We start from the raw sequence: 56,810 nt of genomic DNA on the forward strand, positions 1-56,810 counted from the left end.
CGTCGCCGGCGCAGTGAACGTCCCAGGGTTCGAACCGATCCAAGCCGTCGTGACGCCTTTCCAGTTCACGATGCTGCTCGCCGGCATCCTCGGAGCCATCGCCGTGACCGGTGAGTACTCCACCGGGATGATCCGGTCCACATTGGCCGCCGATCCCGTCCGCGGCTCGGTGCTCGCCGCCAAGGCGATCGTCGTGGGCGTGTTCCTCTTCATCTCCTCGCTCGCGATCTTCATCCTCGCCGCGATCGCGGTGATGCCGATCTTCGCATCGAGGGACATCGCGTTCCCTGGAGACGACCTTGCCGGTGCGATCGTGCCGATCCTGGCCGCGTCGTTCTCGATGGCCGTGTTCGCGCTGATCGGCGTGGCCTTCGGGTTCCTGCTGCGCTCCGGCGCCGGTGCGATCGCAGCCACCGTCGGACTCCTGTTCGTCCTCCCCATCATCGCGAGCATCTTCGCGATGCCGGTCGAGGGCTGGGAATGGATCACGGATGTGAGCAACCATCTGCCGATGACCGCCGCACAGAGCGCCATCCTCCCCCAGGACGGCGTGGGTCTGTCCACCGGCGAGGCCTACCTGACGCTCGGCGCATGGGTCGCGGCCGGGATGGCGTCGGCATGGGCGGTCCTCAGGACCCGCGACGCGTGAGAGCGCGACGTCCATCGGCACGCACGTGAGTAGACGACTCCCGCACTCACCGACGCGTAGAGTCGAGGCCGTGTCGACCTCGAGAAGCCGCAGCGCCTCCCTCCGTGAGGAGGAGGAGCTGCGGCTTCCGCGTCCGCCGGGGATCATCCGTCGCTTCTGGGCGCGGCATCCGGTCTTCGCCGACGTGCTCGTCGCATTCATCTGCCTGCTGCTCTCGATCGTCCCGGCATCGAACTTCGCCACATATCGTTCGACGCCTGATGGCGACATGGTGCTCATCGACCCTCCGCCTGTGGTCGCCAGCATCATCATCGGGACGCTCATCCTGTGCGCGTGCGCACTCCTGCTGCGACGACGGCAGTGGCCGCGCGCGGCCTTCGTCGTCGCGTACGTCACAGCGGTCGCGTACCTCTTCCTCCTGGAGCCCGCGGGTGGCCCGCTGCTGCTCGTCACGAGCTACTCCCTTGCGGTCTACCGCTCCTCGCGTGCGGCGTGGAACGGGCTCGCGATCGGCATGGGCTCGCTGAGCCTGATCTCCGTCGCTCTGCAGCTCACCGGCGTGATCTCCCTGCAGACGGCGTTGAACGCCATCTTCGGTCAGCTCACGCTGGCTCTGATCGGCACGCTCATCGGCGTGAACGTCGGGGGCCGCAAGCGCTACCTCGAAGCCGTGATCGACAGATCGCGACAGCTTCTCGTCGAACGCGATCAGCAGGCTCAGCTGGCGGCATCCGCGGAGCGCGCCAGGATCGCGCGCGAGATGCACGACATCGTCTCGCACTCTTTGACCGTGATCGTCGCCCTGTCGGAGGGCGCCGCCGCGACCGAGGACCAGGCACGGGCGAGGGATGCTGCCACGGCGGCGGCGGCGACCGCCCGCGGTGCGCTGACCGAGATGCGTTCGATGCTCGGAGTGCTGCGCGACGGGGCGGGCGACATCCCCCTGGCCCCGATGGAATCCGCCGCTCCGCACGCCACCGTCGCCACGGCGCAGAACGCCGGATACCCCGTCACCCTCACGACCGTCGGCGAGGCGAACGTGTCCGCCACGGTGGACTTCGCGATCGGCCGGATCGTGCAGGAGGGCATCACCAACGCCATGCGTCACGCCCGCGGCGCGACGAGGATCGCGGTGCTCATCGACTACTCCCGCGACCCCGTGCTCATCGAGATCGAGAACGACGGCGTCACCGGTCCGGTCGGCACGACCGGGTTCGGACTCCGCGGTCTCCGCGAGCGCGCCACGCATGTGAACGGCACGATCCACTCCGGACCGGTCGACGACCGGCGCTGGATGCTGCGCGCAGAGCTGCCGGCGGCATCCGGATCGACCACCCCCGACCGAGCAGAGGACGTCAAGTGACCGATCCGATCCGCATCCTCCTCGTCGACGACCAGGACCTCATCCGCGTCGGGTTCCGGCTCGTCCTCGAGGCCGAGTCCGACATGGTCGTCGTCGGTGAGGCCGGCGACGGCGAGGCGGCGATCGGTCGTGCGCGGGAGCTGCGACCCGACGTCGTGCTGATGGACATCCGGATGCCGGGGCTCGACGGCATCGCCGCGACGGAGGCGATCGTCGAGGCGATGCCCGACACCCGGGTGCTCGTGCTCACCACATTCGACCTGGACGAGTACGCCTTCGGCGCGATCCGCGCAGGGGCGAGCGGTTTCCTGCTCAAGGACGCCCAGCGGCACGAGATGACCTCGGCCGTGCGTGCGGTGCACCGCGGGGATGCCGCACTGTCGCCGAGGGTGACGCGTCGGCTGCTGGAGCACCTCGGCCCTCGCCTGCCTGCGGCAGAGGCGGCATCGGATCCCACCGCTGCGCTCACCGACCGCGAACGCGATGTGTTCCGTGCGATCGCCCGCGGGCTCACGAACGCGGAGATCGCTCAGGAGCTGTACCTGAGCGAGTCGACCGTCAAGACGCACGTCGGCCGCGTGCTGATGAAGCTCGAGGCGAGGGACCGGATCCACGCCGTGATCCTCGCGCACCGTTACGGGATGAGTTGACGGCCTCGTTCAGGTCCTCGTCGGCTCCACTCAACGCTCCAGCACAACGGCGAGCCCCTGCCCCACGCCGATGCAGATCGCGACGACGGCGACGCCGCGCCCGCGACGGCGCAGCTCGTGCGCGGCATGGCCGATGATGCGCCCTCCGGACGCGCCGAGAGGGTGCCCGATCGCCAGCGCACCGCCGTGGATGTTGAGCTTCTCGGGGTCGAGGCCCGGCCAGCCGCGCAGGCAGGCGAGGGACTGAGATGCGAAGGCCTCATTCAACTCGACGACGTCGACGTCCGCCCACGTACGCCCGGCGCGCGCGAGCGCCTTGTTCGCGGCTTCGATCGGTGCCGTCGGGAAATCGTCAGGATCCACGCCGTGCGCCCCGCGCCCGGTGATGCGCGCCAACGGCTCGACGTCGAGCGCTCCCTCCGCACCCAACAGCACCGCGGAAGCACCATCGTTGATCGACGACGAGTTCGCGGCGGTCACCGTGCCGTCGGCGGCGAACAACGCGCGCAGGCCGGCGAGCTTCTCCACAGTCGATCCGTCGCGGATGCCCTCGTCACGGGCGAGCTCGGCGCCTTCGACCTGCACGATCTCACCGTCGTACACACCTTCGGCCCACGCCTTGGCGGCCAGGTCGTGCGAGCGCACCGCGAAGGCATCCTGGTCCGCCCGGCTGATGCCCCAGGTCTTCGCAGTCTTCTCGGCAGCCTCGCCGTTGGAGAGGGTCCAGTGCGTCGGCAGCGCCTTGTTCGTCATGCGCCAGCCGATCGCGGTGTTCCACATCGTCTGATTGCCAGTCGCCGGATACAGTTTCGCCGACTTCTCCACCACGAACGGTGCACGGCTCATCGACTCCACACCGCCGGCGAGGATGATCTCGGCATCGCCTGATTCGATGGCCCGCGTTCCTTGGATCACCGCTTCCACGCTCGACGCGCACAGTCGGTTGACTGTCACGCCGGGCACCGTCGTCGGGAACCCCGCCAGCAGCGCCCCCATGCGAGCGACGTTGCGGTTGTCCTCTCCTGCCTGATTCGCATCACCGAAGATCACGTCGTCGATACGCGCGGAATCCAGGCCCGAACGCTTCACGCTCGCACGCATGACGGTCGCAGCGAGATCATCGGGTCGGACGCCGGCGAGCGCACCGCCCGCACGGCCGAAGGGAGTGCGCACGGCGTCGTAGATATGAGTGGTGGTCATATCGACTCGCCCGTCCTCGCGATGTTCGCTCTGCGAACGTGGGTTCGCTCTACGCCCAGCGTATCCCCAACCGTCCGCGGAGCGACAGAAGCGAGCCGTGTACGAGAGGGGACCGCAGCTCCGCCGCGGTCCCCTCCGGTTCACTGCACGGGTTGCCAGTTGTACTCGGGCTCAGGGCCGACCGGCAGCATCACCGGGTTCTTGGCTGAGGAGTTCACGTTCGTGACCTTCGGCCCGATGTAGTTCACGAAGTATCCGGTGACGATCGGAACGGCGAACGCCGCCTCCTGCCAGCGCTCACTCATCTGCTGGTAGACCTTCTCGCGCTCCTCGCCGCCGAGAGTGAGGCTCTCGGCGTACAGCGCCTCCATCTCATCGTCGACGGCGCCGAACGGGTTGTTCATGGATCCGGCGCCCCGGAACGGTCGGTAGGAGTTGGCGACGTCGCCGTTCGAGGCCCAGATGCTCGCCTCGTACTCCTTCGACTCGAGCTTCTCGGCGAATGACGGAATACTCACGGAGTCCACCACGAGATTCACCTCGATGTCGATCTCGGCGAGCGCGCTCGCCACCGCCTGCGCGATCTGCGACTGGTTGTCCTGCAGGCTGCTGTCGACGACCGTCAACGCGAATCCGTCCTCGTACCCCGCCTCGTCCATCAGCTTCTTGGCGCGATCCAGATCGAACTCGAATCCGATGTCGGGGTTGTATCCCTCGAGTCCCTCGACGACGAACTGGTTGCTGGGCGCCATGTACTGGCCACCCAGAGCCGCAACGATCGACTCGCGGTCGATTGCGAGGCCGATGGCTTCTCGCACGCGAGGGTCGGCCAACGCCGGGTTCACCTCGCCGGCGATATCGTGCAGACGCAGCTCCCAGTTGTAGAACGGCGCGGCGGCCACTTCGAGGCCGGCGCCCTCAGCGGCGTCGGCGAACAGCGGCGACCCCAGTCCGAAGTCGATCTGCCCGGTGGATGCCGCGTTGAGCACCGCGTTGGGATCCGAGATGATCTCGACGACCACCTTGTCCCACATCTGCGCATCGGGGTTCCAGTAGTTGGGGTTGTGCGTGTAGACGTACTGCGAATCCGGCACCGATGCGTCGGCGTCGTAGATGTACTGCCCGGCACCGTCCATCTCCTGCAGCAGTGAATCCGGATCAGCGAGCCCGTCCGGCCCGATGATGTTGCCGAACATCACGGTCTGCGTCAACGAGAACGGCGCATCGGCCCAGGGCTGCTCGTAGTTGATGCGCACGGTCAGGTCATCGACGGCCTCGATGCTCGAGATCGTTCCCACACGCGGAATCTGGCCGCCGCCCTTGCCCAGGAAGTACTCCATCGAGGCCTTCACCGCGTTGGCATCCAGCGGCTCGCCGCTGGCGAACTCGAGGCCTTCCCGCAGCGTGAACTCGAATTGGCGGTAGTCGTCGTCGACGAACTCCCACTCGGTGGCGAGCGACGGCTGCAGGCTGCCGTCCGGCGCCTGATAGATGATCGGGTCGTACGCGAGCACCGTGAAGATCGATCCGCTCGCCGTGCCCTGCAGCGCAGGGTCGAGGCTGATGGGCGCTCCACGGAACTGCAGGGTGAGCTCCTCGCCCCGCTCTGCCACGGGCTTGTCATTGCCGGCGTCGCTGTCGGCACTCGTACTCGGCCCGCACGCGGTGAGGCCGGCGATCAGGGCGAAGGATGCGGCGACCGCACCCCACCGCAATCCGCGGCGCTGATCCCAGGTCAGCTTTCTCATACTGTGTCTACTTTCGTGTGATCGTGAATCGGGCGCCGCTCGGGTCGGGCAGTGCCGTTGATCTCATCCATGTACAGACGGACTTCCCGGATGAGACGTTCGGGGATCTCCCTGGTCATGTAGTGGCCCTCGCTCTCGAAGAAGACGGCCTTCGAGTCGCGGACGTTCATGACGCCGCGGAGCGACGATTCGGGAGAGACGATGCCGTCGCGCATGCCGGCGAGCATGAGGGTGGGAACGCTGATCGTGCGCAGCACCGAGGCGAGCTCGTCGTTGGTCTTCGATTCGGGGAACGGCATGCCCTGATTGATCTGCGACTCACCGTCGTCGCGTGCCATCGCGCCGGCGATCGCACCGTCGATCAGCAGGTCGCGCTGGCGTCGCCGCTCGATCTCGTCTTCGTGCAGCCAGCCGCCGAGCTTCTCGAACTGCACCCGCATGGCGTCGACGTCGCCTGCCATGCGAGCGCGGATCGATTCGCGCCGGCCCTCCGACGAATCCGTCACGCCGAACCGGTCGTGGGGCGTGCCCACGACTGACACGAAGGCCTTGAGACGCTCGGGATGGCGGACGGCGATGTACCAGCCGATTCCTGCTCCATGGGATGCTCCGGTGTAGACGAATCGCTCGATGCCCTTCGCGTCGGCGAAAGCGACGACATCGTCTGCCCACTGCGCCAGCCAGCCCTCTTCGGGCACGCTGTCCGGACGCGTGGAACGGCCGAATCCGCGTGCCTGGATCGTGTAGACCTTGTAGTCGGTCGGCGACTCGGAGAGCCGCTCGGGGTAGGCGTCGAGCCCCGAGAACCCCATCGCCATGGACAGGAACACCTCGGAAGCATCATCGGGGCCGTACTCGTCGAACCAGAGTTCGGCGTCAGCGAGTTTCTGAATGGGCATGGAACCTCCTTGCGGGCGTCGGGCCCGTGGTCATCGGATACTGCTGGCGATCGCGTCAGTGCGGGCAGAGAGTCCTTCCTTCTGCCTGGCAGCCGTTCGTCGGGCCTGTGCGACCGGATCCGGAACGGGAGCCGCATCCAGCAGCAGACGCGTGTAATCCTGCTGCGGGTCGCGATAGATCTCCTCAGCGCTCCCCCTCTCGACCACATGTCCCTGCTTGAGCACGATGATGCGGTCAGAGAGATAGTGGACGATCGACAGGTCATGCGAGATGAAGAGGAAGCTCGCCCCGGTCTCTCGTTGAAGATCGGCCATGAGGTTGATCACCTCTGCCTGGATCGAGAGATCGAGCGCACTGGTGGGTTCGTCGCACACGACGAGCTTCGGAGCGAGGATGAGCGCGCGAGCGATCGCGATGCGCTGCTTCTGCCCACCGGAGAACTGCGAGGGGAAGCGATGGGCGGCGTCTTCTGACAACCCGACCCGACGCAGCATCTCGAGCACGCGCTCTCGCACGGCAGCCTTGGGCCCGGGCTCGTGGACCTGCACCGGTTCGGCGATGGAGTACCCGATCGGCTTGGTGGGATCGAGAGAGCTGTGCGGGTCCTGGAAGATCACCTGCACGTCTCTCGCCAGAGCACGACGCTTCGCCCTTGTCATCGTGCCGATCTCAGTGCCGCGATACCGGATGCTGCCCTCGGTCACCGGCGCGAGCCCGATGATCGCCTTGCCGATCGTCGACTTCCCCGACCCCGACTCGCCCACGAGTCCCAGAGTCTCGCCGGGCGCGATGTCGAAGCTGATGTTCTCGACCGCGCGAGTGCGCCGCCGCCCGCGGCGGTACTCCACGGCGAGGTTGTCCACCTCGAGCAGAGGACGCTCCTGCGCGTCGGTCACTTCGTCACCTCCAGCGATTCCTGGGTCTCCTCGCGCGTTGCGCGAGCCTCGTCGATCCGGATGCAGCGTGCCAGGTGATCCTCCTGCGCGGCGATCATCGGGATGCGACCGTCACGGCAGGCTTCGGTCGCCAATGGACAGCGCGGAGCGAAGTGGCAGCCAGTGGGCCACCGACCGGCGGACGGCACCGCGCCGCCGATCGTGGGAAGGGGCGCGCCCTTGGGCGCATCATGCGGGTTCGAGCGCTGAAGCGCCTGACTGTACGGGTGCAACGCATCTTCGAAGGCGCGCTCGACAGTGCTGCTCTCGACGACCTGCCCCGCGTACATCACCACCGCGCGATCACAGATGTCGGCGACCACTCCCCAATCATGGGTCACGAACAGAACGGCCATGCCGAGTCGCTCCTGCAGCGCACGCAGCAGATCGAGGATCTCCGCCTGCACCGTGACGTCGAGGGCTGTCGTGGGCTCGTCGGCGACGAGCAGCTGCGGGCGGCCGGCGAGCGCGATGGCGATCGCTATCCGCTGCGCCATCCCTCCGGACACCTGGTGCGGATACAGCTTCGCGACCTCGCCGGGGTTCGGCAGGCGCACTGCCTCGAGAAGCTCCTGAGCGCGGCGACGCGCGGCCCGCCAGCTGACCCTGTGCTGCGCACGCACGACCTCGGCGATCTGGAAGCCGATGCGGAAGGCCGGATCGAGAGCGACCATCGGCTCCTGCGAGATCATCGCCATCTTGGTGCCTCGAAGCGCCGCGTACTGCCGACGCGAGTACCCGGAGATATCAGCGCCGTCGAACCGGATCTGACCGGAGAGCACCCGGCCACCCTCTGCGAGCAGACCGAGCACGGCCATCGCCGTCACGGTCTTGCCCGACCCGGACTCGCCCACCAGCCCGACCGTCTCGCCGCGCTGAATGTCGAAACTGACCCGGTCGAGCACGACGGTCTCACCGTCGCCCGTACCGAATGCCACCGTGAGATCGCGCACCGACAGCAGCGCGTCCTCATCAACGGGCAGACTGCTGTCCTCATTCGTCCGAACAGCCGTCACCGGCGCGATCGCAGCGGGTCCTGTCGAGGAGCGCCGGCCTGCCGTACGAACCGGACGCTCGATCCGCTCGGCGTTCGCATCGCGGACCGCGTCACCGAGAAGGCCGAACGCGAGCGTCGTCAGAACGATGATTCCCGACGTGGGCACGATCATCCACGTGAAGTACTGGAGCATCGATGAGGCCTCGCCCACCATCCCGCCCCAGGTCGGCGCGGGCGGCTGCGGGCCGAATCCGAGGAATGCGAGACCGGTCTGAACTCCGAGCGCGATTGCGCTGAGCATCGCGGCCTGCACGATGACGACGCCGAGCGTTCGGGGCAGCACATGGCGCACGAGGATTTGTGCGCTGGTCAGCCCGGTCGCTCGTCCGGCGTCGATGTAGAGCTCTTCGCGCACGCCGAGCACGACGCTGCGAATCACGCGCGCTGCGCCCGCGGAGACGAGCACGCCGTAGACGACCATCGCCGCGAACATGCTGTTCTCGAAGATGGCGAGTACCGCCAGCGTCACGATGATCCCCGGGATCGCGAGGCTGATGTCGATGCTCCGCATCACGACCCAGTCGAGCCATCCACCGAAGTAGCCGGCCGCGATGCCGATCGGCACGGCCAGTGCGAGCGCGACGACGAGCGCCTGCGCGACTCCCAGCAGAGACTCCTGCCCTCCGTAGAGCAGGCGACTGTAGATGTCGCGCCCCAGTGCGTCCGTACCGAGCCAGTGCTCGGCCGAAGGCATCAGCCGCACCGCACCCAGATCCTGGTAGAGCGGGTCGTGCGTCGCGAGCACCGGCGCCAGCACTGATGCGGCGATGACCATCAACAGGAACAGGATGGATGCTGCGCCCAAGGGCTTGCGCAGCACGTCCAGGAGAAGACTACGGCGACTGCTCTCAATGACACGGGGTGACCCTTGACGAGTCATCATGAAGTCCTCACCTTCGGGTTGAGCACGCCGTAGAGCACGTCGACGACGAGGCTGATGACCACGGCGACGAGTGTGAACAGCACACCGACACCGAGGAGGACGGGGAGGTCATGGTTGAGGGTGACCTGGGTCGCGAGGGTTCCGAGCCCCGGGAGCACGAACACGTTCTCGATGAACACCGTTCCGGTCAACGCGGAGATGGCGCCGATGCCGAGTATCGTCACGGCCGGGATCGCCGCGTTCTTCAGAACATGCCGAAGAACGATCGAGGTCTCGCCGACTCCGTTGGCTCGCAGGAAGCGCACGTAGTCCTTGCCCAGTGCCTCTTTGGCCGAATCGCGCATCTGCTTGGCGACCAGGGTGGTTCCACCCAGGCTGAGTGCCACGACGGGGAGAACCAGCGCCCAGAGCCAGGGCCCGAACCCCTGCTCGATGGGCGCGTATCCCGTCGCAGGGAAGATCCGCACTGTGACCGCGAAGACCGAGACGAGAAGGATGGCGATGGCGAAGCTCGGCACCGCCAGCCCGAACAGCGAGACGGAGTCCAGGATTCGGCCCACCACACCGCCTCGAAGCGCGCTGAGCAGTCCGAGGCAGATCCCGATCGCAGCGATCACGAGTGTCGACAGCAGCGCGAGCGAAGCCGTCACCGGGAACCGTCCCGCAAGGATGCTCACCACCGATTCTCCGCTGTAGATCGAGGTCCCCAGGTCTCCGCGCACGGCGCTCAGCGCCCAGTTCAGGTACTGCTGGTACCACGGCAGGTTCAGACCGAGCTGCTCCCGCAGTGCGGCGATCGCCTCCGGCGTCGCCGTCTCCCCGAGGATCGCTCTGGCCTGATCGCCTGGCACCAGGGAGGCGAGCATGAACATGATCACCGAGACGACGATGATCATCGGGATCACGAGCACGAGACGCCGTACCAGCATCGGGATCACGAATCAGCCTCCTTGCCGAGTTGCCGTGCTCACCGCTTCGAGCACATGTATCAAGTAACTAGATACTATCGAGCGCGCTGAGTCAAGACATCACGAGAAGATTCGTGCGGACGGACAGCACCGGGCAGGTCAGTTGCGCCGCGACACTGTGGAGATCGGGCTCCCGAGACCATCCGCGGCAAGACGCAGAAGTCGCATGAAGTCCGCACGCTCGCCCGGTGCCATCGCGCTGCACATCTGATCCTCCAGCGCGTTGGCATGCGCCTCGCAGGCGTCGACGATCCGTCGGCCCTCTGGGGTGAGCTCGATGAGAAGGACTCGTCCATGATCGTCAGATGGCCGGCGCGAGACGAGCTCCTGCGCGAGGAGGCTCTTCACGATCTGGTTCCCGCCCTGCGCCGTGACGGCCGTCCAGCGCGAGATCTCGGCACTGGACAGTCCCGGCATCCTCTTGAGCACGAACAGCACGGTGTATTCGGCGTCACTGATGCCGTACTGCTGGAACTGCTCGGTCAGTTGCGCCTGATAGGTCCGGGCGACATGACGCAGGACGTGCCTGAGTGTCGGATCAGGACTGACAGAAGGGGACGCGAGCAGCCGACGGGACATACAGCGATCAAAGCACAGCCGCGCCCACCACCCCTCCTTGTGCCGGCGACTCTCATCCCACTAATATCAAGTAACTTGATTTAAGGATCCACATGAGCACACGCATCGTCGCGGTCGGCGACATCGTCCTTCAGTTCGACGACCCCGACTCGTACTTCACCGCCAGCGCGCCCGTCACCCGGAACGCGCACGTCGCGATCGGGCAGATCGAGGTGCCGCACACCACGGAGCAGGCGGTGACGGCGCTGACCGTTCCGGCGCCTCCGGCCAGACCGGAAGACCTCGAGGCGATGTCCCGCGCCGGTTACGACATCGCGACGATCGCAGGAAACCACGCCTTCGATCTCGGTGAGCGCGGGGTGCTCGACACGATCGCCGCCGCGCAGTCGTACGGCATGGTCACGACCGGGACGGGCGCGAACCTCACGGCCGCCATGCAACCCGCGATCGTCGAGCGGGACGGCATCCGCGTCGGCGTGCTGAGCTTCAACTGCGTCGGACCCCGCGAATCATGGGCCACCAGCAGGAAGGCCGGAGCGGCGTTCGTCAAGGTGCTCACCCACTACGACCTCGACGACCTCAACCCGGGAAATCCGCCGCAGATCTACACCTTCGCCGACCGCACATCGCTGCGCCAGATGACGGATGCCGTCACCGCGCTCGCGGCGGACGTCGATGTCGTGGTCGTCGCCCTGCACAAGGGCTACGGTCACACTCCGGCGCGCATCGACGACTACGAGTACGAGATCGCTCACGCTGCGATCGACGCGGGCGCTGATGCCGTCGTCGGGCACCATTCGCACATCATGCGTGGCGTCGAGATGTACCGCGGCAGACCGATCTTCCACGGTCTCGGGAACTTCGTCACCGTCACCGACGCGCTCACCCCTGCCGAGGACAATGACTCCGAAGAGCTGAAGGCCTGGGCCAAGCGTCGCGTGGAACTGTACGGATTCGCCCCGGACCCGAAGATGCCCGGATACCCGTTCCATCCCGAGAGCCGCAACACCGCGATCGCCGTGCTCGACGTCGACGGCGGCGAGGTCCGCGCCGGGGTCATCCCGTGCTGGATCGATGACAGCGCCGCTCCGGTGCCGCTGGGCGAAGGCGATCGTGATTCGGTGCTCGCGTACATCGAGGACATCTCACGCCGCGCGGGCCTGGACACCCGCTTCACGTGGGACGGGGACGTCGTTCGGCTGTCCTGAGGACGCCGTCTCCGCGGTCATACCGCGCGTTCCGGACGCTCTCCTCGCACTCTCCACCACACCCATCCCGCGGCGAGGAGGGCTGCCAGTCCTCCGATCGCCAGGGCGATGCGCCCGGAGCTGATGTCGATGATCCAGCCGAGCAGCAGCGCGCCGAACGGCACGACACCGTAGTTGCCGATGTTCATGAGCGACATCATTCGGCCGATGTCCGAGGGCGGCACCGACATCTGCGCGGTGGCATTGAGCACGCTGCTGTAGAAGCCGAGACCGAGCCCCAGCACCGGCGCCGCGATCAAGAACCACATCAGCGACGGCGCCGCGGCGTTGATGAGCACGGTGGCGCCGAAGCCCACGAGCGCCACCGCGACCATGATCGGCCGCAGTCGGACGATCGAGGCTGCAGCGACTCCACCGACGATGCCCCCGACGGCGTTGAGCGCGTGCGCCATGCCGGTTGCGGTGCCGTCGCCGCCGAAATCCATGGTCACGACAGAGGTCAACGTCACCATGAAGTTCATCGCGAGCACGGCGATGAAGATATTCGTGAGCAGGAGCGTGACGATCGCACGGTTGCGCAGGAGCCGCATCATCGGCAACGGCTGTGTCGCTCCGCTCACCCGCCGGAGGTGGAACCGTTCGGTCCGGATCAACGCGAGCATTCCGAACACGAGCAGGAATGAGCCCGCGTTGACGATCATTCCCGGAACGGCTCCGAACGCCTGGAAGAGGATTCCGGCGAGGCCGGGACCGATCGAGCGCGACACGGCCACTGCCACCGTGCTCAGCGCGACTCCCCTCGAGAAGACACGAGGCCCCAGCAGTTCGAAGATGATGGTCTGAGCGGCGACCCGTTCGAATGCCTGAGCGCTTCCCAGCGCCGCGACGATCCCGTACAGAGCGGGAAGCGACGGATCAGGCGACGCCACGATCATCGCGAGAACACCCACGAGGATGGCGGAGACCAATGACGTCGCCATCAGGACGGTGCGCGGTCGGAACCGGTCGGCTATCCGACCGGCGGGCAGGCTCAGCAGCAGCATCGGCAGGAACTGCGCGATCGTGACACCGCTCAGCGCCCGCGCGCTCCCGGTGAGGTCGAGCACGACGAGCGAGAGCGCGAGGTTCTGGAACCAGGTGCCGGTCAGCGACAGGGTCTGGCCGGCGAAGTACAGCGAATAGTTCCGTTCACGAAACGGCTCGAGGACTCCGCTGAAGCCCACCTGTCAGTCCCGCGCCGGCACGCGTTCGCGGAGGAACTCCTCGATGCGCTCCGGGATGCGGGCGCTGCCGCTCGAACGGGAGTCCGCGTTGTTCGCCCGGATCTCCAGAACCGGTATGCCCTCCGCCTCGAGAGCCTCGGAGATGAACCCCGCACCCGGCGTGTCGTCCGCGACCAGGTGCACGACACCGTTGACCCCGTGTGCGAGCGCCTCTTTCACGTACCATTCGGCCGACCACGGCGGCACGTAGAGCTGATCCGTGAAACCGACGAATCGGGCGGCAAGGGCGCGCACAGGGTCTTCCCCGTATCGCGGGTAGCCGTCCGCCGCGATCGCCAGATACATCGACCAGACGAACACGGCCCCGTACTCCTCGTGGAAACGGCGATACATGTCGAGGTCGGACCACAGGCCGCGACCGACCCACATGAGCCGGCGCTTCTCGTCCGCGCACACCGCGACGCCGTCGTCGATGCGACGCGCGACCTCGTCGTGCAGCGCCCGCGCAGTATCCACAGCCCACTGCGTCCCCCGATGCCACTGCGGCACCATCACGGCGGGCATCGTGTCGTTCACCAGCACCGGCGTCGGCCGCGCAGCGGCGATCAGGTCGCGCGTGCGCCGATTCCACTCGGCCTGCTCGTTTCCGAGATCCATGATCCTCGCGAGCCGATCGCGGTCGAGGCTGCGACCCGTGCGCTCGCTCAGCCAGGCGATGAGCTCCTCGATCTCCACCTGCAGCAGGTCGAGCCGATCACCTCCGAAGGCGTCCTCCCAATCGCGGGGGACCTTCTCCCACCAGGAGGATGGCACCGGATCGGCACCGGTGCGTGAGAGCAGGAAGGTCTCTGTGCCTTCGCGCTCGCCCCACAGCTCGAAGATCTTCTGCGTGACGTCGCCGCTGCGCTCCGCGATCGCGAACGCAGGATCCGGCAGCCCGCCCCACGCTCGCTGCTCGACGGGCAGGTCCTGCGCGCCGAGGGGTATGGCGTCGTACTGCTGACTGAAGTCCGGAAGCCCGAGGGCGGCAAGGTGCTCCAGGCTCGAGGGACCGAGGCGCTTGGCGGAGATGATCGACGCCCACCACTGGTTGACGACGTAGGGGATGCCCATCGCCCGCAGCACCTCGTGCGGTGCATCCGCGTTCACGAGCGCGATCGGCTCGCCCTCCTGCGCTCGCCGCACCGTCTCGGCGAACCACGCCTTCTGGTGTCGCGTGGCTGCCGCCGCGGCAGCGAGTCTGTCCTCGGTCATCGGCGCGATCCGTCCTTCTCCTGGAGTGCGGTCACAGCATCCCGCGAGGCCGAGAGAGCTCCATCCGCCGAGATCTGCACGCGCGCCGCGAACGGCACCCGCAGCTCAGCGAGAGCATCCCGCATGGCGGGCAGCTCCCATGCGGGCGCATCATCCAGGTCCCGTGCGAGCGCGATCACCGCAGTGCTTCCCGTGTCCGCCACGCGTCGACGCAGCGCTCCGACGCGTTCGGCTGTGGAGCCTCGGGCAGCCGAGGGCGGGCGGGACGCGTGCAGTGAGGCGAGCCCGACGAGAACATCCGCCTCCGACTCGCCCGTGCTGCAGCCCGCGAACCAGCCGCCGTCTCCCGCATCGTGGTCCTCGGCGACGACGATCGCCCCGTCGCGTTCCAGCTCCTGATAGACGCTGGAGTCCGGGTGACCGCTACCAGTGACGAAGAGACGATCACCCTGCCCGACCGGCGTGCTCGCGGCATCTATGACCTCGACGGCGGCCTCCGGTGTGAACGACGCCGCAGCGCGGTAGGCGTTCAGCGCGGACGTGCCGGCACAGCGTCCCTGTGCACGTCGCTCACGCATGCGTTCGAGGGCATCAGACACGCTCTGCTCGACGTCACCCGCACGACGAAGCTCGTCGACCCCGATGTCGGCGTCGGTCACGCGTCTGCAGAAGTCGACGAGCCGGGTGTACTGGGCGACGACGAACGCCTGCTTCGCTGCGCCCTGCCCACGCGGGGCATCGAGCAGCTGCACGGGGATCGGGACCTCTCCCCTCGCGGCGAGCACCCTCAGCACGTAGAACATCCGAAGGTTCGCCTGCGAATCATTGCAGATCACGAGCCCGGCGAGATCATCGTGCTCGCCGGCGAGGATGCTGTCGAGGATCCTGCCCGCCACTGCATCGACCGCGCCGAGTAGCTCGGACGCGCGCGGCGACACCGCACCCGACCATGCACCGAACAGGCGCTCGGGCGACGCGCCGGCGGCGAGCACGATCTGCCGTGGCAGATCCGCTCCGACCACACCGATTTGGCGGCGGTCCCGCACAGCCTCCGTCACAGCACCCGGTTCTGGCGTAGTTGCGCGATGCGCTCGGCGTCGTAGCCGAGTTGCCGCAGGATCGCGTCGGTGTGCTCGCCGAGTCCGGGCGCCGGCGTCGTCAGATCCGTACGGCTCTGGGAGAAGAGCACGGGGATGCCGGATCCGAACAGTCCGTCGAAGTGCCCGAACTTCGGATGGACGAGCGGTACCACCTCGCCGCGACTCGTCACCTGGGGGTCGCGCACCGCCTCAGCGGTCGTGCGCACCTCGGCGGCGGGAGCGCCGTTGCTCTCCAGCGCCGCCAGAGCCTCTGCGACCGTGTGCTCGGCGGCCCAGCCCGCGATGAGTCCGTGCAGCCGGTCGGCGTTGGCCACTCGTGCGTCGCGAGAGCCGAAGTCCTCCCCGGAGAGCAGGCTCTCGCGGCCGATCGCTCGAAGCACTCCCGCGGCGAACTGGTCGGTCGGGGCGCAGATGGCGAACCATCCGTCGGACGCACGGAAGTTGCCGAACGGCGCGAGCCGGGGCACATAAGCGCCGGTGCGCAGCGGGAATCCCACCGACTCCAACGCGTCGAAGGGCTCGCAGGCGACGAGCGAAGTCAGCGCACCGAGCATCGAGACGTCGACGTGCTGGCCCTCGCCGGTGCGCTCGGCGTGCATGAGGGCGCTCAGGGTGCCGATCACGCTGAACAGCGGCGCCACGAGGTCTCCCACCGGAAGGCCGAACCGCACGGGCGGGTCACCCGGTTCCCCGGCGGTCATCATCACGCCGCTGAGCGCCTGGATGATCGTGTCCATCGCCTTGCGGTCACCGTGGTCGCCGGTGGCACCGAAGCCGCTGATCGACGTGTAGACCAGACGCGGGTTGAGATCACGGATCGCGCCGTAGTCGATTCCCAGCCGTTTGGTGACACCGGAGCTGTAGTTCTCCACCACGACATCCGCGTCACGGATCAGATCGAACAGCACCTCGCGGCTGTCGGGCTGCTTCAGATCGAGTGTGATCGACTCCTTGCCGCGCCCGCGGAGCATCATCGACACGGACATGTCGTCGGACGACTTGCGCTTCAGGCTCAGGCCGTCGGCGGTGACGTACGGAGAGTTGTTGCGCGAGGAGTCTCCCCCGCGAGTGGGGTTCTCGACCTTGATGACCCGAGCGCCCAGTCCGGCGAGCAGAAGGGTGGCATAGGGCCCCGCGAGGGCCGTCGTGAGATCGATGACGGTCTTACCCGCAAGTGGTCCGGTGCTCATAGCTGCTCCTCGTTGATGTGAATGGGGTTGTCAGTCGCAGACATCAGTCCGCGACTTCGTTCTGCGATCTCCCCGACCGGGTGAGGAACGTCCGCAACCGCTCGGATCGCGGGTCTGTGAAGAAGTCCTCTGACGGACGGTCTTCGACGACCCGCCCGTCCGCCATGAAGACGCACCGGTCAGCGACCTCGCGTGCGAAGGCGACCTCATGCGTGACGACCACCATCGTGTGACCGGCCGCGGCGAGCGTCTTCATGGTCTGCAGCACCTCGTCGACGAGTTCCGGATCGAGCGCGCTCGTCGGCTCGTCGAAGAGCAGGATCCGTGGCCTGACCGCGACGGCGCGCGCGATGGCGACACGCTGCTGCTGACCGCCGGACAGGTGCCGCGGATAGGCGTGCGCCTTGTCGGCAAGACCGATGCGCTCGAGCAGTTCGAGCGCACGCCGTCTGGCTTCGCCCGCGGAGACCCCGTGCACCCGCATCGGAGCCTCCGTGATGTTGCGGAGCACCGTCCAGTGCGGAAACAGGTTGAACTGCTGGAAGACCATGCTCATCCGACGGCGCTGACGCCTGCGCCCCGCGTCGGCGAGCGGACGCAGGTGCCCACGGAGCTCCTCGAAGCCCAGCAGGTCGCCTTCGAATGACATCGAGCCGCCGTCGATCGACTCCAACTGGTCGATGCAGCGCACGAGTGTCGACTTCCCCGAACCGGAGGGACCGAGGATCGCGACGACCTCCCCCTCGTAGACGTCCAGGCTCGCGCCGTCCAGGGCCACCTGATCGCCGAAGCGCTTGCGCACCTGGGAGACCCGCAGCAGCGGTGATCCGTCTGCCATTCTCGGCTGAACGATCAGACCGGACGATTCCATGGTCACGATTGACGCTCCTTCGCTCGGGCGGTGCGTTTGACGGCGATGCGCGTGGTGCCGCGGCCGAAGTGATCCTCGACACGACGCTGGATCACCGTGAGCACGGTGACGACGACGAGGTACCAGATCACCGCGACGATGAGCATCGGGACCACCTCGTAGGTGCGGTTGTAGATGACCTGGACCGCGTGCAGCAGGTCGCCCATGGCGATCACACTCACCAGGGATGTGCCCTTCAGGAGAGCGATGACCTGCGATCCGGTCGGCGGGATGATCACGCGCATCGCCTGCGGGAGGATGATGCGCGTGAACGTGTGCCATCGGCTGAATCCCATGGCGGATGCCGCGTCCCGCTGCCCTTGATCCACGGACAGGATGCCGGCACGGATGATCTCCGCCATGTACGCGGCCTCGTGCAGGGAGAGTCCGATGATCGCCGCCGTGATCGGCGTGATGAGGTCGTTCGTCGACCAGCTGAACAACTCGGGACCGAACGGGACCCCGACCGAGATGCGCGGGAGCAGGTAGGCGAGGTTGTACCAGAAGATGAGCTGCACGAGCGGGGGGATGCCGCGGAACAGACCGACGAAGCCCATCGACGCCATCCGTACCGGCCAGAAGTCGCTGAGCTGGCCGGCGGCCAGGAAGGTGCCGAGCACCGAGCCCAGCACCATCCCGATCGCGGTCAGCATCAAGCTCATCCCGAGCCCGACCAGAACGCTGCCGTTGAAGAGGTACTCGGCGACGACCGGCCACTCGAAGCGCTCGTTGCTGATGAGGAACCACAGCAGTGCGAGCACGACGGAGGCAAGCAGAAGGCCGCCGATGATCCGCAGCGGTCGGACGCGCGGGCGCGCATGCTCGACGTCGATCACCGCCGTGGGCTCTGCAGAGTGGGTCGTCATGATTGTCTCCGTCGTCGTCATTCGGCGGTCATCGGGTTGAGCACTGGTTCCTCGACGGCGACGTCGGTGAGGTTCCACTCGGTCATGATCCGCTCGTACTCACCGTTGTCGAAGATCGCCTCGAACGCGGCGAGCAGGGGCTCGGCCATGTCGCTCCCCTTGGGCACGAAGAAGGCGAGCTGATCGACGCCGGCGCCCTGGTCTGCGGACTGCACGAGGTACTCGTACCGGCCGGGATCGGTCGCCTGCAGGTCGATCGCCGCCGTCTGCGTCGTCCCCGCGTAGTCTGCACGGTCGGAGTTGACCGCGAGGAAGGTCGCGTTGGTGTCATCGAGCCCGATGAACTCGGGCAGTTCGAGCCCCTCTGCGACGCACCACTCTCCGTAGCGCTCCAGCTGGCTCTCGGTGACGGAGCCGCCCACGCCGGCCACGCGAGCGCCGCAGAGGGCCTCGGGGTCGGCCAGTTCGTCCTCGCGCTCGGACAGGTACACATACGAGGTGATGGTCGTCATCCAGACGACGGCGTCGAAGTCCTTCTCGCGCTCTGGCGTGGTGCGCAGCGGACCGTTGAACCCGTCGTAGCGGCCGGAGAGCATCCCGGTCAGGATCGCCTCCATGCCTGAGACGGACTTGATCTCGAACGGGACTCCGAGCTGCTCGGACAGCGCCGCCTGGAGCTCTGGGTCGATCCCGGTGATCTCGCCGCCCTCCTCGACGGTGCGGTACGGCGGGTGCGTGTCGCCGGCGATGCTGATGACACCGGCATCCTTGATCTTCTGCGGGAGCTGGTCGTACAGAGGGGCGTCGGTGTTGACCCCTCCGCTGTTGCCGGAGTCCCCACCGGCGTCGTCGTCAGTCGAGCCGGTGCTGCAGGAGGCGAGCGCGAACACCGCGACTCCCGCGATCAGGGCTGCGCCCAAGCGGTTGAGTTTCATGATGATCTCCACATCGTTGTGAACAGACAGGTCGTTGGTGCGAGATGAAAAGTATCATGCCGAATGATATTCCTCAACCAGCCGCAAGCTCCCGATCGCCCGGCTCCGAGGAGCATGTAGTGTCGGACGATGTGGACGAGATCACACGGGACCCGCGCGGCGAACCCGCGACGGCACGCCTGAACTACAGCGCATATCGCCTCGGTCGCGCGTTCAACCGCTTCGCCGAGAACTGCGCGCTCTCCCACGGTGTGACACTTTCGCAGCTGTTCGTGCTGCAGGTCCTCGGCGAGGGTCTGCCACTGTCCAACGCGCAGCTCGCGCGCCGCGTCTTCGTCAGTTCGCAGGCTGCGCACACGGTCTCCAACGAACTCATCGAGATGGGGCTGGTGGAGCGCGGCGACCACCCGACCAATCGGCGCGTGCGGCTGGTCCGGCTGACCGAACACGGCTGGGAGGTTCTGGAGGCGTGCCACGCGGAGCTGCGCACGCACGAGGACCGGCTCACTGCGGAACTCGGAGATGAGCTCGGCGGATCTCTCGCCGAGGTGCTCGACCACTCCGCGCAGGTACTCGCCGGAGGCTACTTCGGTGACGACGAGGCCGAAGCCGAGGCCATCGGCAGGAGGACGAACGACATCCGTCCCCGGCACATCCCCTCGCGACTCGCAGCCGCACGCCTCCGCGCCGACCGTGCGTCGCATTCCGATTCCGAGTCCTGACCTCGCACCCGCCTCTCCCGCACCCTTCGGGCGGAGCGCCGGTTGACGACCGCGTGGCGAAGCTGTTAGCTTTCGGGGCAGAATGTCATCCTGATTGACTTTATGCTTCGAAGGAGAAGCCGTGACCCCTACGATCGCGCCGCCGGCACGCACCCGAGGACTCGGACCCGGTCTGCGAAAGTCCCTGGTGGCGCTGACGATCGGAGCCGTCGGAATCGGGACGCTCACGGCCGGCGCACACGACTCGGCCGCGTTCAGTTCCGAGGCGGTGAACGGCGCGCTCAGCACCGCCGGCGCGCCCACGACTCCCGGGATGCCGAAGGGCGCGCCCGCCGCGGCGACAGCGGACGAGCCGGAACTCCCGGATGCCCTCGCCTGGGACTTCTCCGAGGAGTTCCCCCGAACTTCGGGGACGAGCCGTCTCGTCGACGGCGCTCTCCTCTGGGCCGACTGGCTCTACGACGACACCGGAGCGGGTGACTACACCTACACCGCCGCTGAGGCGGCGTCGAACGGCGCCGACATCTTCCGGGCGGGCGTCGCGGCAGACGAGCACAGCACGTACTGGCGCGTCGATTGGAACACGCTCGTCGATGCCGACGTGCCGATCGCCGCGTGGACTTTCGACACCGACTCGGATGTCGCGACAGGCGTGGCCGAATGGCCGGCGGAAGCCCGTGCGACCTCGCCGGGAATCGACTCCGCACTCGTGGTGTCCTCCCGAGGCGCATGGGTGCTCGATCTGACGACCGGCGCGAGCAATGACGTCGAATCCGTCGGTGGCACCGTCACGGTGGACACGGACGCGAGAGCGTTCGTCGTGAAGGTGCCCCGCAGCATCCTTCCCGTCGACGGGCTCTGGAACGTCCGGCTGGCAGCAGGCGTCGCCGATTCCGCCGGCACCGGCTTCGCCGCTCCCCCCGAGAGCGCCGAAGGAACCCGCGTGTACAACGCTGCGTTCCGCGATATGGCGGATGAGCCGCCCGTGGTGGACGGCAACGCGGACGCATCGAGCCAGTGGAACAACGGACGGCAGACACAGCACCTCGCCGTGGGCGATGTGAGCGAGTTCGCCATCGCAGTGGATTGGGCGGATCTGCTCGACGACGTCACCACACCCGAGGCCATGCCCACCGGATACTCGACACGCTGGTTCGTGTCTTCGGTCGAGATCGCCCAGGGGTTCGCCGAAGGTGCCCGCAGAAGCCCCGGTCCGGCCGTGTTGCCGGCTACTTTCTGGGGGCGCGTGCAGCCCTACACGGTGTACGTGCCAGAGGGGTACGCTCCCGGCACGTCCGCGCCGCTGACGATCCTGCTGCACGGGGGCAACTCCAACCACAACGGGTTCATCGGCGACCGGAAGGACGACGTCTACGTCCCGATGTGCGAGGAGCGAGGCTCGATCTGCGTCACACCTCTGGGCCGAGGACTCTCGTCGTGGTACATCAACCACGCCGAACTCGACGTCTGGGAGGTGTGGAACCGCGTCGCCGCCGCATACTCGCTGGACAGCGAGCGCACGGTCATCGGCGGATTCTCGATGGGCGGCGTTGGCGCCACGCACTTTCTCACCAATCACCCTGATCTGTTCGCGGGCGCAGCGATCGTCTCGGGCGCCGGCTACTACAACACCGCGGAGCAGCGGGACCGCGAGGGCGCGGAGTTGCGAGTCGAGAACCTGGGCAGCGTGCGCACCTACATGGAGTCGGGCAGCGAGGACATCGCTCTGGCCAACACGGAGAAATGGGACCGCACCGCCGAGGACGCCGGCATCCCTTACCGCGCCCACTACTACGAGGGCGCCGATCATGGGATGCTCGGCGCGTGGCTCGGCTGGAGTGATGCGGCCGCGTACCTCGGCGACACGCCCGCGCGCATCACCGATCCCGGTGCGATCACGTTCCGATGGGAGCCGGGCGACGAACGCGAGGATCTCGGCATGCCGGTGGACGGCGTGTACTGGATCAGCGGCCTCGAACCACGAGATGACGCTGCGCGCTGGAGCAGAGTCACCGCGACCTCGCACGCGCTGCGGACGACGACCTTCGAGCCCGTCCTCACCGATGAGGTGCAGGTGATCGATGAGCGCCAGGTGCGCGTGCGGGACCAGCAGCTGAACGCCGCGGCATCTCTCACGCCCTACAACGAAGTGGCACTGGAAGCGGAGAACTCGCGGTCGATGACCGTCGACCTGGATGCCGCGGGACTCGATGCGACGACCACCGGATCAGTGCGCATGCACTCGGACGGCGAGATCGCGCTGGAGCTGACCCGTTCGGGCGCGCGCGAGAGCCTCATCCTCCCGACGGGAGACCACCGGATCGCGAGTCCGCCGGCTCCTGGTTCGGTCAGCGCATTCGCCGCAGGAAAGACCCTGCACATCCGCTGGACCCCCAGTAACGCCGACCTGCCGGTGACCTATACCGTGCGCGCGCCGTCCGGGGAGGTGCTGTGCGAGACCGCCGATCAGCGTTGCCTCATCGTCGATCACGCGGGCACCACTGCCGAGGCGGTCACCGTGACGGCGTCGAACATCGTCGGCACCTCCGCCGGCATCGAAGCGGAGGTGACGCGTCGAGGCCGATGAGCCGCGCACGGGCAGCATTTATTTCATGAATCTCTGACGGGCGTCATAAAACTCTTGACAGTTCGACCGAACTCGCACACGATGGGCATTGTTAGCACGTCGATGTGCGTACCGTGGTGCTCCCCCTCCGGGGAGTGCGCTCTCCCCGAAGAGAGCATGCGGGCTGCGGGCGTCGACGCCCACCCACGAGAGGCCCACCATGAAGAAGAGTCTTGCCACGATCGGCCTTCTGGCCGTGGCCGCCCTTGCCCTTTCCGGCTGCACCGATTCCGCCGCAGACCCTGCCGCGGAGCCGAGCGACTCGGGTGCGCCCGAGGAGGTCACGAAGATCCGCGTCGCCGCACTGCCGATCGCCGAGACCGGAGCGCTGTGGGCCGCCATCGATGAGGGAATCTTCGCCGAACACGGACTCGAGGTCGAGGTGGTGCCGGCTCAGGGCGGCGCACAGGCGATCCCCGCACTGCTCAGCGGCGACATCCAGTTCGCGATCGGACAGCCGTTCGGACCCATCCGCGCCGACCTGCAGGACCTCGGTGTCGCGATCATCGGCGACTACGCCGACAGTCGGGCCGAAGGCGACGATGTGAACGCGGTCGTCGCCCTCGGCGACTCCGGCATCGCGAGCCCGAAGGACCTCAGCGGCAAGAAGGTGTCGGTGAACAGCCTCGGCGCCGCCGGTGACCTCACCATCCGCGCCGCCATCGACGCCGATGGCGGCGACTCGTCCACCGTCGAGTTCATCGAGGTCGCGTTCCCCGATGTCAAGGCGCAGCTCGACGCAGGCACCATCGACGCCGGCTGGGCGCCCGACCCGTTCCGCGGCATGATCGTCGGCGAGGGCGGGGTGTCGGTCGTCGCCCCGTACCAGGCGACGATCCCCGGCCTCTCCGTGCTGACGAACATCACCACTCAGGACCTCATCGACAACGATCCCGATCTCGTCGCGGACTACTCTGCGGCGATGACGGAAGCACTGGACTTCGCCTCGGCCAACGAGGACGCCGTCTACGCGGCGATCGCAGAGGGGCTCGACATCCCGCTCGAGGCCGCGCAGGGGATCACCCTTCCCACCTTCACGTTCGAGATGGACGTCGACAGCATCAAGACGCTCGCCGATCTCGCCGTGAAGTACGAGTACATCGAGAAGCTGCCGGACTTCGATCGCCTGATCCAGCAGCAGTGATCACGGCATGACGACGGCGACTTCTTCACGGCGGCTCTCCGGCCACCGACGGCGCCAGCGCATCGGTGCGCTCCGCCGCGTGCTGCTCGGCGCACTCGGGGTCGTCGTGTTCCTCGCGGTGTGGCAGCTGCTCTCGACGTTGAGGATCCTCAACCCCGAGCAGCTGCCCTCCGCGACGGACACCTTCGCCCAGCTCGGCGTCCTCCTGCGCGACCTGGAGTTCTGGCGCAACATCGGCCGCACCATGACGGCATGGGCCATCGGCCTGGTCATCGCCGCCATCCTCGGCACAGCCCTGGGGGCGACCATCGGGATGGTCCCGGTGCTGCGGCGCGCCACCCACACCGTGGTGGAGTTCCTCAGGCCGATCCCGTCCGTCGCGCTGATCCCGCTCGCGATCCTCGTCTACGGGCTCCAGCTCCCGGCCGCGCTGATCATCATCGTGTACGCCAGCTTCTGGCAGGTGTTCGTGCAGGTGCTCTACGGCGTCGCGGACATCGACACCGTGGCGCGCGACACGGCGCGCAGCTTCGGCCTCACCCGGGCGTCGCAGCTGCGCAATCTCGTCCTGCCGACCGCTCTGCCCTACCTGATGACGGGGCTGCGGCTCGCGGCCGCGGTCGCCCTCATCCTCGCCGTCACGGCGGAGATGACGATCGGCAACCCCGGCCTCGGACGGCAGCTGACCGTGGCATCCGGGATCGGCAACATCACCACCGTCTACGCCATCGTGATCGTGACGGGCGTGCTCGGCCTCCTGATCAACATCGGCTTCCGGGCGATCGAGCGCCGCACGCTGTCGTGGCACCAGTCCGTGAGAGGAGATGACGCATCATGACGCTGTACACCAGCACGGTCCGCACACCGGCGCCGAAGTCGCGTCTGTGGGCGAAGGCGGGAGAGAACACGCTCTACGCCGTCGCACTCCCCCTCGTTCTCCTCCTCATCTGGGGCGTGGCCGCGACGATCGCACCGGCCAAGTTCTTCCCCGCTCCGCAGACCATCGCCGTGGCGTTCTCCGACACCTGGATCGGGGCCGCATTCGTCGACGACGTGCTTCCGAGCCTCGCCAGACTCGCGGTGGCCATCGTCATCGCTGTGATCGCGGGCGTCGTCGCGGGAACCCTCATCGGACTCACACGCTGGCTGCGCGAACTGCTCGAGCCGCTCCTGGAGTTCTTCCGTGCGATTCCGCCTCCGGTGCTCATCCCCGTCTTCGTCGCCTTCCTCGGCGTGACCGATGCGATGCAGATCCTCGTGATCGCGTTCGGTGCGATCTGGCCCGTGCTGCTGAACACGATCGAGGGCGTGCGCGCGACCGACTCGGTGATGACGGAGACGGCCAGGTCGTACTCGCTCACCCGCTCCCAGCGGCTGTTCGCGCTCGTGCTGCCCGCGGCGAGTCCGCGGATCATGGCCGGCGTGCGACAGACGCTGTCGGTCGCCCTGATCATGATGGTGATCTCGGAGCTGTTCTACTCGTCGTCCGGGCTGGGCTATCAGATCAAGTACTTCCAGCAGAACTACCTCATCGCCGAGATGTGGAGTGGCATCCTGCTGTTGGGGCTCATCGGCGTACTGCTCGCAGTGGTGTTCGGTTTCATCGAGCGTAGGGTGCTGCGTTGGTACCACGGAATCAAGGAGGTCGAGCGTGCCTGAGACGCTTCTGCAGGTGGACAGCCTGAACAAGGTCTACGAATCGGCCACTGGCCGGGTCGAGGCGATCGGCGACATCAGCTTCACGATGAATCGCGGCGAGCTCGTGTGCATCGTCGGCCCGTCCGGGTGCGGCAAGACGACGCTGCTGAAGTGCATCGCCGGTCTCCTGCGCCCCACGGCGGGCGACGTCCAGCTGGACGGCAGGCGCGTCACCTCTCCACCGGAGAAGATGGCCCTCGTCTTCCAGGAGTACGGGCGCAGCCTCTACCCGTGGCTGACCGTGCGCGGCAATGTCGAGCTGCCGCTCAAGCACAGGAAGCTCTCCAAGGACGAGCGCGCCCAGCTGGTGGATGACGCCCTGCTGGCGGTCGGGCTCGACCACGCCGCCAAGAGCTACCCCTGGCAGTTGTCCGGCGGAATGCAGCAGCGCGTCGCGATCGCGCGCGCAGTCGCGTACCAGCCCGAGGTGCTCATCATGGACGAGCCCTTCGCCGCTGTCGATGCCCAGACCCGCGCCGACCTCGAGGATCTGGTGCGCAGGCTGCACTCCGAGCGCGGGATGTCGATCCTGTTCGTCACGCACGACATCGACGAGTCGGTGTATCTCGGCGAGCGTGTGATCGTGCTGTCGAAGTCGCCGACCTGGGTGCAGGAGGATCTCACGATCGATCTGGCGCCCGAACGGGATCAGATCACGACCAGGGCCCTCCCCCGCTTCACCGAGCTGCGCACGCATGTGTACGAGCAGATCCAGCGGGCGAAGCGCGGCGAAGCCGTGCGCGCGAGCGCATGACTGCGCCCACAGGCGCCGCAGGCGACGGCACGGCCGAGAGCGAGCCGACGCGCAGTCGGCAGCCGAAACGACTGGTCCTGTCGTTCCTGGGCGAGTTCATGGCGCAGAGAGAGGATGCACCGGTGCGCACCGGTGTGTTCCTCGAGGTGCTGCACGGGGCGGGTGTCGCAGCGCCCGCTGCCCGGGCGACATTGGATCGTCTGGTGCGCGGTGGCGTCCTGACCCGCGAGCGGCACGGTCGACATCTCGAGTTCTCCCTGACACCTGCCGGACGCAAGATCCTCGGCGAGGCGACGGATCGTGTCCGCGGCCCCTCGCCCTTCCACCCGAACGGAGACGGCTGGACTCTCGTGACCTTCTCGCTGCCCGAAGAGCTGCGCACCCTGCGCGGACGCTTGCGTTCCACGCTCACGTGGCATGGCTTCGCGCCGCTGCGTGACGGCTTGTGGCTGGCATCCGGGCGTCCGGCGCTGGCGAGCGCGATCGAGCCGTTGCGGGACGAACTCCCCGACGGCGCCGTCATGGCGTTCCACGCTCAGGAACTCGACGGATTCCCGATCGCGTCGAGCGTGCGCGACGCCTGGGACATCGACGGGATACGCGAGGCGCACCACGCGTTCATCGCGACATGGCGCGATGTCAGGGTGGACGACTCGTCATCCGCGATCGTCATGCGCACGATGCTCGTCGCCGACTGGCTCGAACTGCTGCGCACCGACCCGCGGCTGCCTCCGGAGTTCATGGATGCGCAGTGGCCGGCGCCGGAGTCGTTCGCTCTGTACCGTCGGCTTCGCGCCGAGCTCGCCCCCCGATCGGAGGCGGAGTTCGCCGCGCTGACCGCCCAGCCGGCGGCGGTCGGCATCTAGCGCTCCTCGCGAGAGTTCGCGCACACGGTCACTCCAGGGTGAACCTGCCGCGCAGATCGGCCTTTCGCACCTTGCCGCTCGCCGTGCGCGGCAGTTCGTCGACGAAACGCACTCCACGCGGGATCTTGTACTTGGCGATGCGCCCGGCGAGATGCGCGAGCACGTCATCTGCCGCGATCTCGGAGCGGGCGACGGCGATCGCCAGCGGCACCTCGCCCCATCGCTCGTCCGGTACGCCGATCACTGCCACGGACTCGATCTCCGTCCGTTCCATGATGAGCTGTTCGATCTCGGCGGGATAGATGTTCTCACCACCCGAGATGATCATGTCCTTCACCCTGTCGCTGATGGTGAGATAGCCCTGCTCGTCGAGGAAGCCGATGTCACCGGAGCGCAGCCATTCACCGTGGTGCGCGTCGCGTGTGGCATCCGGGCGCAGCCAGTACTCCTTCATGACGTTCGGACCGCTGATCTCGATCTCTCCCGCATCCCCCGCCGGCAGCACCTCCCCTTCCGGCGAGACGATGCGCACGTCGGTGAAGAAGTGCGCGATGCCGGACGAGCCGACGTGCTCCCTGGCCTTGCGGTACGGGAGCGAGGTCGCACCCGGTGACGTCTCGGTCATCCCGTAACCGGATGAGAAGCTCAGTCCTCTCTTCTCGTAGGCCTCGATGACCCGCAGTGGAACGCTGGAACCACCGCAGGTGAGCCTCCGCAGCGTCGAGAGGTCGGCTGCGTCCCAGTCCGGATGCTCGGCGAGCATCTGGAATGTCGTCGGCACCCCGGACAGACTCGTGATCCCGTGCTCCTGCACGGCGGAGAGCACGGCCCCTGGGTCGACCTTCTCCTGCACCACGAGCGTGCCGCCTTTGAGCAGCGTCGGCAGCGCGCCCATGCCCAAGGAGGCGACATGGAACATCGGTGCGATGAGGAGGGTGCGCTCCTCGGACGTGAGGTCGTAGTCGACGAGGACGTTCATCGAGTTCCAGGTGAAGTTCCCGTGCGTGAGCACGGCCCCCTTCGGGCGCCCGGTGGTCCCCGAGGTGTAGAGGATCATGGCCGGGTCGTCGAGGACGACCTCGGCGATGGGCGGCGTGGTGGATGCTGCGGCCACGACGTCATCGAAGCTCTCGACCGCCGGCACCTCGGCCGGACCATCGACGATGATGCGCCGCTCGATCGCACTCGACCATGCGGCAGCGCGCGCGACGTCGCGGAGCTCCTCATGGGTGATCAGCAGACGCGCGCCGCAGTCGTCGATCATGTACTCGAGTTCGCGCGGTGCGAGACGGGTGTTCAACGGGACGAAGATCGCCCCGAGCAGACCGCAGGCGAAGAACGAGGTGAGGAAATCGGGGTGATTGTTCCCCAGGTATGCCACCCGGTCGCCCTTGGCGACGCCGCGCTCCGCCAGCGCACTGGCGAACCGGTCGATCCGGTCGGCGAGTTCCTCGTAGCGGTAGGCGCGATCGCCCTGGATCACCGCGATATCGCCTTCGGATTTCACGCGACGGCGTGCGATCCAGCTGCCCAGTCCTTGATTCTTCATCCTCAGCCTCTTTGCGATTGGATGCCGGTCCGAGTTCGGATCAGGCGTAGAAGCGGTAGATCCCGCGAGCCACGACGGCTGGCTTCGCGGCGCCCTCGATCTCGATGGTCTGGTCGACGGCGAGCTGATAGCCGCCCTTGACCTCCGTCACCTCGGCGATGACGGCGTTCATGCGCACGCGGGACCCCACGGCGACCGGTGAGACGAACCGCACCTTGTCGAGCCCGTAGTTGACCCGGGTGGTGACGCCCTCCGGCTCGAACAGCTCGCTCCAGAACTTCGTCGCCAGCGACAGGGTCAGGAATCCGTGCGCGATCGGTGCGCCGAAGGGTCCGCCCGCGGCGCGCTCGGGATCGACGTGGATCCACTGGTGATCATCGGCCGCATCGGCGAAGGTGTCGATGCGGTCCTGGGTGACCTCGAGCCACTCGGAGAAGCCGAGGTCGGTACCGGCAGCACTCGCGAGGTCGGCATAGGCGACGGTGGTGGTCATGATGATGTCCCTTTCGTGGTTCGATCGAGGCCGAGCAGCCGCACGGCGTTGTCCTTGTAGATGCGCGAGCGCACCTCTGGTTTGAAACGGTCGGTCGCCTCGGCATCCCGTATCCAGCGATCGGGTGTCAGCAACGGATAGTCGGAGCCGAACAGCACCCGGTCCTTGAGGTAGGAGTTCGCCGCACGCACGAGGGAGTCCGGGAAGTACTTCGGGCTCCACCCCGACAGGTCTATCCAGGTGTTGTGCTTGTGCGTCGCGACCGACAGCGCCTCGTCCTGCCAGGGCACCGAAGGATGAGCCATGATGATCTGCAGTTCAGGATGCTCGGCGGCGACGTCGTCGAGCAGCATCGGGTTCGACAGCGCGAGACGCATTCCGCGTCCGCCGGGCAGCCCGGCGCCGATACCAGTCTGGCCGGTGTGGAACAGCGCGACCATGCCGGCACCCTGCAGCACCTCGTACAGCGGGAAGTGCGCCGGATCACTCGGGTCGAACCCCTGCACGGTGGGATGGAACTTGAAGCCCCGCACGCCGCTGTCCTCGATGAGCCGGCGGGCGCGGTCCACGGCATCCGTCCGGTTCGGGTCCACAGACCCGAACGGGATCAGCACGTCATTGTGGCGCGCGGCACCCTCGGCGATGTCCGCACTCGAGATCGGTGAGTGACCGAGTCCTGTCTCGGCATCGACGGTGAACACCACTGCCGCCATCCGCCGCTCTCTGTAATACGCGGCGATCGAGTCGAGATCGGGCCTGGTCGCATCGGCGGCGAAGTACTTCGACGCCGCAGCCACGAGGTCGTCGGGAAGCGACGCATGCCCGTGACCGTCGATCTCGACGTGCACGTGGACGTCGATGGCCCCGAGGGTGTCGAGGTCGAGGTTCGGCTCGTAACGGGTCATCGTCTCAGCGCTGCAGCTCTTCCGGCAGCGCGGGGAAACGTTCGCCGACCGACTGCTGCCGTGTTCCGATGACGTCGTCGAACCGCTCGACCAGGGCGGCGTGCGTCCAACCGCCGTCCTGGTACTCGGTGACGACGGCCTCGGGGTGCGACCACAACTGGATGCGGTCGCCGCCGACGCCGATCGCCTGGCCGGTGACGGATGCCGCGGCATCCGAAGCCAGATACGAGATGAGCCCGGCGACATCGGCGGAGGTGCCGAAGCCGAGGTCGTGCCGGAAGAACGCCGGCATCGCCTCGCCCTTCTCGTCGGCCTCGACCGCGGCGGCGAAGTACGGCACGGTGGCGGTCATGGCGGTGGCCGCCACGGGGATGACGGCGTTGGCCGTGATGCCGGCCTTCTTGAGCTCCATCGCCCAGGTGCGCACCATCCCGACGATCCCGGCCTTGGCAGCCGCGTAGTTCGTCTGACCGAAGTTGCCGCGCTGACCGGTCGGCGAACCGATGCAGATGATGCGGCCGGCGATCTCGTTCGCACGCATATAGGTGGCGGCCTCGCGGACGCAGGTGAACGTTCCGCGCAGGTGCACGTTGATGACGGTGTCGAAGTCGTCGTCGCTCATCTTCCAGAGCACCGTGTCGCGCAGCACCCCGGCGTTCGTGACGAGGATGTCGAGTCGCCCGTACGTGTCGACGGCGGTCTGGACGAGCGTCTTCGCGGTCTCGGTCGGACCGACCGGCGCCACGACGGCGACGGCCTTGCCGCCTTCGGCCTCGATCGCCGCCACGGCTTCTGCTGCGGCATCCTCCGATACGTCGTTGATGACGACGGAGGCGCCCTGACGCGCGAGTTCCTGGGCATAGGCGAGCCCGAGTCCGCGGCCGGACCCCGTGACGATGGCGACTTTGCCGTCCAGTGACATGACACTCCTTCGTTCGTGTGTTCTCAGTTTACTTGAGAATTTCAATTATTGGTAGCATCACCGTACCGTAGGATGGACACATGACGAATCCCGCGGCGCAGCCCCAGGGCAGCCACGCGCTGATCGACGACATGAGCTTCCTGCTCGCCCGTGCGAGCGCGCTCTCCAACGCCGCAGGCAATGCGGCCCTCGCCGAGTTCGGCCTCAAGGTGCGTTCCTACTCGGTGCTCGAGCTGGCCGCGGTCGGCCGGCGCCCGTCGCAGCGCGAGATCGCGGAGTTCCTCCGGCTCGACCCGAGTCAGGTGGTCGCTCTCGTCGACGAACTGCAGAGGGCGAAGCTCGTCGAACGCGAACCCGACCAGCGCGACCGTCGTGCGAACGTGATCGTCGCCACTGCCCTCGGCCTCGAGACTCTCGAGAAGGCGCGGCAGAAGGTTCGCGCGAGCACACTCATACTGCACAGCGAACTCACCGAGAGCGAACGCGTCACGCTCGCCGATCTGCTGCGCAAGACGGCGTTCCCCGGCGGCCAGTCGCGCTGAGCACGAGACGCGGCTGACCTGTCGGCGAATCGACGGCACTCCTAGAGCGGGTACTGACCCGGTTCCCGTCGAAGAGTGATCCATCGGGTCTCGGTGAAGGCATCGATGTTCGCCTGCGCGCCGCCGTGACGAGACCCCGTGCCCGACGCGCCCACACCGCCGAACGGACTGTTGGCCTCATCGTTCACGGTCTGGTCATTGATGTGCACGATGCCGGTCGGAATACGCTGTGCCATCGCGAGAGCCGCCATAGTGTCGCGGCTCACGATACCCAGCGACAGCCCGTACTCTGTGGCGGCAGCCAACTCGACAGCTTCGTCGTCCGTCGCATAGGACACCACTGATGCCACAGGGCCGAACACCTCGTCGCAGTACGCCGCTGCATCGCGCGACGGGTTCGCGAGCACCGTCGGACGGTAGAAGAGTCCCTCATACGTGCCCCCGGCGGCAAGCGTCGCGCCTTCGGCGACAGCACCCTGAACCATGCTGTGAACGCGGTCACGCTGTACCTGATCGATGAGGGGTCCCAGATGCACCTGCCCCGCAGCGGGGTCGCCCACCACCATCGAATCGGCCTTCGCCGAGAGTTTCGACACGTACTCGTCGAACAACGACGCGTGAACGATGTGCCGGCCCACCGTCATGCAGATCTGCCCCTGATGCAGGAACGCACCCCACGTCGCGAGATTCACAGCCTGATCGACGTCGGCATCTTCTCGGATCACGAACGCCGAGTTGCCGCCCAGTTCGAGATGCGCGCGTTTCAGGTGTCGTCCGGCGAGTTCGCCGACGATGCGACCCGCACGGGTCGAGCCGGTGAAGGCGATCACCCGGACGTTCGGATCGGTGACGAGCGCCTCACCGACGTCGGCCCCACCGGGGACGAGCTGTAGAAGCCCCGCCGGCAGACCGGCCTCTTCGAAGATCCGCACCATCGACACGCCGCCGGTGATCACCGTACGGGGGTCTGGTTTGAGCAGCACCGCATTGCCGAGAGCGAGAGCGGGGGCGACCGCACGAATGCCCAGGATGAGCGGCACGTTGAACGGTGAGATGACAGCCACGACGCCGGCCGGGATCTGCTGGGCGAGCGACAGCCGCGGCTCCTCGCTGGAGAGGATCGAGCCCAGCGGAGCCGACGGCAGCGCGGAGGCCTCGTAGCATTCTGCCGCTGTGACGTGCAGCGCGAAGCCCGCCAGCGGCGGGATGGCACCCACCTCGCGGATGTTCCAGCCCATGATCTCGTCGGCGTGCTGCTCCCATAACTGGGCGGCCCGACGCAGTACCGCCGCGCGTGCGGGATGCGGAGTCGCCGCCCAGTCGCGCTGGGCTTTCGCGGCCGACGCGGCCGCGCGCGCGACATCGTCCGCGCCGGCGACGCCGACGGAGGCGAGTGCCTCGCCGGTCGCCGGCTCGATCGAGTCGATCGCGCCGCCGGAGCCGACGACCCATTCGCCGTCGATGTAGATCTTTCCGCCGAACACGCTCTCGGAGATGAGGGGCTCGGCCTTTTCGGTCACGGTGGACATCCGGTGGTCCTTTCGTTGCTGCTGGGTCTCAGGCGCCGGTTCGGGAGAGTCGGCGGGCCCGTCGGCCTGGACCGCTTTCGGCCCACCCCTTGCGGATGACGCGCACGGCGTCTGCAGCGACCTCCAGCCCATCCTGGAACGGCGAGCGCCAGATCGACAGCATGTCCGCCACGCCGCCCGCCAGCAGCGGACGGGAGAACGCCTCTACTCCGATGCGGCCACCGTAGCCGTCGTCGAGCGCCGCCGCAACGACGCCCGGAATGTCGAGCGCCCCGGTGCTGAGCAAGCCGCGACCCGACTGGCCGAGCTCGAGGTAGCGCAGGTGCGGCAGCGCGTGACGGATCGCCTCGTCCATGTCGGCCTCCTCGATCGCCATGTGGAACGTGTCGAGATGGATGCCGAGATTGTCCGATCCGCTCATGGCGACGTATTCCACCGCCTGCGCCGCGGTGTTGATCGCAGATTCCTCGTAGCGGTTCAGGACCTCGAAGGTGAGCTGCACGCCGCGGTCCGCGGCATAGTCGGCCACCGCGCCGACCTCCCTGGCACTCCACTCGAGCGCCTCGCGCATCGGCGCGCGAGTGGGGCGGCCGAACAGGCCGTACGGCACACCGTTCAGCTGATCGGCGCCGATTCGGACTGCGAAGTCGACCGATGCTCTGAGCGCCGCGGCTCCCGCCGCCCGTTCGGCCGCGTCCTGCGAGGACACATCCGCACCCGGTCCCTGTCCACACATCGTGATCGGCGCGATGCCGGCCTCGACGAACACCGCGCCCAGTGCCGCAGCGTCTGTCGCCCCCTCGTCCATCGGTGCGAGCACGGCCCTGCGGTACCCCATCTCGCGCAGGCCGCCGAGGATCGGGGCGAGGCCGGCACGATCCGCGTCGCCGGTGATGACCGACAGGTGGCAGGAGAGATCGAGGTCCATGGCGATCCTCAGAACACCGGCAGGTCGAGGCGCTGCTTGAACGACGAATAGCCGTCGTCGACGTGCACGACCGTGCCGTTGATGACGTTCGCCTCGTCGGAGGCGAGGAACGCGACGACGTCGGCGATCTCGGACGGCTCGGTCATCTTGTTGCGCATCTGCTCGGCCGCGAAGGTGGCCTTCAGGTCGTCGCTGAACTGGTTGATGATCGCCGTGCCGACACGGCCGGGAGTGATCGCCACGGCGCGGATGCCGAACTGCGCGAGCTCGTACGCGGCCGAACGCGTGAACGAGATGACCGCCGCCTTGGCGGCGCTGTAGGTGAACGACAGCTCGGCCGCCTGCTCACCGTAAATGGACGACGTGCTGATGATCACGCCGGGGGTGCCCTGATCGCGGAATTGGCGTCCCGCCGCGAGGATGCCGTAGTAGACGCCATCCTGATCGACGCGGATCATCGGCTCGTAGTCGACGGCCGGATTGTGCTCGAGCAGCGGCTTCCCGCCGGCGATGCCCGCGTTGTTGAAGATCACATCGAGCTTTCCGAACACCTCCACCGCCTTGGCGACCATCGCCTCGACCTCGGTGAACACCGACACGTCGACCTGGCAGGCAGCCGTTGCGCCGTCGAAGCCGGAGGCCGCGATCTCATCTGACGCCTGCTGCGCCCGCTCGAGAGAGATGTCCGCGATCAGGACCTTCGCGCCCTCGCGGACGAACTTCTCGACGGTCGCGCGACCGATTCCGCTGGCGCCGCCGGTGATGATGGCGACTTTGCCTTCGAGCCTCATGATGTTTTCTCCTTCGTGATGGTCTGCCGGCGGAGTGCGTACCCCGCCGGCAGAGGTGGATGGATCCGTGTCAGAACCCGGTGTGCGAGAGGGCGAGGGCCCCGCCGTCGACGGCCAGGACCGTGCCCGTGATGAACGACGATGCCGGCGAGACGAGGAAGAGCATGGGCCCTTGGACTTCCGCCATCGTCCCCATCCGCGCCAGCGGAATGGTCTGCGCCCACACCGCTTCCGCCTCGGGAGCGATCTCGACCTTGCCGTCGCCGATGCGCGTGCCCTTGAACGGGCCGGGTGCGATCGCGTTCACCCGGATGTCGCGCGGCGCGAGCTCGAGAGCCAGCTGGCGGACGAGGTTGAGAACCCCAGCCTTCGTGGTGACGTAGCCGTACGAGACCATCGGATCCGTCCGCAGGCCGGCCGTCGAAGCGGTGACGAGAATCCGCCCACCGGATTCGAGCACGCGCGAGGCCGCCCTGAGCGTCTCGAATGTCCCGGTGAGGTTGGTCGCGAGGACCGCGTCCCACTCGTCGTCCGTGTAGTCCGCGATACGGCCCTCACCGAGGTAGCTCGCGCCACCTGCGATTCCCGCATTCGCGACGACGACGGTCGGGCGACCGATCTCGGCCGTGATCCGCTGGAACACGGCATCGAGAGCGCCGCGCTCGGCGATGTCGATGGCGTACCCGTGCGCTCTGCCGCCTGCGGATACGATCCCCGCAGCCGCATCGACAACGCGATCCTCGCTCCGTCCGAGTATGACGACGGTGGCGCCGGCAGCCGCATAGACCTCCGCGGCCGCCTGCCCGATGCCGCTCGAGGCGCCCGTCACCACGACGATGTCTGTGCTCAAGTCGAACAGCGCCGACAGGTCGGCTGAGGTACTGGTGCTCATCGTCACGGTCCGATCAGAGCGTCGGCTCGTACGTCGCGACGTTGCTGCGGTCGATCAGCTCCCCGTCCAGCGGGATGTAGTTCTCATCAGGCAGCTTCGCCGAGTCCCGGTACTCGTTCATGAAGCCGATCATCTGGTCGACGACTTTGATCCAGTCCTGCGCGACGGATGCGTACATCGGGCCGTCCTTGGCGATCTCGACCGCGGTCTCGCCGAGGGCATCGACTCCGGTGACGAAGATGTCGTCGCGGCCCGCCTCCGTGATGGCACGTGCGGCGCCGAGCGCCGCGTCATCCCATCCGACCCAGACGCCGTCCAGCCCATCCGGGTTCGCCTGCAGGTAATCGGTCACGAAGTTCAGCGCTTCGGTACGACCGGTTCCCGGGTCGAGGGCCTGCTTCATGTCGCCGCCGGCGATGTTCGCTCCTGCTTCCTCGAGCTTGTCCATGGCCAGGTTCGACCTGGCCTGGATGCCGACGTGCGGGTCGTGCCCGATCACCATGACGTTCTTCCCCTCGAGGCCGCCCATGGCCTCCTCGAGTGCGCCGACAGTGAGGTCCGCCGTGACCTCCTGACTGAAGGTGATGTCCACGACGAAGTCGTCGTTGGGCTCCACGCCGCCGTCGATCGAGAAGATCGGGATGCCGGCTTCCTTCGCCGCCTGGACGAGAGGCGCTATCTGACGCGGGTCGGGGAAACCGGCGAGGATGGCATCCGCGCCCTGCTGGATCGCGGTCTGGACATCGCTGTTGATCTTGTCGTAGTCGAAGGCGCTCGTGTAGAGCGTCACGTCCCAGTTCTCCTGTTCGTTGCCCTCCTTCACGAAGGCATCCAGCGTCAGCTTTCCACCAGGCGTGGCGTAGCCCGCGGTGAACGCCGCGACCGTGAAGACGCCGTCGTCTCCGAGGCCGTCTGTCTTGCCCTCGGCGCTCGTGCCGCCGCTCTGGGCTCCAGTGGTCACCGAGCATCCGGCGAGAGCCACCACGGCGGCCATGGCCACAACGGCGGCGGCGCGTCGTCCTGTCGTCTTTGCAATACGCATGAGCGAACTCCTTTGTCGTGTTTCATACAGTGATTGGCGAGATGCCGGGAGGGTGCCCGGCCGGGAGGGCCTGTCCTGGCATCTGCCCGGACAGACGGGACTGAGCTAGGCGTTCTTCTGCTTGAGCCCGGACAGCAGCACGGCGGCGATGATGATCAGGCCGATGAGCACCTGCTGGATGTAGGTGTTGACCCCGACGATGTTGAGGCCGTTCTGGACGACGCCGATGATGGCGACGCCCACGATCGTTCCGCCGATGTTCGCCTGTCCCGACCGCAGCAGCGTCATGCCGAGGAACACCGCGGCGACCGCGAACATCATCAAATCGTTCGCACTCGAGGAACCGGCGCTGCCGAGACGGCTGACCAGCACGATGCCGCCCAGACCCGAGAGGAAGCCCGCGACGACGAAGGCGAGGAAGCGCGTCGAGCGGACGCTGACGCCCGAGAGACGGGCGACCTCGGAGTTGCCGCCTATCGCGTACCAGCGCCGACCGATCGTGGTGAAGCGCAGCACCGCCCAGGCGACCACGGCGATCGCGACCGCATAGAAGACCGGCAGAGGCACCCCGTTCACGCGCGCCTGCCCAAGGAATCCGAACTCCTCCGGCCAGCCGTACAGGGTCGTCCCACCCGTCACGATCAGTGCCAGGCCACCCACGGTGGTCATGGTCGCCAGGGTCGCGACGAAGGCGGAGAGATTCAGATATGCGACGAGGACGCCATTGATCACACCGACGAGCGTGCCCACGACCAGTGCCAGGACGATCGCCAACGGGACGGGCACTCCGGCGATCATCATGGCTGCGGCCGATGCGCCCGAGAGCGTCGCCGTCGTTCCCACGGAGAGGTCGAAGTCACCGACCACCATGACGAAGGTCTGCGCGACGGCGATGATCGTCAGGATCGCGACCTGGTTGAGGATGTTCGTCATGTTTCCCGCGGTGAGGAAGACCCCGTTGCCGACGATGGTGAACACGACGACGAGAGCGGCCAGTGCGATGACCGTGCTCCCCTGCCACACCCATTGCAGGCGCGGTGGGCGGTCGGGATCGACCGCGGCGATCGTGAGTGTGTCTGTCTGCGCCATGTCAGGCGTCCCTTCCGTATGCGTAAGTGAGGAGGAGTTCATCGTCGGCACCGTCTGCCTCGACTTCCCCGGAGATGCGGCCCTCGTGCATCACGAGGATCCTGTCCGAGAGCCCGATGAGCTCAGGAAGCTCGCTGGATACGGCGACGACCGCCGTACCTGTGGCTGCGAGCTCACGGATGAGGCGATAGATCTCGGCTTTCGTTCCCACATCGATCCCTCGAGTGGGTTCGTCCATCAGCAGCACTTTGGGGTTCCGTGCGAGCATCTTGGCGAGCACGACCTTCTGCTGGTTTCCGCCGGAGAGCTGCCCGACGGGTTGCCGGACGCCCCTGGCCTTGATCTGCAGGTCGGCGAGCGCCCGCTTGGCAAGCTGGACGATACGCCGCTGGGACACGATGCCCCCCGGACTCACCGACTTGAGGTTGGCGATCGCGACATTGTCGGCGATCGGTGCGGACAGGATCACGCCCTGCGCCCGCCGCTCTTCGGGAACGAGGGCGATGCCGGCGTCCAGCGCCCGACCGACTCCACGGCCGACCGGCGCCGACCCTTCGACCTGCACAACACCCGCTGTGCTCTTCTGGGCTCCGGCGAGCAGGCGGAGCAGCTCGCTCCGACCCGATCCCGCAAGACCTCCGATCCCCACGACTTCGCCGGCGCGCACCTCGAACGACACATCGCTGACGCGCCGACCGGAGAGCCCGTCGACGGAGAGGACGACGCCGCCTGCGCCCGTGCCACGCGCCGGGTACATCTCGTCCTGCTCGCGACCGACCATCGTCGAGATGACGTCATTGATCGAGGAGTCCGATACGTTCTTTGTCACGATCGTGCGCCCGTTGCGCATCACGGTGAGGCGGTCGCACAGCGCGAACACCTCTTCGAGGCGGTGCGAGACGTAGACGATCGCGACGCCCTCGTCACGCAGGCTCCGCAACACCGAGAACAGCCCCTCGATCTCCGTGTCCGTGAGAGCGGCGGTGGGCTCGTCCAGGATGAGCACCTTGGCGTCGATCGAGAGCGCGCGAGCGACGGCGACCATCGTCTGCTGAACGGGCGAGAGTCCGCCGGCGAGGCGACGCAGGTTGATCTGCTGCCCGAGACGATCGAGTTGCGCCCGCGCGTGTGCGCGGAGCTCCTTCCAACGGACGAATCCGAGGGTCGACGGCGCATCCTCGCCCAGCACGATGTTCTCGGCCACGCTGATCGTCGGCACGATGGAGAGTTCCTGATAGAGGGCGACGACACCCGCGCGGTGCGCGGTGCGCACGCTTGCGAAGTCGACCTGCTCGCCGGCGACCAGCACCTCGCCCTGATCCTGCTGATACAGGCCCGTGATGATCTTGATGAGTGTCGACTTGCCCGCGCCGTTCTCGCCGAGCAGAGCATGGATCTCTCCTGGCCGCACGTCGAGGTCGATCCCGCGCAGCGCCTGGACGCCGTCGAAGTGCTTCGTTATGCCGCGCACCTCGAGGATCGGCGCGGCGGCCGGCGCGGCGACAGCGTCGACAGGAGCACTCATGATTGCACCTCCTCATCGATGTCGTTGCACTTCAGCACGACCTTGGGGAACCGACCGCTGACGTGCACCTCGAACGCCTCAACGGCGTCGTCGAGGTCGTAGACCGCCTGGGTGAGCTCGTCGAGTTGCAGGTACGGCAGGATCTGCAGAGCCCGAGGGAACGCGTACGGCGAGACGAAGACACCGGTGAGGGTGAGCTCCTTGAGGTAGAGGTAGTCCGAGAGGTTGAGCGGCAGCTCGTAGTTCTCGGGGTACATCGCCCCGTATACGACCGTCGCGCCCTTGGCCGCGATATCGAGGAGCCCTCGGGTGGCGCGGGTCGAACCGGATGCGTCGATCACGATGTCGTATCCGCGACCGTCGGTGATCTCGGCCGCGAGTGCACCCTGGTCTTCGGTCACGGGGTCGATCGCGAAGTCGGCGCCGTGGCGCAACGCCATCTCCCGGCGTTCGGCGATCGGCTCGATCATCGTGAGGGAGGTCGCGCCGCTCATCTTCATCACCTGCAGAGCGAGTTGCCCGATCGGGCCTCCTCCGCAGATGGCGACGCGGTCGCCGACGCGGATACGGGTCTTGTCGGCGATGCGCACGGCCACGGAGGTGGGCTCGAGGATGCTGCCGTGCAGCAGGCTCACCCCGTCGGGGAGCCGGTACACCTGCGACTCGTGCCAGGTGACCGTCTCTGCCATACCGGGACGGTTGTAGTCCTGGATGTTCTCGCAGAACTGCTGCTTGCCCTCCTGACACGGGCGGCACGTACCGCAGAAGCGCAGAAAGTTCCCGGCGACCCGGTCGCCGACCTTCAGACCGTTCCGGTGCGCACCCTCGCCGAGGGCCTCGACCACTCCCGACAATTCATGGCCGAGCCCGATCGGTACGTCGGTGCCGAAGAAACCCTCTGCCAGATGCGGGTCCGATCCGCAGATCGCCGAGTAGGCCACGCGGATGCGCACGTCCTCGGGCCCGAGCGGCTGCTCGGGGAAGTCGACCACGCCGATGCGTCCGCGTGTGCTCTCGTCGGGATCGCGCAGACTGCCGATCCGGGTCACCGCTACCGTTCTCATTCGCTTCTCCTATGAACCGAGGTCGGGGTATGAACCGAGGTCGGGGTCGTCAGGGCTGGACGGCGATCGCGCGGCGCAGCGCCGCGACGGTGTCTGCCGGCCCGTAGCCGTGCTTCTCCCGCAGCTCCTGGTCCTCGCCGAAGCCGGCGTAGACCTGGGGAATGCCGAGCCGCTCGAACGCGGTCAGATGCACCCCGTTGTCGGCCACGACGTCGGCGATCCGTGTGGCCAGGCCGCCGTAGGCGAGGTGGTCCTCGAGAACCACGAACCGTCCACCGGTCTCGGCAGCACTGCGCAGGACGAGCTCTTCGTCGATCGGCTTGAGGGTCCACATGTCGACGACGCGCACGGAATGCCCTTCCGCGGCCAGCTCGTCCGCAGCATCCAACGCCTGAGCGACGGTCGTGCCGTGCGTGAAGATCGTGGCATCCGTTCCCTCGCGCGCGACGATGCCCTTGCCGATGCGCACGTCGTGCTCACCGGGCTCGTACAGCACCTTGTCCTTCTTGCCGACGGCGAGACGGATGTAGATCGGCCCCTCCATCGTCATCGACTGGCGGATGACCTCACCGACCATCGCCGGGTCTCCGATCGAGGTGACCGTCATGTTCGTCAGCGCGCCCATGAGCGTCAGATCCTCGACCGCGTAGTGCGTCGAGCCGCCGTTGCCGACCAGGCCGCCGTGCGTGCCGATGATCTTCACGGGCAGATTCGGATAGCAGACGTCGGTGCGCACCTGCTCGAGTGCACGCATCGACAGGAACGGGAGCATGCCGGATACGACCGGGATGTTGCCGTCGTACGCCAGGCCCGACGCGATCCCGACGCACGCCTGCTCAGCCAGCCCGACGTCGATGAAGCGGTCGGGGAACCCGTCGCGGAACTCGACGAGCGTTGCGCCGATGTCCGGAGTGAGCACGTAGAGGTTCGGGTACTCGGCACCGAGCTCCGCGAGCGTCGATCCGATGACGGACCGGGCGGACAGCATCTCTCCGAAGGTGAAGGTCACGGGCATCAGACGGTCTCCTTTTCGCGAGAGGCGTTGAGCGCCGCGAGGGCGCGTTCGAGGTCGGCGGCGCCGAGTGATCCGGCGTGCCAGGCGAGGTTGCGTTCCATGAAATCGACACCCTTGCCTTTGACGGTCTCGGCCACGATGACCGTGGGCGTGTCGCTGTCGGACGCCGGCAGGGCATCGAGTGCGGCGACGAGCTGCGACATGTCGTGCCCGTCGATCTCGACGACGTTCCAGCCGAACGCACGCCACTTGTCGGGGTAGGGCTCGAACATCACGCGCTCCTCGGCGAAGCTCGTCATGAGCTGGCGGTTGCGGTCGACGAAGGCGACCAGGTTGCCGAGCTTGTTGCTGCGGGCGGCCATCACGGCCTCCCAGACGGAGCCTTCACCGGTCTCGCCGTCGCCGAGCAGGCAGAACACGCGGTGGTCATCGTCGCGGCCGCGGGCGCCCAGCGCCATCCCGACCGCGATCGGCAGTCCGTGACCGAGCGATCCGGTCGACGCCTCGACGCCGGGGAGTTGCACCTTGCAGGGGTGCATGCCGTACGCACTGTCGAGCTGCCCGTAGGTCTCGACGATCTCGTCGTACGACAGGAACCCGCGGATCGCCATCGCGATGTACATGCAGACGGCCGCGTGGCCCTTGCTGAGCACGAACCGGTCGCGCTCGGGGTTGGAGATGTTGTCCGGATCGACGTTCATCCCGTACTCGAACAGCGCGGTGAAGATGTCGGCGGCCGACAGATCACCGCCGATGTGCACGGCGCCCTCGTACGTGCCGCACAGGTGCAGCAGCTTCTCTCGGAGCTCGAACGCCAGGTCTTCGAGTTCCTCGACGCTGCGCCGCTCTTCGGTTGCAGTCAGTGGTGCCCGACCCATCGCATCCTCCTCATCGACTCGTCGACGGGATGCCGCTGCGCGGGTCCTCATCGACTCTCGGTTGCTTTCCTCGCCCGCTTCGATGTGGGCGACGATGAGGACGCTAACAGAATCTCATTTACAAGTAAAGAAGAATGCCTATAAACTTGTTTATTGGCAGCGCACTGCATTGTGCAATGCTTCGACTCAGTCACAGAGAGGTGGAAACGATGTCGGAAACGATTGTCACGCGCTCAGGAGTGCGTACTGGACTGTTCATCGGCGGCGAGGAGCGCTTCACGCAAGAAGTGCTGCAGGTCGCAGACCCCGGCAAGAAGGGGGTCGTCGTGGGAGAGGCGGCATCGGCATCCGAAGCGGATGTGGCTGACGCGGTGGCGGCTGCGAAGTCAGCGCACCCGGCGTGGGCTTCGCTGTCGGCTGAGCAGCGATCCGCTGCGATGGCCGAAGCGATCGCAGGCATCGCCGATGACCGCGACACCGATGCGGCGATCCTGTCGCAGGAGAACGGCAAGGTGCGGATGGAGGCCTGGATCGACGCGCTCGTGTTCGAGCTGCGGTGGAACCTCGCGCTCATGCTGACCGACTCCGTCGACACCGGCACGACGCTGCCCGCGATCCCCGGCGCGATCCCCGTCTCGACCGAGGTGCGGTTCCAATCCCTGGGCGTGGTCACGATCATCGTGCCGTTCAACTGGCCCATCGCGATCCTCGGTGCGGCACTGCCGCACGCCCTGCTCGCCGGCAACACTGTCATCGTCAAGGCACCGCCCTCCACACCGCTGGCCACCGCGCGGCTCGTGCAGCGAGTCGCCGAGAAGCTTCCGGCCGGTGTGCTCAACGTCATCACCGGCAAGGACGAGAACATGGCGGGGCTGATCCAGAGCCCGGATGTCGCGAAGGTGTGCTTCACCGGGTCGGTGGCCGGCGGCAAGCGCATCATGGAGATGGCGTCGAAGACGCTGACCAGGGTGACGCTCGAGCTGGGCGGCAACGACGCGGCGATCTTCCTCGACGACGCGATCCTCGACGATGCTCACCTGGACCGGCTGTTCGCGGCGATCTACGACACCACGGGACAGATCTGCATGAATGCCAAGCGGGTGTTCGTTCACAGATCGCGTCAGGACGAGCTGGTCGCAGGCCTCGAAGCGCGCCTGAGCCAGGTGAAGCTCGGGTACGGACTCGACGAGGGCACGACGATGGGTCCGCTGCACCAGCCGGCCCAGAAGGCGTTCGTCGAGGAGCTCATCCAGGAGGCGAAGGATGCCGGCGCCGACGTCCGCGAGTACGGTGAGCTTCCCAGTGGAGATCTCGCCGACGGCAACTTCTTGCGGCCGGCCATCGTGATCGATCCCGATCCCGCGCTGCGGGTCGTCACGCAGGAGCAGTTCGGGCCCGTCATCCCGGTCATCGCCTTCGACACCGAGGAGGAGGTGGTGACGCTGGCGAACGACACGTGGGCCGGCCTGTGCGGGTCAGTCTGGACGTCGTCGCCGGATGCTGCGAACCGCGTCGGCTCGCAGCTGGAGTGCGGCTACGTCTGGGTCAACGACCACGGTGCGACCCGCCTCGACCTGCGCGCGCCGTTCGGTGGAATGAAGAGCTCCGGCTTCGGTCGGGAGCAGGGCATCGAGGGCGTGCGCGCGTTCCAGGACACCCGTTCCATCGCGACCATCGACCCCGACGCGCTCGCCGCCATGGCGCACTGAACCAGAATCGGATGACGTGCGGGTCGTGGCCACCGAGCCACGTCCCGCACGTCGGCTAATGTGTCAGACGACAGGGGCACCCCTGGAAGGAACAAACCAGTGAGCACAGCGGATGATGGGATTCAACGGGAACCGCTCGGCAATACGATCGATCCCGACGAGTTCACGCCTCGTCTGCTCGCGCTGCTGTCCAATGCTTTGGTCTGGCGCGAGTCGAACGAGCTGCGCAGACGTTTCGGTCTCGGTACCAACGACTGGCGCATCATCTCAGCCCTCGCCCTCCGCCCTGGCTCGTCGGCGACCGAGGTCTCTGAGTTCATCGGAGTCAACAAGGCCGTTGTGTCCAAGAGCGTGAACGTCCTCAGTGGGCGTGAACTCATCGTGCTCATGGACGGTCCGCGCGGATCGCGTCCGATGTACCTCACCGCCGGCGGTGTGCGGATGCATGACGAGATGCTGCCGATCTCGATGCGAGGTCAGGAGATCGTCCTCGCGCATCTCAAGCCCCGCGAGATCGAACGCCTGAACGGGCTTCTGCTGCGAATGCTCGTCGATGCTCGTGAATTGCAGACGCTCGATCACGAGGCTGCCGCCACGAACGCCTGAAGCCGCACGGCGAACCGCGTTCCGACGCGTTCCCGAGCCGTCAGCGAGCCACCGCAGACGGCATCACGCGCACGTGGATGCTCTTCATGAGCGGCTGATCGCTCTGGGCGCTGTAGTCGGCGTTTCCGACCAGCACGTTCATCTCGGGCATGTAGCCGGCTGCGCTTCCCCGAGGGGTGTCGTAGGCCACCGCGCGGTACTCGCGCAGCTTGCGCAGTGAACCGTCCTTCGATGTCGAGACGATGTCGACGAGGTCGCCCTGCCAGATGCCGCGATCGCGCATGTCGTCCTCGTGCATGAAGATGAGCTCGCGCAGGTTCTTCACCCCGCGGTACCGGTCGTTGTTGCTGTAGATCGTGGTGTTCCACTGGTCGTGCGAGCGCATCGTCTGCAGCACCAGCATGTCGTCTGAGGCGGGACGCACGTCGTGGAGCACGGCAGCGGAGAAGTCCGCCTTGCCCGAGGCCGTGCGGAAATCCCGCTCGCGGGCCGGCTGCGGGATGCGGAACCCGTTCGTCTGACGCACGAGCTCGTTGAATCCTTCGAATCCAGGCAGCACCCTCGCCATCACGTCGCGGATGCGGTCGTAGTCGCCCGCGAACCCTTCCCAGTCGGTCGCGCTGTCGGGCATCGTCGCCCTCGCCATCCGCGCGATGATGTCGGGCTCCGACAGCAGGTGCTCGGAGGCGGGCTTCTTCTTCCCCACCGACAGGTGCACCATGCTCATCGCGTCCTCCACCGACTGCCCCTGGAGCCCGCCAGCCTGCTCGTCGCGTTCGGTGCGCCCGAGGCACGGGAGGATGAGCGCCTTCTTCCCGTGCACGATGTGACTGCGGTTCAGTTTCGTGCTCACCTGAACCGTCAGTCGGCATCCGCTCAGCGCTTCCGCGGTGTACGTCGTGTCGGGCGCGGCCAGCACGAAGTTGCCGCCGAGACTCACGAACACCTTGACGGCGCCCTCGTGCATCTTGTGGATGCTGGCGACGGTGTCCAGCCCCGGCTCGCGCGGCGAGGTGATCCCGCAGACCTCGTCCAGCTTGTCCAGCAGCCAGGCCGGCGAATGGTGGTTGATGCCGCACGTGCGGTTGCCCTGCACGTTGCTGTGCCCGCGCACCGGTGCGGGACCGGCACCCAGCCGGCCGATGTTGCCTCGGAGCAGCAGCACGTTCGTGAACTCCCGCACCATGTCGACCGCGTGCTCCTGCTGACTCACTCCGAGGCACCAGCTGATGATCGTCCTGCCGGCCTTCAGGTAGAGCGCCCCCGCCGCGCGGATCTGCTCCTCGGTGAGGCCGGACTGCTGCACCAGCTCCGGCCACGGCGTCGCCTCGACGACCGCACGATACTCATCGATGCCGTCGGTGTGCTCGGCGATGAACGCGGTGTCCAGTGCAGTGGGATCCGTCTCGGCTGCCTCGAAGACGACCTTCGCGATGCCGCGCATCAGCGCCATGTCCCCGCCGATGCGCACCTGCAGGTCGAGCGTGCCGGTCTCATGCGTCTTGAACAGCGCCATGTCGACGAAGTCGTGGGGCACGATCGTGCCCCGCGACGCAGCCTCGATCAGCGGATTGACGTGCACCACCTGCGCGCCGTTCTTCACAGCATCCGACAGCGCCGTCAGCATGCGCGGCGCATTCGACGCCGCGTTCACCCCGAGCAGGAAGAGCAGATCGGTCTGCTCCCAGTCCTCGACCGTCGTCGTCCCCTTGCCCGATCCGATCGACGCGGTCAACGCCCGGCCGGATGCCTCATGACACATGTTCGAGCAGTCCGGCATGTTGTTCGTGCCGTACTCGCGGATCATCAGCTGATAGATGAAGGATGCCTCGTTGCTCAGCCGCCCAGAGGTGTAGAACGTCGCCTCATCCGGACTGTCCAGCGCCCGCAGCTCCTCACCGATGAGCGCGAACGCGTCGTCCCAGCTGATCGGCGCATAGCGGTCGGTCTCCGGGTCGTAGACCATCGGCTCGGTCAGCCGTCCCGCGTTCTCCAGCTCGAAGTCGGTCCAGGTGGAAAGCTCGCTCACGGTGTGCTTCAAGAAGAAACCACTGCCCACGCGCTTGTGCGTCATCTCCCACGTGACGTGCTTCATACCGTTCTCGCAGATGTCGAGCTTCAAGCCCTTCTGATCGTCCGGCCACGCGCACCCTGGGCAGTCGAAGCCCTTGATCGGATGATTCATCGTGAACATCGCCAGCGCGCCGCTCACCGGACGCTTCGACTCCAGCAGCACCTCGCCCACCGACAGCGCCGCACCCCAGCCCGCGGCCGGGTGCTCGTAGTCCTCCTGCGACCACGCCTTGGTCGTCACCGGTCCGTATCCGCCCTGCCTGGGACGAGAGGGCATCAGGCCGAAAGCGACGCCGTTATCGGGAGTGGTCATGAGCTGCTCCTTCCGACACGAGCGCCAGATCAGGTGCCGCAGCATCCGTCCGGACCCGTTCAGGGTGTGAGTACACATTCATCGTCCGACCGCGCACGAAACCCACGAGCGTGAGGCCGGACTTCTCGGCCAGCTCCGCCGCGAGGGACGACGGTGCCGAGACGGCCGAGAGGATGGGGATGCCGGCCATCACCGCTTTCTGCACGAGTTCGAAGCTCGCCCGACCTGAGACCTGCAGCACCGTCCCGCGCAGCGGGAGCCGGTCATGCAGCACCGCCCACCCGACGACCTTGTCGACGGCGTTGTGGCGCCCGACGTCTTCGCGCAGCACGAGCAGTTCTCCGGTGGCGACGTCGAAGAGCGCGGCCGCATGCAGACCACCGGTCTTGTCGAACGCATCCTGCTGCTCGCGCAACTGATCCGGATACCGGGCGATGTCCGCCGCGTCGGCGACCACGGCATCCACTGCGACGTCGTGACGAGAGACCGTCTCGACGGCGTCGATGCTGGCCTTGCCGCAGACCCCGCACGAACTGGTCGTGTAGAAGGAACGCGCCAGATCCGGCGCGGGCAGCGCCACACCTGGCGCCAAGGAGACGTCGAGGACGTTGTACGTGTTCTCGACACCACCGGTCCCCGGCCCACCGCAGTGGATCGCCGACTGGAACTCGGCCCCCTCGCCGATCACGGCCTCTGAGACGAGGAATCCGGCCGCGAGTTCGACATCGTGACCGGGCGTACGCATCGTCACGGCCAGCGGAGTACCAGCGACACGGACCTCGAGCGGCTCTTCCACGGCGAGCGTGTCGGGGCGGCGGCGGGCGCCGTCACCCACCGTGACCTTCAGTACCGATCGCCTCGTCGTGATCCGACCCATACCTCTGAGCATAGTGTTCTGCGGCGAGTCGTGGGGCCGCGATAGCGTAGCGATATGGACAGTTCTCGATGATCACTATCGAAGAGCATCGCGCTCGCATCCTGGAGGTCGCGCGGCCGACTCCTGCGGTGACGAATGAGCTCGCCGAAGCACTCGGGGGCGTTCTCGCCGCCGACGTTCTCAGCCGTTGGCCGATCCCGCTCTTCGACAACTCGGCGATGGACGGGTACGCCGTGCGGCGATCCGACGCCACCGCCGGCTCGAGAATGCGCGTCGTCGCCGATGTCGCTGCAGGGTCGGCCGACGACCCATCGATCGGACCGGGCGAGGCCGTGCGCATCATGACCGGCGCACCGCTGCCTTCAGACGCGGACGCGATCGTCCCGCTCGAGCAGACGGATCTCGGGACGGCCGTCCGCGAACGCGCACCGGAGTGGATCACCGTCTTGACACAGCCCTCGTCGGGCGCCCACGTTCGGCGGAAAGGCGAGGATTCTGCGGCCGGTGCCCTCGCAGTGCGAGCGGGGACGGCACTCGGCCCCTGGCAGCTGTCGACCATCGCCTCGGCCGGATTCGGACAGGTGCCGACGCACAGGCCCCCGCGAGTCGCAGTGATCTCGACGGGCAGCGAGCTCATCGCACCGTCCGCGACTCCACGACGGGGTCAGATCCCCGAATCGAACTCCGTGCTTCTGGCGGCGGCCGTCCGCGCCAGCGGTGCGGTCCTCACATCGGTGCGCACCGTCGCCGACGATCCTGCGGCCCTGCGGCGAGCGCTGACCGTCGACGCTGACGCCGTGATCTTCTCCGGCGGGGCGAGCGTCGGCGCGTTCGACGTGGTCAGGTCCGTGCTGGGCGGCGAGTACGGAGTGCAGTTCGACAGCGTGGCGATGCAACCGGGGAAGCCGCAGGGCTTCGGCGTGCTGGAATCGGGGATGCTCGCGTTCTGCCTACCGGGGAACCCCGTCAGCGTCGCGGTGTCATTCGAGGTCTTCGTGCGACCCGCCCTCCGACGGATGGCCGGATTCGCGGACATCGACCGGACGCATGTCGTACGAGCAGCCGGCACCGGATGGAACTCGCCGAAGGGACGCACGCAGGTGCTCCCGGCGACGTTCGACGAGACCACGGTGCACCCCGCGTCGCGGCGCGGGAGCGGTTCGCACCTCGTCACCTCGCTCGCGGCGGCATCCGCGTTGGCGATCATTCCCTCGGATGTGGAGCGGGTGCGCATCGGCGACCCTGTCTCGGTGATGGTGCTGTCATGACGACGCAGACACGCAGGGCGCTCGTCGCGAGCGTGATCGCCCTCTGCCTGGTCGCCGCGATGATGCGCCCGGCGATCACCGCCGTAGGGCCGCTGATCGGACGGATGAGTGCGGACACCGGCATACCTCTCGCCCTTCTCGGCGCGCTGTCGACGATCGTGCTGATCATGTGGGCTGCGGCCTCTCCGTTCGCGCATGGCATCGGAAGGCGGCTCGGGCTCGGTGGTGCCGTGCTCGCCGCTCTGGGCGTCCTTGGACTTGGCACGGTGGTCCGATCGATCCCCGGGTCGACGGCGTGGTTGTGGATCGGCACGGCGCTCATCGGAGTCGCCCTGGCAGTCGGCAACGTCCTGCTCCCCGCAGTCATCAAGCGGGACTTCCCGCTGCGTGTGCCGCTGATGATGAGCGTGTACTCGGCGATCCTCGGCGGCGCGGGTGCCGTGGCATCCGGCCTCGCCGTTCCGATCGCCGACCTGAGCGGAGCGGATTCCGCGGCGGGCTGGCGACTGTCGCTGCTCGCTACGGGCGGGCTCGTCATCCCCCTCGGCCTGGCAGCGTGGTGGTACGTGCGCCGGCACGAGATCCGGGCGATGCGGACGAGCTCATTCGTGCGCGAGCCCCGCACCGGAGTCTGGCGCGACTCGACGGCGTGGCTGGTCGCCGCCTACATGGGAGTGCAGTCGACCTGTTTCTATGTGCTCGTGACGTGGCTTGCGACCATGTCGACCGACACCGGCCGCAGCGCGTTGACGGCCGGGTTCGACGTCATGGTCTACCAGGCGTTCTCCATCGCAGGATCGCTGACGATCGCCGTGCTGATGCGTGGACGCGGCGCGCGGATCACGCCGGCGCTGCTGCCAGTGGTCGGGCTGATCGGCGGCATCGGGATGCTGCTCGCCCCTGACGCGATCGGATTCTGGGTCATGCCGCTCGGGTTGTTCTCCGGCTCCTCGCTCGGGGTCGCGTTGACGCTGATCGCGCAGCGTGCCCGTGATCACCGCACCTCGTCCGCGCTTTCAGGGATGTCGCAGTCCGTCGGCTACGGTGTCGCGGCCGTCGGACCTGTGCTCTTCGGCGGCGTGCATGCGCTCACCGGAGGCTGGACGGCCTCGCTTGTCATCCTGCTCCTCACGATGATCACGCAAGGCGTGATCGGCATCTTCGCCGCACGCGACCGCTTCGTCCTCGAAACGCGCTGAGCGCCGGCCCGGAGTCCGGGCCGGCGCTCAGTCATCACCGTGGTGCGGAGTCACTCGTCCCAGGAATCGACGGGTTCGTAGCCCGTGCCGTTGTACTTGATGACCTGAACCGTCGAGACGGCCGGCTGGTCGTCTTCCGTCGTGTCGACGGACGTACCGGGGAGCATGAGCGGCGCCTCGAAGTCCGAGACGGTGCGAAGCTGCGCCATGAAGTCCTCACGCGTCGGCTCGGTCATCTTGGTGAACACCTGCTCGAGCGTCGCGCCGATCATGTAGCTCCACATGCAGTGCGGGAACGCCGGGACATCCGGATAGTCCGCGTACTCGGCGAGGTCTGACAGGAAGGTGACGACATCCTCGTCCTCGGCGTATGCCGGGCTCTGCGGCGTCTTCGCGAACGACACGGTGTAGACGGCCGGCAGTGCCGCCGCGCCACCCGGCTCGAGGATCGCACCCGGGCTCGACGTGTTCGACGGGAGGAACAGGCTCGGCAGCCATCCGATCTCCTGCATCTTCTGCAGCGAGGAGATCACGAGCGGCGTGATCGACATGGCGTTGAACAGCACATCCGCATCCGATGCCGCGAGTTCGGTGAGCTGTGCGTCGACGGCCGTGTCGGTCGCCTCGTACGTGAGCTCCCTGACGATCTCGATGTTGTCGGCACCCTCGATCGCGGACTTGAACCCTTCGACGTAGCCCTCGCCGTAGTCGTCGTTCTGCGAGAGGATCGCGACCTTGTGCTCGCCGCCGGCACCGGCCAGCAGCTCGCCGAACGCCTCGCCCTCGTTCTGATACGCCGGAACGAACCCGAGTTGCCACGGGCTCTCCTGCGTGTTGCTGAACAGCGGATCACCCGTCTGGATCAGCACCTGGGGCACCTCGTCGGCGATCGCCGCCTCACGCCAGGCGCGGTTCGTCGGGGTTCCGAGTCCCGCGGTCATCGCGAAGACGCTGCCCTTGAGCTGGTCGTAGTTCGCTTTCGCCTTCTGCGGGTCGTACTCGTCGTCGAGCGCCTTGATCTCGACCGTACGGGTCTTGCCGTCGCCGAACTCGATCCCGCCCGCGGCGTTGACGCTCCCGAAGTAGGCCTCGAGCCCTGCCACCGTGCAGGTACCCGGCCCCGCGGTGCCGCCGCTCAACGGCGTGGTCATCCCCAGGGTGATGGTGGTGTCGGTGATGCCGGGGCTGGCAGTTGCCGCCCCGCCTTCACCGTCGGGCTCTGCGCCGCCACGGGAGCAACCGGCGACGAGGACGGCGACGATGCCGACCCCTGCCACCACGGACGCGACCCGGCTTCTTCTGCGATTCATTCTCATGGTTGGTGCCTCTCTGTGTGTTCTTACTCTTCGATGTGCTGTGGAACCTCAGCGGCTGAACGCTGCGGAGCATCACGTCGGCCGATGCGTCGCAACAGGCGAGGCAACGACACGAACCCGTTGGGCAGGAAGAAGAGCACGATGAGCAGGATCGCGCCCTGCAGCACCGTCGTCAGGTTCGGATCGATGAGGTTCGTGACCTGCGGGACGAGCACGTACCACGCGCCCCCGATGAGAGAGCCGATGATGCTTCCCGCTCCGCCGATCACCATCGACGCCAACAGCTCGATCGAGTGCCCGAAGTTGAGCGTCTCCGGCGAGGTGTACTGGATCACGACCATGTAGAGGAAGCCACTCACTCCACCGATGAGGGAGGCGATCGTGAAGGCCAGGACCTTGTAGCGATACGGCGATACACCCATCGACGCCGCAACGGACTCGTTGCCCTTGATGATCGCGAACGCACGACCGTACTTGCCGCGCACCAGGTTTCGGGTGAGCATGAACGTGGCCCCGCCGATGAGGATGACGAGATACAGCTGCCACTGGTCGTCGTACAGCCCCGACCACTCGGGGGCTGCCGAGAATCGAGCGGATGTCCCCTGCGATCCACCGGTGACCTCGGAGAATCGCTTGGCCAGCGGGACACCGATGATCGGGAGCGCGATCGTCACCATGGCGATCGCCAGCCCGCCGAGCCGGGCAGCGGCGAGCGCCACCACCATTCCCACGACAGCAGGAATGAGGCACGCGAGCACGAAGACGATGACGATGTTCCAGCCCGCGTTGTATCCATAGGCGGTGACGTAGGCGCCGAGTCCCACGAAGAAGATCTGACCGAGCGAGATCTGCCCCGCGTACCCCATGACGACGTTGAGGCCGAGCACGGCGACGGAGAACACTCCGATCCGTGCGAGCGTCTGGTTCGCGAACTCCGGCAGGAGCAGGGGCACCACGATCGCCAGCACCACCACCAGGGCGACGAGGCCCCACCGTACCCACGGACGCTCGAGTCGCGCACGCCACGGCGAAGCGGGTGCGGTCGAGAACGAATTCGTTGCAGTCATCACACGCGCACCACCGATTTCCGGCCGAACAGACCTTGAGGTCTCACCAGGAGCACCACGAAGACGAGGACGAACGGCACCGCGATCTTGAGATCGTGACCGATGAAGGGCACATACACGGCCGCGAGGTTCTCGAGTATCCCGATGAGCCACGCGGCGACGACGACGCCGATCGGACTCGTCAGACCGCCCAGGATCACCGCTGCCAGCGCATACACGAGCGCGGAGTCCATCATTCCCGGCGTGAGGGTGAGCTGTGGTGCGACCAGCACACCCGCGATGGCGCCCAGCGACGCAGCCAGTCCCCATCCGATCATGAGGTTCCGTCCGACCGGTACGCCGGAGAGCGCCGCCGACGACGGATCGATCGCCACCGCACGCAGGGCGAGTCCCAGCTTCGTGCCGACGAAGAGCGCCTGGAGCAGGACCATGATCGCCACGATCACGACGATCGTCCCGAGCGAGCGCACGCTGATCACCGCTCCGGCGATCTGCACCGTGTCGAGAGGGAACAGCGAAGGGAAGAGCTGATTGTTGTACGTCCAGAACCACGCGCAGATTCCGGTGATGAGGGTGAGCAGTCCGATGGTCACGACGACCGCCGTGTCCGGATCTCCGCGCTCGAATCTGCGCACCAGATACCGCTCGATCAGCGCACCGAGGAAGAACGAGACGATGACCGCGGCCAGGATCGCGACGATCAGCGGAGCACCGAGACCGTGGATCACCCACGCGATGTATGCGGACAGCACCGCCATCCCGCCCTGTGCGAAGTTGATCAGGCCGGTCGCCTGGTGGACGAGGACGATGCTCAACGCCAGCGCGGCGTAGATCGACCCGGTGGAGAGACCGTCGATCATGAGCTGCAGGAATGTGCTCATTGTTCACCCTCCCAGGTAGGCGCGGCGGATCTCGTCCATGCCCTTGAGTTCGGCCGTCGATCCGGTCAGCACATTGCGCCCTGCCTCGAGCACGGTCGCGCTGTCGACCAGGGTGAACGCGAGGTTCGCGTTCTGCTCGACGACGACCATCGCGATTCCGGACTCCTGCCGCAGGCGACCGATCGCCTTGTAGACCGTCTTCGCCGTACTGGGAGCGAGCCCCAGCGACGCCTCGTCCAGCAGCATCACCCGCGGCCGCGCCATGATCGCGCGCCCGACGGCCAGCATCTGCTGCTCGCCGCCGGAGAGCGCTGAGCCGTTCGAGCGCACCCGGTTCTGCAGCTGCGGAAAGAGGTCAAGGCAGTAGTCGATGTCTTCTTGGACCTTTTTGGCGTCCCTGCGAAGATACGCACCGACACGCAGATTCTCGCGGACCGTCAGATCCGAGAAAGTGCCGCGCCCCTCGGGCACGTGTGCGATGCCGAGCGCGGCGACCTGGTCGGGACGCAGCCCTCGAAGGCTCTTTCCGTCGAAGCGGATGTCGCCGCTGGAACGCACCGAGCCGGAGATCGCGCGCAGCGTCGTCGTCTTCCCTGCTCCGTTCGCCCCGAGGATCCCGACTGCTCCCCCGTCAGGGACCGAGAGCGAGATGTCGTCGAGCACCTGGACCCGGCCGTAGAAGGCCTGCATCCCCGATACCTCAAGCAGCGTCATCGACGGCATCCTTTCCCAGATACGCCTCGATCACTCGCGGATCCGCCTGCGCCTCTGACGCCGACCCCTCCATGAGCTTGCGACCGTGGTCGAGCACCACGACGCGGTCGGTCAGCGCCGAGATCAGGCCCATGTTGTGCTCGACGATCACGATCGTGATGTCTCGTTCACGGATGCGGCGCACGGTTTCGATCAACTGCTCGACCTCGGAGTGCGGCAGCCCGGCGGCCGGCTCATCGAGGAGGAGGAGCTGGGGCTTCATGAGCAGTGCGCGGCACAGTTCGACACTCTTGTGCAGACCGTGCGACAGCTCATCCGCCCGAGTCGATGCCGCCCACGCGAGCCCGAGACTGTCGAGGAGCTCCATCGCTTCGTCGCGGACCGCCTTCTCGGCACGGACGGTGCGCGGCCAGCGCAGCGACCATTGCACCGGGCCCCCGGGAAGCCTGCTGTGCGCCCCCAGCAGCACGTTCTCAAGCACCGTCGCGTGCAACTGCAGCGCTGGATGCTGGAACGTTCGGGCAAGGCCGTGACGTGCGAGCGTCGCAGGCGGAGATCCGACGACTTCAGCGCCGGCGATCACGATCGACCCTGAGCTCGGCCGGTAGTGGCCGCTCACGCAGTTGAAGAGCGAGGTCTTACCTGCGCCGTTCGGCCCGACGAGTCCGAGGATCTGGTCGGCTTCGGCAGTGAACGAGACCTCTTCGAGGACCTTCACGCCGCCGAAGTGCAGGTTGACGTCTTCGACCACGAGCTGCGCGCCCATCGCTCCACCTTTCGCTTCGTTGCATAGGGAGACTGAAACACTACGTTTTCACGGAAGGTACCTGCACTCGATCTTCCGATCAATCTATCCGCCAGCATAGGGTGATACTCATCTAGATAGATCTACTTAGATAGATATATAGCCATAGTCATCGCGGAGTCGCAAGCACGGTATCAGCCGCACCTGGCCGCGTTCCCGGTCAGCGGAAAAAGTCGAAAGCGAACGCCGAACGCGCTCATACGCTGATGCTCCACGACAGACGGAGGTCGAAGATGACTGAAACACTCGCCCAGGCGATCGAACGCGCAGGCGGCCCGGTGCAATTCCTGCGGGACCAGGATTGGCCCGCCTTCACGTTCCCGGTGGCTGCGGAGTTCACGAACTGGCGTGACGAACAGCGGGCGTGGATGCAGTCGGTGGCGCTCCTGGATCAGTCGCACCACATGACCCAGCTGTTCCTGGACGGTCGCGATCTGATTCCGCTTCTCGAATCGATATCACCCAACACGTTCGCGACTTTCAGACCAGGGGTCGCGAAGCAGCTCATCGCCGTCAACGAGGGCGGCTACCTCATCGGCGACGGCATCCTGTTCTACAACGCGGACGGGCCGGAAGGACTCGTGCTCATCGGGCACCACATCCTGATCGACTGGGTGCGGTTCAACGTCGAGAAGGCCCAGTCCGCAGGACGGGACGTGCGCGCACGCCTCGAGGGCAACTCGAACATGCGCCAGGGCCCGCCGACCTTCTACCGGTACGAGGTGCAGGGGCCGAATGCCGACTTCGTCATGGAGAAGCTCTTCGGCGGTCCGGCTCCCGACATCAAGTTCTTCCACATCGGCGAGGTCACGATCGCCGGCCGCGCCGCACGGGCTCTGCGTCACGGCATGGCCGGCCAACCCGGATTCGAGTTCTACGGACCGTGGGCCGACCACGAGGTCATCGCGGAGGCGATCATGGCGGCGGGCGAGGAATTCGACATCCGCCGGGTGGGGGCGAAGGCGTACTCCTCCTCACCGCTCGAGTCCGGCTGGGTGCCCACCCCGTTCCCCGCGATCTTCGAGGACGATCTCGCTGAGTATCGGGAGTGGTTGCCGGCATCGCGCGCCGGTTCCGTCGGCGGCTCGCTGTACTCCACCGACGTCCGCGACTTCTATCTGACCCCGTTCGACATCGGGCTCGGGAAGTCGGTGCGCTTCGATCACGAGTTCCACGGGCGTGCTGCACTCGAGGCGCACGCTGCGAATCCGCCGCGGCGCAAGGTGACCCTGCTGTGGAACCCGAGCGACGTCGCCGACGTCGTCAAGTCGCAGCTCGAACCCGGCACCCCGGCGAAGTTCCTGGATTTCCCGAAGGCGCGATACGGCTTCTACCAGATGGACGAGGTCGTCCTGGAGGGCCGACCGGTGGGCGTCTCCACGGATGCCGG

The 56,810-nt window shown here is 66.9% G+C and carries 52 protein-coding genes (2 of these 52 only partly in view); 17 read left to right on the forward strand and 35 right to left on the reverse strand.

The genetic code is table 11. The features are described from left to right. The 3 genes from ACYVG2_RS12570 to ACYVG2_RS12580 all read left to right on the forward strand — a co-directional run. On the forward strand, window positions 1-649 hold the 3' portion of the coding sequence (locus tag ACYVG2_RS12570) for an ABC transporter permease (protein ID WP_448964705.1). Its footprint begins 164 nt before the window's first position; 649 of the gene's 813 nt are visible here — the last part of the coding sequence; its start codon lies beyond the left edge, outside the window; its stop codon occupies window positions 647-649. 70 nt (window positions 650-719) lie between these two features. Next, entirely contained in the window at window positions 720-2,012 is a 1,293-nt protein-coding gene (locus tag ACYVG2_RS12575; RefSeq protein WP_460781299.1) for a sensor histidine kinase, read from the forward strand. After that, window positions 2,009-2,662: a response regulator gene (locus ACYVG2_RS12580; RefSeq protein WP_460781300.1), complete on the forward strand. Its 654-nt coding sequence runs from the start codon at window positions 2,009-2,011 to the stop codon at window positions 2,660-2,662. Before ACYVG2_RS12575 ends, ACYVG2_RS12580 begins: the two co-directional genes overlap by 4 nt. 30 nt (window positions 2,663-2,692) lie before the next feature. Here the strand turns inward: ACYVG2_RS12580 and ACYVG2_RS12585 are convergent, their stop codons facing one another. From ACYVG2_RS12585 to ACYVG2_RS12615, 7 genes are all read right to left on the reverse strand, one after another. Beyond that, window positions 2,693-3,862, reverse strand: a complete 1,170-nt coding sequence (locus tag ACYVG2_RS12585; protein WP_460781301.1) for a thiolase family protein — start codon at window positions 3,860-3,862, stop codon at window positions 2,693-2,695. 140 nt (window positions 3,863-4,002) lie between these two features. Continuing rightward, window positions 4,003-5,610 (reverse strand): ABC transporter substrate-binding protein, encoded by a 1,608-nt coding sequence (locus ACYVG2_RS12590; RefSeq protein ID WP_460781302.1) that lies wholly within the window; start codon window positions 5,608-5,610, stop codon window positions 4,003-4,005. Continuing rightward, complete coding sequence (locus ACYVG2_RS12595; protein WP_460781303.1) at window positions 5,607-6,509, reverse strand: alpha/beta fold hydrolase; 903 nt, start codon at window positions 6,507-6,509, stop codon at window positions 5,607-5,609. The genes ACYVG2_RS12590 and ACYVG2_RS12595 overlap by 4 nt, the downstream gene beginning before the upstream one ends. Window positions 6,510-6,539: 30 nt before the next feature. Further along, entirely contained in the window at window positions 6,540-7,406 is an 867-nt protein-coding gene (locus tag ACYVG2_RS12600) for an ATP-binding cassette domain-containing protein (RefSeq protein WP_448964732.1), read from the reverse strand. After that, window positions 7,403-9,322, reverse strand: a complete 1,920-nt coding sequence (locus tag ACYVG2_RS12605; protein WP_460781304.1) for a dipeptide/oligopeptide/nickel ABC transporter permease/ATP-binding protein — start codon at window positions 9,320-9,322, stop codon at window positions 7,403-7,405. Before ACYVG2_RS12605 ends, ACYVG2_RS12600 begins: the two co-directional genes overlap by 4 nt. A gap of 59 nt (window positions 9,323-9,381) precedes the next feature. Beyond that, complete coding sequence (locus ACYVG2_RS12610; RefSeq protein ID WP_448964869.1) at window positions 9,382-10,314, reverse strand: ABC transporter permease; 933 nt, start codon at window positions 10,312-10,314, stop codon at window positions 9,382-9,384. A 138-nt stretch (window positions 10,315-10,452) separates the two neighbouring features. After that, a complete protein-coding gene (locus ACYVG2_RS12615) occupies window positions 10,453-10,932 on the reverse strand; it encodes a MarR family winged helix-turn-helix transcriptional regulator (RefSeq protein ID WP_460781305.1) in 480 nt (159 codons plus the stop codon). 92 nt (window positions 10,933-11,024) lie between these two features. Here ACYVG2_RS12615 and ACYVG2_RS12620 point away from each other — a divergent pair, with 92 nt between their 5' ends. Next, window positions 11,025-12,140: a CapA family protein gene (locus ACYVG2_RS12620; RefSeq protein ID WP_460781306.1), complete on the forward strand. Its 1,116-nt coding sequence runs from the start codon at window positions 11,025-11,027 to the stop codon at window positions 12,138-12,140. 17 nt (window positions 12,141-12,157) lie between these two features. Here the strand turns inward: ACYVG2_RS12620 and ACYVG2_RS12625 are convergent, their stop codons facing one another. From ACYVG2_RS12625 to ACYVG2_RS12655, 7 genes are read right to left on the reverse strand one after another with little or no spacing between them, the layout of a single operon-like run. Then, window positions 12,158-13,363: an MFS transporter gene (locus ACYVG2_RS12625; protein ID WP_460781307.1), complete on the reverse strand. Its 1,206-nt coding sequence runs from the start codon at window positions 13,361-13,363 to the stop codon at window positions 12,158-12,160. 3 nt (window positions 13,364-13,366) lie between these two features. Continuing rightward, on the reverse strand, window positions 13,367-14,617 hold the full coding sequence (locus ACYVG2_RS12630; RefSeq protein WP_460781308.1) for a 2-hydroxyacyl-CoA dehydratase: 1,251 nt from the start codon (window positions 14,615-14,617) through the stop codon (window positions 13,367-13,369). Beyond that, window positions 14,614-15,675: a 2-hydroxyacyl-CoA dehydratase family protein gene (locus tag ACYVG2_RS12635; protein WP_460781310.1), complete on the reverse strand. Its 1,062-nt coding sequence runs from the start codon at window positions 15,673-15,675 to the stop codon at window positions 14,614-14,616. Before ACYVG2_RS12635 ends, ACYVG2_RS12630 begins: the two co-directional genes overlap by 4 nt. Further along, window positions 15,672-16,907, reverse strand: a complete 1,236-nt coding sequence (locus tag ACYVG2_RS12640; RefSeq protein WP_460781311.1) for a CaiB/BaiF CoA transferase family protein — start codon at window positions 16,905-16,907, stop codon at window positions 15,672-15,674. Before ACYVG2_RS12640 ends, ACYVG2_RS12635 begins: the two co-directional genes overlap by 4 nt. Window positions 16,908-16,950: 43 nt before the next feature. Continuing rightward, complete coding sequence (locus ACYVG2_RS12645) at window positions 16,951-17,778, reverse strand: amino acid ABC transporter ATP-binding protein (RefSeq protein ID WP_460781467.1); 828 nt, start codon at window positions 17,776-17,778, stop codon at window positions 16,951-16,953. A 2-nt stretch (window positions 17,779-17,780) separates the two neighbouring features. Further along, window positions 17,781-18,683: an amino acid ABC transporter permease gene (locus ACYVG2_RS12650; protein ID WP_448964740.1), complete on the reverse strand. Its 903-nt coding sequence runs from the start codon at window positions 18,681-18,683 to the stop codon at window positions 17,781-17,783. 17 nt (window positions 18,684-18,700) lie between these two features. After that, on the reverse strand, window positions 18,701-19,618 hold the full coding sequence (locus ACYVG2_RS12655) for a transporter substrate-binding domain-containing protein (protein ID WP_460781312.1): 918 nt from the start codon (window positions 19,616-19,618) through the stop codon (window positions 18,701-18,703). A 119-nt stretch (window positions 19,619-19,737) separates the two neighbouring features. Between ACYVG2_RS12655 and ACYVG2_RS12660 the strand changes: the two genes are divergently transcribed. From ACYVG2_RS12660 to ACYVG2_RS12690, 7 genes are all read left to right on the forward strand, one after another. Then, window positions 19,738-20,340 (forward strand): MarR family winged helix-turn-helix transcriptional regulator, encoded by a 603-nt coding sequence (locus ACYVG2_RS12660; RefSeq protein ID WP_448964742.1) that lies wholly within the window; start codon window positions 19,738-19,740, stop codon window positions 20,338-20,340. Between the two features lie 121 nt (window positions 20,341-20,461). Continuing rightward, window positions 20,462-22,927 carry an alpha/beta hydrolase-fold protein gene (locus tag ACYVG2_RS12665; RefSeq protein WP_460781313.1) on the forward strand — a complete coding sequence of 822 codons (2,466 nt, stop codon included), beginning with the start codon at window positions 20,462-20,464 and terminating at the stop codon, window positions 22,925-22,927. A 199-nt stretch (window positions 22,928-23,126) separates the two neighbouring features. After that, entirely contained in the window at window positions 23,127-24,110 is a 984-nt protein-coding gene (locus tag ACYVG2_RS12670; protein WP_460781314.1) for an ABC transporter substrate-binding protein, read from the forward strand. Between the two features lie 7 nt (window positions 24,111-24,117). Beyond that, complete coding sequence (locus ACYVG2_RS12675; RefSeq protein WP_448964745.1) at window positions 24,118-24,948, forward strand: ABC transporter permease; 831 nt, start codon at window positions 24,118-24,120, stop codon at window positions 24,946-24,948. After that, complete coding sequence (locus tag ACYVG2_RS12680) at window positions 24,945-25,769, forward strand: ABC transporter permease (protein ID WP_460781315.1); 825 nt, start codon at window positions 24,945-24,947, stop codon at window positions 25,767-25,769. Before ACYVG2_RS12675 ends, ACYVG2_RS12680 begins: the two co-directional genes overlap by 4 nt. Next, window positions 25,762-26,562 (forward strand): ABC transporter ATP-binding protein, encoded by an 801-nt coding sequence (locus tag ACYVG2_RS12685; protein WP_460781316.1) that lies wholly within the window; start codon window positions 25,762-25,764, stop codon window positions 26,560-26,562. Before ACYVG2_RS12680 ends, ACYVG2_RS12685 begins: the two co-directional genes overlap by 8 nt. Beyond that, window positions 26,559-27,428: a PaaX family transcriptional regulator gene (locus ACYVG2_RS12690; RefSeq protein WP_460781317.1), complete on the forward strand. Its 870-nt coding sequence runs from the start codon at window positions 26,559-26,561 to the stop codon at window positions 27,426-27,428. The genes ACYVG2_RS12685 and ACYVG2_RS12690 overlap by 4 nt, the downstream gene beginning before the upstream one ends. Before the next feature lie 28 nt (window positions 27,429-27,456). Here ACYVG2_RS12690 and ACYVG2_RS12695 read toward each other — a convergent pair whose 3' ends face one another. The 4 genes from ACYVG2_RS12695 to ACYVG2_RS12710 are packed head-to-tail and all read right to left on the reverse strand — an operon-like array spanning window position 27,457 to window position 31,297. Next, window positions 27,457-28,977: an acyl-CoA synthetase gene (locus ACYVG2_RS12695; protein ID WP_460781319.1), complete on the reverse strand. Its 1,521-nt coding sequence runs from the start codon at window positions 28,975-28,977 to the stop codon at window positions 27,457-27,459. Between the two features lie 40 nt (window positions 28,978-29,017). Continuing rightward, window positions 29,018-29,470, reverse strand: coding sequence for a MaoC family dehydratase (locus ACYVG2_RS12700; RefSeq protein ID WP_448964750.1), 453 nt, complete (start codon window positions 29,468-29,470; stop codon window positions 29,018-29,020). Continuing rightward, window positions 29,467-30,375 carry an amidohydrolase family protein gene (locus tag ACYVG2_RS12705; RefSeq protein ID WP_460781320.1) on the reverse strand — a complete coding sequence of 303 codons (909 nt, stop codon included), beginning with the start codon at window positions 30,373-30,375 and terminating at the stop codon, window positions 29,467-29,469. Before ACYVG2_RS12705 ends, ACYVG2_RS12700 begins: the two co-directional genes overlap by 4 nt. A 4-nt stretch (window positions 30,376-30,379) precedes the next feature. Then, the gene (locus ACYVG2_RS12710) at window positions 30,380-31,297 is read right to left on the reverse strand and encodes an SDR family oxidoreductase (protein ID WP_460781321.1); all 918 of its coding nucleotides are present in this window, start codon (window positions 31,295-31,297) and stop codon (window positions 30,380-30,382) included. An 80-nt stretch (window positions 31,298-31,377) separates the two neighbouring features. Between ACYVG2_RS12710 and ACYVG2_RS12715 the strand changes: the two genes are divergently transcribed. Beyond that, window positions 31,378-31,839, forward strand: a complete 462-nt coding sequence (locus ACYVG2_RS12715; RefSeq protein WP_448964753.1) for a MarR family winged helix-turn-helix transcriptional regulator — start codon at window positions 31,378-31,380, stop codon at window positions 31,837-31,839. A 41-nt stretch (window positions 31,840-31,880) separates the two neighbouring features. Here ACYVG2_RS12715 and ACYVG2_RS12720 read toward each other — a convergent pair whose 3' ends face one another. The 10 genes from ACYVG2_RS12720 to ACYVG2_RS12765 all read right to left on the reverse strand — a co-directional run bounded on the left by ACYVG2_RS12720 (window position 31,881) and on the right by ACYVG2_RS12765 (window position 42,592). Then, window positions 31,881-33,368 (reverse strand): aldehyde dehydrogenase family protein, encoded by a 1,488-nt coding sequence (locus ACYVG2_RS12720; RefSeq protein ID WP_460781323.1) that lies wholly within the window; start codon window positions 33,366-33,368, stop codon window positions 31,881-31,883. A gap of 28 nt (window positions 33,369-33,396) precedes the next feature. Further along, window positions 33,397-34,296, reverse strand: a complete 900-nt coding sequence (locus tag ACYVG2_RS12725) for a sugar phosphate isomerase/epimerase family protein (protein ID WP_460781324.1) — start codon at window positions 34,294-34,296, stop codon at window positions 33,397-33,399. 8 nt (window positions 34,297-34,304) lie between these two features. Beyond that, window positions 34,305-35,087 (reverse strand): SDR family NAD(P)-dependent oxidoreductase, encoded by a 783-nt coding sequence (locus tag ACYVG2_RS12730; RefSeq protein ID WP_460781325.1) that lies wholly within the window; start codon window positions 35,085-35,087, stop codon window positions 34,305-34,307. A 70-nt stretch (window positions 35,088-35,157) separates the two neighbouring features. Next, entirely contained in the window at window positions 35,158-35,979 is an 822-nt protein-coding gene (locus ACYVG2_RS12735) for an SDR family NAD(P)-dependent oxidoreductase (protein ID WP_460781326.1), read from the reverse strand. Window positions 35,980-35,992: 13 nt separating this feature from the next. Next, window positions 35,993-37,021 carry a sugar ABC transporter substrate-binding protein gene (locus ACYVG2_RS12740; protein WP_460781327.1) on the reverse strand — a complete coding sequence of 343 codons (1,029 nt, stop codon included), beginning with the start codon at window positions 37,019-37,021 and terminating at the stop codon, window positions 35,993-35,995. Window positions 37,022-37,126: 105 nt separating this feature from the next. Continuing rightward, entirely contained in the window at window positions 37,127-38,110 is a 984-nt protein-coding gene (locus tag ACYVG2_RS12745) for an ABC transporter permease (protein WP_460781329.1), read from the reverse strand. A gap of 1 nt (window position 38,111) precedes the next feature. Next, entirely contained in the window at window positions 38,112-39,635 is a 1,524-nt protein-coding gene (locus tag ACYVG2_RS12750; protein ID WP_460781330.1) for a sugar ABC transporter ATP-binding protein, read from the reverse strand. Beyond that, complete coding sequence (locus ACYVG2_RS12755) at window positions 39,632-40,699, reverse strand: zinc-dependent alcohol dehydrogenase (protein ID WP_460781331.1); 1,068 nt, start codon at window positions 40,697-40,699, stop codon at window positions 39,632-39,634. Before ACYVG2_RS12755 ends, ACYVG2_RS12750 begins: the two co-directional genes overlap by 4 nt. A gap of 49 nt (window positions 40,700-40,748) precedes the next feature. Further along, window positions 40,749-41,714, reverse strand: a complete 966-nt coding sequence (locus tag ACYVG2_RS12760) for a transketolase family protein (protein ID WP_460781332.1) — start codon at window positions 41,712-41,714, stop codon at window positions 40,749-40,751. Beyond that, a complete protein-coding gene (locus ACYVG2_RS12765) occupies window positions 41,714-42,592 on the reverse strand; it encodes a transketolase (protein WP_460781333.1) in 879 nt (292 codons plus the stop codon). The genes ACYVG2_RS12760 and ACYVG2_RS12765 overlap by 1 nt, the downstream gene beginning before the upstream one ends. 209 nt (window positions 42,593-42,801) lie before the next feature. Here ACYVG2_RS12765 and ACYVG2_RS12770 point away from each other — a divergent pair, with 209 nt between their 5' ends. Beyond that, a complete protein-coding gene (locus ACYVG2_RS12770) occupies window positions 42,802-44,301 on the forward strand; it encodes an aldehyde dehydrogenase family protein (protein WP_460781334.1) in 1,500 nt (499 codons plus the stop codon). Window positions 44,302-44,400: 99 nt separating this feature from the next. Then, window positions 44,401-44,907, forward strand: coding sequence for a MarR family winged helix-turn-helix transcriptional regulator (locus tag ACYVG2_RS12775; protein ID WP_460781335.1), 507 nt, complete (start codon window positions 44,401-44,403; stop codon window positions 44,905-44,907). Window positions 44,908-44,947: 40 nt separating this feature from the next. Here the strand turns inward: ACYVG2_RS12775 and ACYVG2_RS12780 are convergent, their stop codons facing one another. Next, a complete protein-coding gene (locus ACYVG2_RS12780; protein ID WP_460781336.1) occupies window positions 44,948-47,293 on the reverse strand; it encodes an FdhF/YdeP family oxidoreductase in 2,346 nt (781 codons plus the stop codon). Then, window positions 47,277-48,170 (reverse strand): formate dehydrogenase accessory sulfurtransferase FdhD, encoded by an 894-nt coding sequence (gene fdhD / locus ACYVG2_RS12785; RefSeq protein ID WP_460781337.1) that lies wholly within the window; start codon window positions 48,168-48,170, stop codon window positions 47,277-47,279. The genes ACYVG2_RS12780 and fdhD overlap by 17 nt, the downstream gene beginning before the upstream one ends. A gap of 68 nt (window positions 48,171-48,238) precedes the next feature. Here fdhD and ACYVG2_RS12790 point away from each other — a divergent pair, with 68 nt between their 5' ends. Continuing rightward, window positions 48,239-49,438: a molybdopterin molybdotransferase MoeA gene (locus ACYVG2_RS12790; protein WP_460781338.1), complete on the forward strand. Its 1,200-nt coding sequence runs from the start codon at window positions 48,239-48,241 to the stop codon at window positions 49,436-49,438. After that, the gene (locus ACYVG2_RS12795) at window positions 49,435-50,637 is read left to right on the forward strand and encodes an MFS transporter (protein ID WP_460781340.1); all 1,203 of its coding nucleotides are present in this window, start codon (window positions 49,435-49,437) and stop codon (window positions 50,635-50,637) included. Before ACYVG2_RS12790 ends, ACYVG2_RS12795 begins: the two co-directional genes overlap by 4 nt. A 50-nt stretch (window positions 50,638-50,687) precedes the next feature. Here the strand turns inward: ACYVG2_RS12795 and ACYVG2_RS12800 are convergent, their stop codons facing one another. From ACYVG2_RS12800 to ACYVG2_RS12820, 5 genes are read right to left on the reverse strand one after another with little or no spacing between them, the layout of a single operon-like run. After that, complete coding sequence (locus ACYVG2_RS12800) at window positions 50,688-51,953, reverse strand: ABC transporter substrate-binding protein (protein ID WP_460781341.1); 1,266 nt, start codon at window positions 51,951-51,953, stop codon at window positions 50,688-50,690. Window positions 51,954-51,976: 23 nt separating this feature from the next. Next, window positions 51,977-53,020, reverse strand: a complete 1,044-nt coding sequence (locus ACYVG2_RS12805; protein WP_460781343.1) for a branched-chain amino acid ABC transporter permease — start codon at window positions 53,018-53,020, stop codon at window positions 51,977-51,979. Next, entirely contained in the window at window positions 53,020-53,901 is an 882-nt protein-coding gene (locus ACYVG2_RS12810; RefSeq protein WP_460781344.1) for a branched-chain amino acid ABC transporter permease, read from the reverse strand. Before ACYVG2_RS12810 ends, ACYVG2_RS12805 begins: the two co-directional genes overlap by 1 nt. 3 nt (window positions 53,902-53,904) lie before the next feature. After that, a complete protein-coding gene (locus ACYVG2_RS12815; RefSeq protein WP_460781346.1) occupies window positions 53,905-54,615 on the reverse strand; it encodes an ABC transporter ATP-binding protein in 711 nt (236 codons plus the stop codon). Then, entirely contained in the window at window positions 54,602-55,381 is a 780-nt protein-coding gene (locus tag ACYVG2_RS12820) for an ABC transporter ATP-binding protein (RefSeq protein WP_460781347.1), read from the reverse strand. The genes ACYVG2_RS12815 and ACYVG2_RS12820 overlap by 14 nt, the downstream gene beginning before the upstream one ends. A gap of 272 nt (window positions 55,382-55,653) precedes the next feature. Here ACYVG2_RS12820 and ACYVG2_RS12825 point away from each other — a divergent pair, with 272 nt between their 5' ends. Then, a protein-coding gene (locus tag ACYVG2_RS12825) for an aminomethyl transferase family protein (protein WP_460781349.1) crosses the window boundary here: on the forward strand, window positions 55,654-56,810 show its 5' portion. Its footprint extends 211 nt past the window's final position; the window shows 1,157 of its 1,368 coding nt (coding positions 1-1,157); the start codon lies at window positions 55,654-55,656; the stop codon falls past the right edge of the window.

The organism is Microbacterium shaanxiense, assembly GCF_054779995.1.

Bases quoted from the DNA above. Each gene is read 5' to 3' on its own strand.
- ACYVG2_RS12760 (WP_460781332.1), bottom strand. From the start codon at position 41,714: ATGCCCGTGACCTTCACCTTCGGAGAGATGCTGTCCGCCCGGTCCGTC.
- ACYVG2_RS12800 (WP_460781341.1), bottom strand. From the start codon at position 51,953: ATGAGAATGAATCGCAGAAGAAGCCGGGTCGCGTCCGTGGTGGCAGGG.
- ACYVG2_RS12815 (WP_460781346.1), bottom strand. From the start codon at position 54,615: ATGACGCTGCTTGAGGTATCGGGGATGCAGGCCTTCTACGGCCGGGTC.
- ACYVG2_RS12765 (WP_460781333.1), bottom strand. From the start codon at position 42,592: ATGGGTCGGGCACCACTGACTGCAACCGAAGAGCGGCGCAGCGTCGAG.
- ACYVG2_RS12795 (WP_460781340.1), top strand. From the start codon at position 49,435: ATGACGACGCAGACACGCAGGGCGCTCGTCGCGAGCGTGATCGCCCTC.
- ACYVG2_RS12770 (WP_460781334.1), top strand. From the start codon at position 42,802: ATGTCGGAAACGATTGTCACGCGCTCAGGAGTGCGTACTGGACTGTTC.
- ACYVG2_RS12670 (WP_460781314.1), top strand. From the start codon at position 23,127: ATGAAGAAGAGTCTTGCCACGATCGGCCTTCTGGCCGTGGCCGCCCTT.
- ACYVG2_RS12695 (WP_460781319.1), bottom strand. From the start codon at position 28,977: ATGAAGAATCAAGGACTGGGCAGCTGGATCGCACGCCGTCGCGTGAAA.
- ACYVG2_RS12650 (WP_448964740.1), bottom strand. From the start codon at position 18,683: ATGACGACCCACTCTGCAGAGCCCACGGCGGTGATCGACGTCGAGCAT.
- ACYVG2_RS12745 (WP_460781329.1), bottom strand. From the start codon at position 38,110: ATGGCGCAGACAGACACACTCACGATCGCCGCGGTCGATCCCGACCGC.
- ACYVG2_RS12610 (WP_448964869.1), bottom strand. From the start codon at position 10,314: ATGCTGGTACGGCGTCTCGTGCTCGTGATCCCGATGATCATCGTCGTC.
- ACYVG2_RS12750 (WP_460781330.1), bottom strand. From the start codon at position 39,635: ATGAGTGCTCCTGTCGACGCTGTCGCCGCGCCGGCCGCCGCGCCGATC.
- ACYVG2_RS12735 (WP_460781326.1), bottom strand. From the start codon at position 35,979: ATGAGCACCAGTACCTCAGCCGACCTGTCGGCGCTGTTCGACTTGAGC.
- ACYVG2_RS12645 (WP_460781467.1), bottom strand. From the start codon at position 17,778: ATGGAATCGTCCGGTCTGATCGTTCAGCCGAGAATGGCAGACGGATCA.
- ACYVG2_RS12720 (WP_460781323.1), bottom strand. From the start codon at position 33,368: ATGTCCACCGTGACCGAAAAGGCCGAGCCCCTCATCTCCGAGAGCGTG.
- ACYVG2_RS12805 (WP_460781343.1), bottom strand. From the start codon at position 53,020: ATGACTGCAACGAATTCGTTCTCGACCGCACCCGCTTCGCCGTGGCGT.
- ACYVG2_RS12680 (WP_460781315.1), top strand. From the start codon at position 24,945: ATGACGCTGTACACCAGCACGGTCCGCACACCGGCGCCGAAGTCGCGT.
- ACYVG2_RS12700 (WP_448964750.1), bottom strand. From the start codon at position 29,470: ATGACCACCACCGTCGCCTATGCCGACCTCGCGAGTGCTGCCGGTACC.
- ACYVG2_RS12585 (WP_460781301.1), bottom strand. From the start codon at position 3,862: ATGACCACCACTCATATCTACGACGCCGTGCGCACTCCCTTCGGCCGT.
- ACYVG2_RS12740 (WP_460781327.1), bottom strand. From the start codon at position 37,021: ATGCGTATTGCAAAGACGACAGGACGACGCGCCGCCGCCGTTGTGGCC.
- ACYVG2_RS12810 (WP_460781344.1), bottom strand. From the start codon at position 53,901: ATGAGCACATTCCTGCAGCTCATGATCGACGGTCTCTCCACCGGGTCG.
- ACYVG2_RS12790 (WP_460781338.1), top strand. From the start codon at position 48,239: ATGATCACTATCGAAGAGCATCGCGCTCGCATCCTGGAGGTCGCGCGG.
- ACYVG2_RS12780 (WP_460781336.1), bottom strand. From the start codon at position 47,293: ATGACCACTCCCGATAACGGCGTCGCTTTCGGCCTGATGCCCTCTCGT.
- ACYVG2_RS12820 (WP_460781347.1), bottom strand. From the start codon at position 55,381: ATGGGCGCGCAGCTCGTGGTCGAAGACGTCAACCTGCACTTCGGCGGC.
- ACYVG2_RS12705 (WP_460781320.1), bottom strand. From the start codon at position 30,375: ATGACCCGTTACGAGCCGAACCTCGACCTCGACACCCTCGGGGCCATC.
- ACYVG2_RS12655 (WP_460781312.1), bottom strand. From the start codon at position 19,618: ATGAAACTCAACCGCTTGGGCGCAGCCCTGATCGCGGGAGTCGCGGTG.
- ACYVG2_RS12640 (WP_460781311.1), bottom strand. From the start codon at position 16,907: ATGAGCACCGGACCACTTGCGGGTAAGACCGTCATCGATCTCACGACG.
- ACYVG2_RS12620 (WP_460781306.1), top strand. From the start codon at position 11,025: ATGAGCACACGCATCGTCGCGGTCGGCGACATCGTCCTTCAGTTCGAC.
- ACYVG2_RS12675 (WP_448964745.1), top strand. From the start codon at position 24,118: ATGACGACGGCGACTTCTTCACGGCGGCTCTCCGGCCACCGACGGCGC.
- ACYVG2_RS12690 (WP_460781317.1), top strand. From the start codon at position 26,559: ATGACTGCGCCCACAGGCGCCGCAGGCGACGGCACGGCCGAGAGCGAG.
- ACYVG2_RS12630 (WP_460781308.1), bottom strand. From the start codon at position 14,617: ATGACCGAGGACAGACTCGCTGCCGCGGCGGCAGCCACGCGACACCAG.
- ACYVG2_RS12595 (WP_460781303.1), bottom strand. From the start codon at position 6,509: ATGCCCATTCAGAAACTCGCTGACGCCGAACTCTGGTTCGACGAGTAC.
- ACYVG2_RS12590 (WP_460781302.1), bottom strand. From the start codon at position 5,610: ATGAGAAAGCTGACCTGGGATCAGCGCCGCGGATTGCGGTGGGGTGCG.
- ACYVG2_RS12615 (WP_460781305.1), bottom strand. From the start codon at position 10,932: ATGTCCCGTCGGCTGCTCGCGTCCCCTTCTGTCAGTCCTGATCCGACA.
- ACYVG2_RS12755 (WP_460781331.1), bottom strand. From the start codon at position 40,699: ATGAGAACGGTAGCGGTGACCCGGATCGGCAGTCTGCGCGATCCCGAC.
- ACYVG2_RS12715 (WP_448964753.1), top strand. From the start codon at position 31,378: ATGACGAATCCCGCGGCGCAGCCCCAGGGCAGCCACGCGCTGATCGAC.
- ACYVG2_RS12725 (WP_460781324.1), bottom strand. From the start codon at position 34,296: ATGGACCTCGATCTCTCCTGCCACCTGTCGGTCATCACCGGCGACGCG.
- ACYVG2_RS12730 (WP_460781325.1), bottom strand. From the start codon at position 35,087: ATGAGGCTCGAAGGCAAAGTCGCCATCATCACCGGCGGCGCCAGCGGA.
- fdhD (WP_460781337.1), bottom strand. From the start codon at position 48,170: ATGGGTCGGATCACGACGAGGCGATCGGTACTGAAGGTCACGGTGGGT.
- ACYVG2_RS12710 (WP_460781321.1), bottom strand. From the start codon at position 31,297: ATGTCACTGGACGGCAAAGTCGCCATCGTCACGGGGTCCGGCCGCGGA.